This window comes from Curvibacter sp. GW821-FHT09D12, assembly GCF_059416245.1.
Genome location: NZ_JBWKOU010000001.1, coordinates 72,701 through 128,273, shown reverse-complemented (window position 1 = coordinate 128,273; position 55,573 = coordinate 72,701). Strand labels below are relative to the sequence as shown.

Sequence of the window (55,573 nt, the reverse complement as noted above, 5' to 3'; positions counted from 1 at the left end):
GCTACCTGCTGTTGGGCCTGCTGCTGCCCATCGGGGTGTATGTGCTGATCAACAGCCTCACCCTCTACATCGACACCCGGCAGGCGGTGCAGACCGCCTACGACCGCACCCTGCTGGCCTCGGCCAAATCGATCGGCGAGCTGCTCACGGTCGAAGGCTACGACGCCCAGGCCAAGCTGCAGGTGAGCGTGCCGCACGCCGCACTGGAGGCCTTCGAAACCGACCTGCGCAGCCGCATGTTTTATCGGGTGTCAGACATGAACGGCGACTGGGTGGGTGGCTTCGAGGCCCTGCCCCCCTGGCCCGGCAAAGGCCTGCCGCCCAGCCCCTACTCGGCGCTGGTTGATTTCTACGACGACTTTTACCGAGGAGACCCGGTGCGCGTGGCGGTGCTGCTGCAACCGGTGGTCAGCGAGCATGGGCGCGGCATGGCCATGGTGCAGGTGGCCGAGACCCTGGGCCTGCGCCAGACCCTGGTGGGCGACATCATGATCGCCTCGCTGCTGCGCCAGGGCCTGCTGGTGGCCGGGGTCATCGTGATCGTCATTGCCGTGGTGCAGCGCGCCACCCGGCCGGTGCGCCGCATCAGTGCCGAGCTGCAGCAGCGCCCCGAAGGCGAGCTGACGCGCATCCGGGCCCCCGACGCCCCGCGCGAGCTGCTGCCGCTGATCGACGCCACCAACCAGCTCATGGGGCGGCTGCAGAACCTGCTGGACCACCAGAAGCGCTTTGTGCGCGACACCTCGCACCAGTTGCGCACGCCGCTGGCGGTGCTCAAGGTCCAGGTGCAATCGGCCCTGCGCGGCGATGTCGATGCCCAGACCGCCCTGGTCGAAATCAACGCCACCGTGGAACGGGCCACCCAGTTGGCCAACCAGATGCTGGCCCTGGCCAAGGTGGAGCAGTTGCGCCAGCAGACCGACACCCAGGCCCTGGACCTGTCACACGTGGTGCGCGAGGTGGCGCTGGACCTGTCCCCCCTGGTGGCCGAGCGCAACCTCGACTTTGAGCTGCAAGACGAGCCGCTGTGCGTGCTGGCCCACGACTGGATGCTGCGCGAGCTGGTGCGCAACCTGCTGCACAACGCCATCCGCCACAGCCCGGACGGCGCCCGCCTGCAGATCACCCTGCGGGTCGACGAAGGCCAGGCGACGCTGACTGTCAGCGACCAGGGCCCAGGCATCAGCAGCGCCCAGCGCGAGCGCCTGTTTCAGCCCTTCTGGACCGGCGATGTGCCCGGGGGCTCGGGCCTGGGCCTGACCATCTGCCATGAAATCGTGCGTGCCCTGGGCGGTCGCATTGCCCTGCTCAATCGCCAGGACGGCGAGGTGGGAGGGCCCGGCGAGCGCGTGGCCGGGCTGGACGCCTGCGTGCGGCTGCCGCTGGCGCAGCCCGGTGCACCCAGGGGGGGGCCGGATCAAGGCAAAATCACGCCATGAGCGAACTTGCCTCCCTGCGGCTGGACAAATGGCTTTGGTCCGCCCGCTTCTACAAGACCCGCAGCCTCGCGGTGGAAGAGATCGGCAAAGGCCGAGTCTCGGTGAATGGCGCCAACGCCAAACCCTCGCGCGAGCTGCGCTGCGGCGACACGGTGGACCTGCGCCAGGGCCCCATCCACCGCACGGTGGTGGTGATGGGCCTGAGTGCCCAGCGCGGCCCCGCCCCGGTGGCCCAGCAGCTGTACCAGGAAACCCCCGAAAGCATCGCCACGCGTGAACGGGCCCAGGAGCAGCGGCGCCTGGCCCCCGAGCCGGCCGCCAGCCTGCAGGAGGGCCGCCCCACCAAACGCGATCGCCGCCAGATCGAAGCCAACCGCGACTGGAACGACCGCTGGTCGGCGTCAATCTGAGGCCCTGAGGCCCTGACGCGCCGGCCCCGGCTCAAGGCCGGCGGATCGCCACCTGCTGCTGCGCCCAGTAGCCCGACTTGAGGCGGTCCAGCCGCACCTGGCCACCAGTGGACGGGGCATGCACAAAGCGCCCCTCGCCCACATAGATGCCCGCATGCGACGGCGCCCCGCCCTTCGAGAACAGCACCAGGTCGCCGGTGCGCAAGGCCTCGATGGGCACCGCATGACCCCAGCCCTGCAGCTGCGCCACCGTGCGCGGTGCCGGCAGGCCCGCCTGCAGGCCGTAGACATGGCGGATCAGGCCGCTGCAGTCAAAACCCGAATCAGGCGTGTTGCCGCCATAGCGGTACGGTGTGCCGACCAGGCCCAGCGCATAGACGGTGACAGCCTGGCTCTGCTCTTCGGACAAGGCGGCCGGCACGGCCACGGTAGACAGTGGGTCGGCAGGCTGGCGCGGCGGAGCACTGGAGCAGCCTGCCAGCAGCAGCCAGGGCAGCGCAAGAAAGAAAGCCCAGCAGGCACGCGGAAGTCGAGGGGGGCTCAGGGTCATGGTGGAGGTTGGGCAACGGGTGGCGGACAGCAGGCGACTGCGTCCTGGCTCTGCCCGAATACTAGCCGCCTGCGCCCGGATTGCCAGCCCCCCGCAACCTGTCCAGCCGCTGCAGCAGGGCTTTGGGCAGTTCATCGCGGGTCTGCACCGCCCCCGCGTAGACCTGGCCCAGATGGCCATCCAGCGACACGGTGTCGCCTTCGTGCAGGGTGACCGGGCCCAGTTCGATGCGGCGCGCGCCCAGGTCGATCTGCAGCGCCTCACAGCCCACCAGGCACACCTTGCCCATCTGCCGCGCCACCACCGCGGCGTGCGAGGTGCGGGCACCGCGCTGGGTCAGCAAGCCCAGCGCCAGCTCCAGGGTGGCGATGTCACTGGTTTCGGCATCGCGGCGCACCAGCACCACGGGCCGGCCCTGCGCCACCAGGCTGCGGGCTGCGGCGTCGTCCAGGGCCAGCGCACCGCTGACCACCCCCGGGCTGGCGCTGGCGGCCACCGCCGCGGGCGTCAGGGCCTGGCCATCGGCGGCCAGCACCCGGCGCTGGCTCAACTGCTCGGGGCCCAGCCCGGTGGTGCGCCGCAGCGCCTCGTCGGCCGTGATCAAGCCCTCATCGAGCATGTCGAGCGCGATGCGGGCCGTGGCGTAGGCCGAGCGCTTGCCGCTGCGGGTCTGCAGCAGGTAGAGGCGGCCTTCCTGCACGGTGAACTCGAAATCCTGCATGTCACCCAGGTGCTGCTCCAGGGTGTGGGTGGCCTGCACCAACTGGGCCCAGCACTCGGGCAGCACCCTGGCCAGGGCCTCGTGGCCGGGGGCGCTGCGCCGGCCCGAGACCACGTCTTCGCCCTGCGCGTCGAACAGAAAATCCACCCACGGCTGGGGCTCACCACTCGAGGGGTCGCGGGTGAAGCCCACGCCCGCCCCCGAACGCCCTCCTGCATTGCCGAACACCATGGCCTGCACCGTGACCGCCGTGCCCAGGCTGTCGGGCAACTGGTGCAGGCGCCGGTACTCAAACGCCTTGGGGGCCTGCCACGAGGCCAGCACGGCGCCAATGGCCTCGGCCAATTGCTGCCGGGGGTCTTGCGGAAAAGGGCGGCCAGCCGCGCGGGCAAAGGCCTGCAGGTGATGCCGGGTCAGCTCACGCAGCTCGGCAAAATCCAGCTCGCGTTCATCGCGCTGACCGCCCAGGCCGGCGGCGGCGGGCTCGAACAGGGCCGCCTCCAGGCCGGCCACCACCTCGCCATAGCTGGCCACCAGCCGGCGGTAGGCGTCCCACACCAGGCGGGGCTGCCCGGTCTGGCGCAGCAGGCCGGGCACGGTGGCATCGCACAGACCGATGTTGAGCAGGGTCTCCATCATGCCGGGCATGGACACCGGCGCGCCGGAGCGCACCGACAGCAGCAGTGGGCGGCGCGCATCGCCAAATCGCAGCGGGCTGGCCAGCCCGCTTTGCAAGGCCTGCAGACCCGGCCCCCAGGTGGCAGCCTGACTGGCGCGGCGGCGCCGCTCTGGATCGGCGCACCAGGCCGTGCCCAACACAAAGGCCGGTGGCACGGGCAGGCCGAGCGCGGCCATGCGGGCCAGGTTCCAGGCCTTGAAACCGATGCGTTCAGCGCCAGCCAGCGCGGCTGAATCAGCTGCATCGTCTGCACGGCAGCCGATGAGGAACAGCTCGTCCCCCGCACTCATGCCTGCACCCCGGATTGGTTGAACGCCAGCTCACGCAGGTCGTAGCCGGCGGCCAGCAGCCGGTCCGAGGCCAGCTCCAGGGTCTGAGCCAGGTCGTTGGCCAGCATCAGCGAGGCGGCATCCTGCAGCTCGGCCAGCAGCACACGCCGCGCCTGCCGCAGCAGGTCGTCGCACCGGCGCTCGGCATGCAGCACGGCCCAGGAGGCGGTCAGAAACTCATCCTGGTCCTGGCGATCGCTGTCACTGCCCAGGTTGCGGGCGATGGCCAAGGCCTTGACGTGGTCCTGGGTGGCCTGCTGCACCACCTGGGCCAGGGCCGACAAGGCCTGGCGCACCCCGTGGTTCCAGCCCTTCTGGTGGTGGTCGGCCATCAGGCTGATGAGGAAGGCGGCCTCTTCGAGCGCATCGGCCACGTCATCGCTGAGCACCAGCAGACGCGACACCGCCTGCCAGCGGGGCTGGCGTTCGGCCTGCTCACGGGCCTGCATCACCAGTTGGTCGGCCTGGCGCTCCCAGGTCTTGGCCCGGGCGGCCAGTTCGGTCGCCTGGGCCTGCAGGCCGTCGCGGCCGTGGTCCAGGGCATCACTGACGGCCTGGGCCAGGGCCTGGCAATAGGCGGCGTGCTCGTCAAGCAGATCAAAGCCGGCGCTGCGGCGCTGCATCTGCCGGGCCAGCAGCAATCGGGCCTCGTCGGCCACCAGCGAGGGGCTTTGGCCATGCAGCAAGGCCTCGGTGGCCAGGCGCATCACGTCCAGCAGAAAGGCACTGGCCTGGTCGGGGCCCAGCACCTCGTCAAGCCGGTCGCCCAGGCGAAAGGCGCCCTCGCCCACGGTCTGCATGGCACCAAAAATAAGGCGCTCGCCCCCGGCGTGCAGCCAGGCCATGTGGCCCAGCTCCTGCTCGGCCGCGGCGCGCAGCAGCTGTTCTGCCGCCGGCTTGCTGACGAAATTCAGCAGTCGCTTGCGCGCCCGGTTCCAGTCGATCAAAAACACGATGCGGGCGCCCAGGCCCTCCAGGGTGGCCTGCAGATGGGCCAGGTCGGCACAGGCGAAGGTGGCGGTGCCCACGGTGTAGGCCTGCCCCTGGTTGAGCTGGGCCTCGGTGCGGCTTTCCACCACCGACCAGTTGGCGCCCAACGGCGCCAGCAAGGCCTGAAAGAAGCCAAAGCGGCGCAGATGCAGGTCAGAGTAGGTGAGCGTGATGGTCAGCTCCTGCACCTGGATCACCAGCACATGGGCATCGTTGGTGCCGATGTCGTTTTGCAGCAGCAGGCGGGCGCCATCGCGGGTGGCGGCCGTCTCCAGACCGGGGTGATCGAACTTGAGCGGGGCCGTGCGGCGCAGGCCGCGCATGAAGGCCTGCACCAGGGGGCGATCGGCCTCGTCCAGCTGCCAGACATGGGCGCCAGCCATCAGCTCGCTGGCCATCTGGGGCACCAGCTGATTGATGGCCTTGTGCAGGTCCATCACCAGCAGGTGCAGGCTGTCGTCCTCGGGCCCGCCCTGGCGCTGGCCATGGGTGAGGCGGCGCAATTGCAGGGCCTCCAGGCGCACGCCCTGCAAGGCGGCCAGGGTGTCCAGCCAATGCTGCACCCGGGCCGGCGACACGGCCGCAGCCGGTTCGGCCTGGGCCAGCACCGGGCGGGCCATCAGGCCCAGGTCTTCGTGCAGGGCGTCGCGCAGGCGCTCCAGTTCGGGCAGCATCAGTTGCCCATCCACCCGGCTGGCGCCGCCGGGCAGGTCCAGCAGCCAGGTCTCGCCACCCAGGCCGGCGGCCGCCAGCTCACGGCTCAGGTCCAGCGCGGGCTCACGCGGGTGATCGGCATGCTGGCTGGCGGCCTGCAGGGTGGATAGGTAGAACTTCAAACGGTCGTTGGCCGCCAGCGCTGCCTTGACCCACACCGGCAGCAACAGACGCTGCTGCCCCAACGATGCCACTGCCAATGTCTTGTCCATGGGGTTCCTTGATGCCGGCTCAGACCGATCCATGCCGATGCAGCCCAGTCTGGGCAGCGCGCATGACGGATCCATGAAAGCAGGCGGCGCCGAATTTGCGCCAGATCAAGCGCCCGCCCCGGCTCAGGTCGGGGGCAGTACCGTCAGCCAGGGCCAGCGGGCCTGGTAGCTGGCGGCCTTGGCGGCGAACAGCGCGGGCTGCGCCCAGCGCGGGTTGATGCGCAGGTGCCCGGCGGCCAGGTCTTGCAAGCCATCGGGGGCATGCAGCTCGCCCGAGCCCAGGTCCAGCCCGACACAGGTGCAGGCGATCAGGTAGCGGCCGATGCCCTCACGGCAATCGCGCAGGGGCGGATAGTCCAGACCGAAGCGCTGCGGGTACCACAGGTGCACCCGGGCCTGGTTGCGCACCTCCACCACCACGCCCAGATCGGCCACCGCGGCCTGCACGCGCTGGATCACGGCGTCTTCGGCGGCCCAGGACAGGTCGCTGTCGTCGAAATAGAACAGGTCGTAATCCTTCACGCCCCAGCCCGGTGCACGGCCGCTGCGCGCATTCCACACGGCCTGGAACAGGCAACCCGCCGTGAGGTGCCCCTGGGGCAGGTCGAGCGCGGGCAGGCGCCGCATCAGCTCGGCATTGACCGGGTTGGCCAGAGCCAGCTCGACCAGACGAGCGGGGTCCAGGGTGGGATGGTGGGCGGTAGACATGGTGAGGGCGGTCAGGACGGCGGGCCATCATGCACCAAGCCGGGGCCTCACAAGCCGCCGACGGAGGAACGGTTCAGGCACGGCAAATGCTAGGGTTTCTACTAAGTATTTCACGCATTCCGGCGACAATAGGCGGCTTGATGCCGTGACCCCCATAAGGGGCCTGGCGCCTCCCTGCGTGCACTGTCCACCCGATAGCTGCCGACCCGACACTGCCATGACACCCTCATCGTCCACCTCGACCCTGGCGCCCGACGCCCTGTCCACCCCCCTGCCTGTGCCCCTGCGCCACGGCACTTTCGAAGATGCCCAGGCCTTGTTTGCCGGCACGCTGTTCGTGGCCATGGCCCTGATGCTGTTCAACCAGGCGGGTTTGCTGATCGGGGGCACGGCCGGCATCAGCTTCTTGCTGCACTACGCCACGGGCCTGTCCTTCGGCAAGCTGTTCTTCGTGGTGAACCTGCCCTTTTATTGGTTTGCCTGGACCCGCATGGGCCGCGAGTTCACGCTCAAGACCTTCTGCTCGGTGGCGCTGCTGTCGCTGCTGACCGAGTTGTTTCCGCACGTCATGCGGGTGGACTACCTGCACCCGCTGTTCGCTGCGGTGCTGGGCGGGCTGCTGCTGGGCACGGGCTGCCTGTTTCTGGCCCGCCACAAATCCAGCCTGGGCGGGGCCACCATCGTGGCACTGCATGCCCAGCAGCGCTATGGCCTGCGCGCCGGCAAGGTGCAGTTGCTGATCGATTGCAGCGTGCTGCTGGCAGCCCTGTGGGTGGTACCGCTGGAGCGCGTGGCCTACTCGGTGCTGGCCGCGGTGGTGATGGGCGTGTTTCTGTGGATCAGCCACCGCCCCGGCCGCTACGCCGGGGGCTGAGGCCGTCAGCAGGCCAGGGCTCTCTCAGGCCCGGGTTGCTCAGGCCCGGGGTTTGTCGAGTTGCCAGCGCAGATGGGCCTTGACCGTGGGCCACTCGGCCTGGGTGATGCTGTAGACGCAGGTGTCGCGCAAGGTGCCGTTGGCGGCGCGCTGGTGGCTGCGCAACACGCCGTCCAGCTTGGCGCCCAGGCGCTCGATGGCGCGCCGGCTTTGCTGGTTGAAGAAGTGCGTGCGGAACTCGACCGCGATGCAGTCCAGTGCCTCGAAGGCATGGCCCAGCAACAGCAGCTTGCACTCGGTGTTGAACGGCCCGCGCTGGGCCGAGGCCCGGGTCCAGGTCGAGCCGATCTCGACGCGGCGATTCACCGCATCGATGTTCATGAAGCTGGTCATGCCCGCGACCCGGCCGCTGGCATCGCGGGTGGTGAAGGGCAGCATCGAGCCCCTGGCCTGCAGGTCGAGCCGGCGCTGGATCTCAGCGGCCATGCCTTCGGGGCTGGGCACCGCGGTGTACCAGAGCTTCCAGAGCTCGCCGTCCAGGGTGGCAGCCACCTGTTCGTCGTGGTGGTCGGGGTGCAAGGGTTCCAGCGAGCAGGTGCTGCCTTGGAGCGTGATCGGGGCGGGCCAGAGGGCCATGGCGGGGTTCCTTGTGAGGGGCAAATTGCCGTGTTGAAAAGCCCGACCGGCACCAGAAGAGCGCCAGCGGGTACGTTACAGTAGCCCCGATGTGGCACCTTAAAAAGTACCACACCAAACAGATTTGACAGAGCCACGACTGGCCCATTCAGGGCCTGCGTTTCAGCCCTGCGGAGATCCATGCCCTCATCGTCGCCCTGCCCCGCCCTGCTGATGCCCCAGGTGCTGCTGGAAGCCACCCTGCAACGCGGCGCCGATGCCGCGCCGCTGCAACGCCAGTTGCACCGCCGCCTGCAAGAGGCCATCCTGGCGGGCCGCCTGGCCCCGGGCAGCCGCCTGCCGGGCTCACGCGCCTTGGCCGAGGGCCTGGGCGTGTCGCGCAACACCGTCATCGCGGCCTACGAACAGCTCAGCGCGGAGGGCTACCTGCGGCCCGACCGGCAGGGCACCCGGGTGGCCACCCTGGCCCGGCCCGGCAGCACCAGGTCGAGGCAGCCGGCGACGCTGCCGAACTTGCCGGACGTGCCGGAGCGGCGAGATGCAAGCCCTGCCCTGACACCCCACCCGAACCAACACCTGGCCCAACGCCTGACCCAGATCCTGCCCACCGGGGCCGGCACCCAGTTCGGCCTGCCGTTGCGGCCCGGCGTACCGGCCTTGGCGCACTTTCCGCTGGCGGCCTGGCGCCGCGCGCTGGACCGGGCCATCACCCAGGCCGGCCCCGGTGCCCTGGCCTATGGCGAGCCCCTGGGCGAGCCCGCGCTGCGCGCTGCCGTGGCGCGCCACCTCAGCGTGGCGCGGGGCGTGCGCTGCAGCCCCGATCAGGTGGTGATCACCGAAGGCGCCCAGGAGGCCCTGTCGCTGTGCGCGCGCCTGCTGAGCAACCCCGGCGACCGGGCCTGGGTGGAGAACCCGGGTTACCGGGGCGCCAAGGCCGCCTTGCGCGCCGCCGACCTGACGCTGCACCCGCTGCCCGTGGACCGCGAGGGCCTGTGCGCCACGGCGCAAGACTGGGCCTTGCACCCGCCCCGCCTGATCTACGTGACGCCCTCGCACCAATACCCGACCGGCGCCGTGCTGAGCGCGTCCAGGCGTCTGCAGCTGATGGAGGACGCCCGCCGCCACGGCTGCTGGCTGATCGAGGACGACTACGACAGCGAGTTCCGCCACGCCGGCGAGTCGATCGGCGCCATGCAGGGCCTGGTGCCCCAGGCCCCGGTGCTGTATGTGGGCACCTTCAGCAAGACGCTGTTCCCCTCGCTGCGCCTGGGTTTTCTGGTGCTGCCCGAGGTCTTGCTGCCAAGCCTGCAGGGGCCGCTGGGCGAGCTGCTTCGCGGCGGCCAGCGCCACAGCCAGCTGGCGCTGGCGCAGTTCATGGAAAGCGGTGAATTCGCCCGCCACCTGGGGCGCATGCGCCGCCTGTACCGCAGCCGCCAGAGCGCACTGCGCCAGGCCTTGCAGCAGCACCTGGCCGTGCCGCACCAGATCGAGGGTGGCCAATGCGGCCTGCACCTGTGCGTGCGCTTCGGGTCGGCCTGGCCCGATCAGGGGGTGGCCGAGCAGGCGCGCCAACACGGCATGGCCCCTTCGGCGCTGTCGGGCTTCGCCCTGCCGCCCGGGCCCAGCGACAACGGGCTGGTGCTGGGCTATGGCAACACCTCGTCCGAGCTGTTTGCACCGCTGATCCAGCGCTTGTCCGGGCTGATGCGGGCGCTGTGAACGCAGCCCCGCAGAAAAGCCTGCGAGATCGTGTCAAGGCCGCCCATCACCCCGGGATAATCGTTGCGCCCCGGCCACCGCGCATGGACGCGCGGTGGGCCGCAGGCGTTTTCAATCCGGACATCGACACATGAAATTCAAAAAAATCGGGCTGGCCCTCATGGCAGCAGCCCTGGGGAGTTCTTTCAACCCGGCCCTGGCCCAGACCGCCCACTACCCCGAGCGGCCGGTGCACATCGTGGTGGGCTTTCCGCCGGGCGGCGTGCCCGACACCCTGGCCCGCCTGCTGGCCGAGCATTTCTCGCTGGGCCAGCCCCTGGTGGTGGACAACAAGACCGGGGCTGGGGGCAACCTGGGCGGCGAGACGGTGGCCAAGGCCAAGCCCGATGGCTACACGGTGATGATGGGCGGCATTGCCACCCACTCGATCAACGGCACCCTCTACCCGCACCTGCCGTTTGACATGGTGAAGGACTTCACGCCCATCGTGCTGGTGGCCTCCACCCCCAATGTGCTGGTGGCCCATCCTTCGGTGCCCGCGCGGAACGTGGCCGAGCTGGTGGCCCTGGCCAAGGCCCAGCCCGGCCAGCTGAGCTATGGCACGCCCGGCATCGGCACCTCGCCCCATGTGGCAGGCGAAATGTTCAACGCCATGGCCGGCGTGAAGCTGAACCACGTGCCCTACCGTGGCCGCGCCATGGCCGTGCCCGACCTGCTGGCGGGGCACATCGGGCTGATGTTCGACAACCTGCCCTCGGCCCTGCCCTCGATCCGCGAGGGCAAGCTGCGCGCCCTGGGCATCACCAGCCTGCGCCGCAGCGCCTCGGCCCCCGACATCCCGACGCTGGCCGAACAAGGGCTGAAGGGCTTCGAGGCCGATTCGTGGCTGGCCATCTTCGGCCCGGGCGGCCTGCCGGCCGACATCCAGGTGCGGCTGGCCACCGAGGCGATGCGCGTGTTCAGCCTGCCTGAAGTGCAGGCCCGCATGCGTGACCTGGGCATGGAACCCATCGTGGCGGGCCCGGCCCAGCTGGCGGCGCACCAGCGCTCCGAGATTGCCAAATGGGCCCAGGTGATCCGCGAGGCCGGCATCAAGCCCGAATGAGGCCCGGCCCGGCCAGCCGCTGACGCGGCCTGGCCTTGATCCAGGGCAAGAAACGGCCACCCGGGCCCGGTCGGAACCGGGCCGATGGGCGCCAGAATCGGTGCCAATTGAAACCCTGGCCTTGCCTGTCAAAGCCGCTCATCACCCAATCTGGCCCCCAAGACACCGCCATGACCGCTACAGACGCCCCGCCGGCCGACGAGTTGCTGCTGCGCCTGAGGCACTTTCAATCCGATTACTTTCCGCTGCACCAGCAACGCTTTCAGGACCTGGTGGCCCAAGGCCAACACCCCAAGACCCTGTTCATTGGCTGCTCGGACTCACGCCTGGTGCCTTACCTGCTGACCGGGGCCGGCCCGGGTGAGTTGTTCATCGTGCGCAATGTGGGGGCCCTGGTGCCGCCCTACGATGGCTCACGGGGCCTGCACGGCACCATGGCGGCGGTCGAATACGCCGTGCTGGCGCTGCGGGTGGAGCGCATCATCGTCTGCGGCCACAGCCACTGCGGCGCCATCCGCGCCGCCTACGAGGGCGTTCCGGAGGAGGCCAGGGCCTTGCGCAGCTGGCTGGAGTTGTTGCACGAGGCCGTGTTGCCGGTGCAGGCCTGCACCGAGGCCCTGCGCCGCACCGAGGAACGCTCGGTGGTGTTGCAACTGGAGCGCCTGATGGACTACCCCATGGTGCGCCGCGAGGTCGAGGCCGGGCGCCTGACGCTGAACGGCTGGCACTACGTGATCGAACAAGGGCAGGTGAACGTGTTCGACGTGAAGCAAGGCGCCTTCATCCCGGCGGCGGTGGCCTCACACAGCGGCACCGGGCCTTACCAGCCCTATGTGGAGCACGACGGGCAGGTGCTGGACTGAGTTCAGCATCAGGCCTGCGCAGCCTCCATGCCATGGCGCTCTTTGAGCGCGGTCTGCGCCAGTGCACTCATGAAGTCGAGCACGGCCTGGGCCGCCGCGGCCTGCGCCGCCCCCGCGCGCACCGCGCCGGTGAAGGTGGTGACGATCTCCAGCCCCGGGGGCATGCCGCCCAGCAAGGTGATGCCGGGCAGGTCTTTGAGTTCGCTGAGCTGCTGAAAGCCCAGCGCCACCTCGCCCTGGGCCACCAGGCTGCCCACCGGCACGCCAGGGCGGGCCTGCACCAGGCGGTCTTTCAGGGTGTCGCCCAGGCCCCAGCGCTCGAACAGCTTGAGCAAGGCCGTGCCGCTGGGGCCGGTGGAGTAACCGATGCTGCGGGCCGCCAGCACGCTGGCGCGCAGGGCGGCTTCGCTGCTCACATCGGGCAGAGCCACCCCCGCCTGCACGGCGATCGCCACAGAAGACCGCACCAGGTCACGCCGGCTGGCCGGCAGCAGAAAGCCCCCGGCCATCAGTTTGTCGATGGCATCGCTGGCCAACACCACCAGGTCGACCGCCTCGCCTTGCTGCACCTTCTTGGCCGCCTCGACACCGCCCAGCGATTCGAACTGCACCGGCACCTGGAACTGTTGCTGGTAGGCGGCCGCCAGATCGGCCAGAAGCAGGCGGGTGGCCATGGAGGAAATGCCGGTGATGGGTGTGCTCATGCGTCAGCGCTCTTGTGGTGTTGCGAAAAAATCATCGAAGAAACCGGGGGCAAGGCTGAGCAAGCAGCCTGACCCAGGCAGGGCATTGTCCTTGCTTGGCCGTGCTGCAGCCCAGTGGGGTGGCGCACTAGCTGGTATTCCAGCCGGGCATGGCTGGCAAGCAAGGCGGGCGAGAGCCCCCTCGCCCCCCCCGACCTGACGCACAGTGGCTCGCTATGATCCGCCATCCCTCGGATACCGCCCATCTACCAAAATCGCCCATCTGATCGAACACCGTGACGCCCCCCGTTGACCCCCACCCTCACCCGACCGCCGAGCGCCTGCGCCACGGGCTGAGCACCAGCCCGCTGGTGGCCTGCGCCATCGTGCTGGGCCTGTTGTACCTGGCGCGCGAGGTGCTGGTCCCGGTGGCCCTGGCGGCCATGCTGAGCCTGTTGATCGCCCCCTTGGTGAGGCGCTTCCGGCGCCTCGGCCTGCCCGCCACACCGGCGGTGCTGACCGCGGTGGGCAGCCTGTGTGCCGGCATGGCCGCCCTGACCGTGATGCTGGGCCTGCAACTGGTGGACATGACCGCCAGCCTGCCGCAGTACGAATCGTCGATACGCGCCAAGGTGGTCACCGTGAAAGAGCTGACGGTCGACCGCATGGACTCGCTGCAAGGCACGGCCGGGCGCCTGTTCAAGCACTTCAGCGAGCCCGAGCGCCCGGCCCCCGCCCGCAGCGCCGCCAGCCGGCTCAAGGCCAATGCCAACGGCGAACGCGTGCAGGTGGAGGTCTACCCGCCGCCGCCCACCTCGCTCAGCGTGCTGTCCCACCTGGCCGGCTCGCTGTGGGAGCCGCTGGCCACCGCCGGCATCGTGCTGATCGTGATGCTGTTCACGCTGCTCGAGCATGAATCGCTGCGCGACCGCCTGCTGCGCCTGATCGGCGGGCACGACCTGCGCGCCAGCACCGAGGTGCTCAACGATGTGGGCGAGCGCCTGTCGCGCTATTTCGTGTCGCAGTTTGCGGTCAACTTTGGCGTGGGCGCCGCGGTGTGGCTGGGCCTGTGGGCCATCGATCTGCCGCATGCCATGCTGTGGGGCGTGCTGACCGCACTGATGCGCTTCGTGCCCTACATCGGGGTGTTGATCGCGGCCGTGCCCGCGGTGCTGCTGGGCGCAGCCGTCGAGCCCGGCTGGACGCTGATGCTGCTGACGCTGGCCCTTTTTCTGGTGATCGAGGTGTTGGCGGCGCAGGTGGTCGAGCCCCTGCTGTATGGGCACAGCACCGGCCTGTCGCCGCTGTCGGTGGTGATTGCCGCCATCTTCTGGAGCGCCTTGTGGGGCCCCGTGGGCCTGCTGCTGGCCACCCCGCTGACCCTGTGCCTGCTGGTGGCCGGGCGCTACGTGCCGTCGCTGAAGTTTCTCGACATCCTGCTGGGCGACGGGCCGTCGCTCACCCGCCCGCAGCGCTTTTACCAGCGCACCCTGTCGGGCGACGCGCACGACCTGATCGCCCAGGCCCGCGCCTACCTGAAGAAAAAGAGCTTTGCCAGCTACTGCGACAACATCCTGCTGCCGGCCCTGCAACTGGCCGCACGCGACCACGAACTGGGCCTGATCACGCCCGAGCAGGCCCAGCGCATGCAACAGGTGGTGGTGGATGTGATCGGTGCGCTGGACGGCAAACCCCGGCGCCGACGCCCGCTTGGCGACGCCCACACCGTGCTCGACCTCAGCAGCCCCGGCGTGGCCCTGCGCCGCCAGCGCGAGGCCGAGATGGGCCGCTGGCAAGGCCCGCTGAGCGTGCCCACCGGCTCGCTGAACCTGTGCATCGGCCAGGGCAGCATCGGCGACGAGCTGATGACCGAACTGCTGACCCGCGCGCTGCGCGACGCCGGCCTCGATGCCCGCCATGTGTCGGTGACCGACACCGACGCCGCCCCGCCCGAGGCCCGAATCGACAGCGTGGCCCGGGTCTTCATCCAGGGCGGCGAATCCGAGGCCGCCACCCAGACCTTGGTGCTGCAGATGCAGCAAGACCTGCCGCAAGCCAGCCTGATCCAGGTGCAGTTGCCCGCCTGGGTGACCGGCCAGCCCACCCACAGCCCGGCGCCCCCGGGCGTGATGGTGGTGGACTCGTTCCGCGACGCGGTGAGTTGCGCACTGGAGGCAGACCAGGCCCAGCGGGGCTCAGCGGCCAAGGGCTGAGGGGCCCTGGGCGTGTTCGGGCGGCCGGTCCTGCCGGTCAGGCCCGGGACTCAATCCAGGCTGATGTTGTTGTTCTTGACCACGGCCATCCAGCGTTTGCTGTCGGCCTGCAACACGGTGGCAAAGGTCTCGGGGCTGCCACCGATGGGCACCAGGCCCATGCTGGCCAGGTATTTGCGGTACTCGTCCGAGGCCACGATTTTCTGGGAGATCGACGACACCTGATCGATGACAGACTGCGGCGTGCCCTTCAAGGCAAACACGCCGTGCCAGGAGTCGCCCTGGAAGCCCGGGAAGGTCTCGGCCACGGTGGGCACCTGGGGCAGGGATTCCAGGCGCTGCTGGCTGGACACGGCCAACGCGCGAACACGGCCGGTGCGGATGAACTGTAACACGTCGGCGATCGGGCTGAACGCCGTGCCCACCTGCCCGCCCACGATGTCGTTGAGGCCACCGTCCTTGTAGGGCACATGGTTCAGCGTGATGTTGGCGCTGTTGGCAAAGTAGGCCATCGACACATGGGGCGCCGTGGCCACGCCGTACGAGGCGTAGCTGATCTGGTTGGGGTGCTCTTTGGCGTCCTTGATCAGGTCGCCCAGGGTCTTGTAGGGCGAACTGGCCGCCACGCTGATCACCAGCGGGATCGACAGGGTCTGGATCACGGGCACCAGATCGCTGGTCTGGTAGGGCAGCTTTTTGTAGACGTAGGGGTTGATGGCCACGGTGCCACTGGCGGTGTACAGAAAGGTGTAGCCGTCGGGGGGTGACGCCACAAACTGCTGGGTGCCCACAATGGTGCTGGCACCGGGCTTGTTGTCGACGATCACGCCCTGCCCCAGGGCCTTGCCCAGCCGCTCGCCCCAGAACCGGGCCATCACATCGGGAGCGGTTCCGGCCGGGAACGGCACGATCACCTTGATCACCTTGCTGGGGTACTTGTCCTGGGCGATGCCCTGGCCGCTGGCCGCCACGGCCAGGCTGAGCAGCGCCAGGTGGCAAAGCCGGCGGGGAAAGCGGTAGGAAAGGTGGTGGGAAAGGTGCTGGGCCAGCCTGGGGCTGGATCGGGGGGCGGTGGCTTGGGGTTTCATGTTGTCTCCTGGTTGTTGTGGGGGTCAGTCCGCTGCGCCTGGCCGGATGCCTTCGTAGGCCATCTGCAAAAGCTGGCGCAGGGCGTTCTTTTCGAGGGGCCGCGGATTGGGGTATTGCTGGGTCAGAGCCAATTCGCAGACCCGGTCCAGGTCGCGCTCCTGCAGACCCAGCTCACGCAGGCCCAGGGGCGTGCCCAGCGAACGGGCCAGGTCATACAGGCCCGCGGCAGCCAGCCCCGCATGGGGCAGGCCCAAGGCCCGGGCGATGCGCTGGGCAGCCAGGGGCACCTGCGGCAGGTTGAAGGCCAGCGCATGGGGCAGCACCACGGTGTGGGTTTCGGCATGGGGCAGGTTGTAGGTGCCGCCCAGGGTGTGGCACAACTTGTGGTGCAAGGCCATGCTGACCTGCCCCAGCACGCTGCCACACAACCAGGCGCCGTACAGGGCCTGGGCGCGGGCTTCGCCCAGCGGGGTCGCCGCCATCTGTTGGGCGGATGGGGCGGATGGGGCGGGCTGCTGCCGTATCTGCGGCAGGGCTGCGGCCAGGGCGCGGATGCCCTCCTCGGCCATCAGGTCCAGGATGGGGTTGCTGTCGCTGGCATACAGGCCCTCGACCGCGTGAGCCATCGCGTTCATTCCGCTGGTGGCGCTGAGGGCCACGGGCAGGGTGCTGCTCAGTTCGGGGTCGTAGATCACGGTGCGTGGCAAGACACGGGGGTCGCGCCCCGTTTTTTTGAGCCCTGCCTCGGTGATGCCATAGATCGGGGTCATCTCGCTGCCGGCATAGGTGGTGGGGATGGCCACGATCGGCAGCCCCGACTCCAGGGCGATGGCTTTGCCCAGCCCGATGGTCGAGCCACCGCCCAGCGCAATGGCGCAATCGGCCTGCAAACGGGCCGCCTCGGCGCGGGCCGCGCGGGCAGTTTCGATGGGTACGTGCATCACGGCCTGGGCGTACAGGCCCACCGCACGGTGGCCCAGGCGATCGACCACGGCCTGGGCCGCTGCGGCCTGCTGCGGGGTGCTCAAGACCAGGGCCCGGCGGGCCCCCAGTTGGTCGATTTCGCGCTCCAGGTGCTGGAGTGAACCGGCACCGAACACGACGCGCGGTGATTGGGCCTGGTAGATGAAATGTTTCATGTGCCGGGCTCCTGTCGTTCGATCGGGCCGGGCCCGGGCAAAGGGGCCCAGGCGTAGTCCACCTGATGGCGCGCCGTGCGCATGCCGCCCAGCGCGGCCTTCAGTTGCAGGTGTTCGGGGTGAATGGCGTAGGCGTCCAGGGCCGCCTGCGATGCAAACTCGCTGTAGAGCACCACATCGCAGGCGTAGTCGACCCCGCTGCAGTCGACCCCGATGTCCAGGTGCAACAGGCCGGGGATCCGGCCCCTGAGCCGCTCGAAGCCCCGGCGCAGGCGGTCGATGTTGGCGCTTTTTTCTGCCGGCGTGGCCCCGGCGATGTTCCACATCACGATGTGGCGAACAGATGAGCCTGGGTTCATGGTGCGAATCCGATCCGCTGCGGCCAAAGGTTGCTGAAGGCGTGGATCTGCACACTGCCGTACAGGCCTGAGCGGTGAAACGGCTCTTGAGCCAGCCAGGCCTCGGCCGCCACGCGGCTCGGGAAGTCGATGACCAGCAGGCTGCCGATCATGGTCTGGCCGTCGTCTTGCAGCAGGGGGCCGGCAAAGGCGATGCGCTCTTGAAGCAGGGCCAGACAGGCTTTGTGCTCGGGGCGCATTTGCAGGCGCAGCGCGGCCGACCCGGGCCGGTCGATGAGGTGAAAGGCGTACAGCATGGTGTTACGCCACCGAAGCCGGGTTGAGCACGAAGTCGTACTCCAGCAGGTAAGTACCGTCGGGCTGAGGCACCCAGTCACACACCAGCGACTGGCGCACGCCGAACACCGCGTCCGAATCCAGGTAGTCGCTCTGGTCCCGGAACACATGGGTGATCAGGCTCTGGTAGCCCGGCGCGTCGATCTTGAAGTGCAGGTGGGCAGGCCGCCACGGATGGCGGCCGGTGGCCTCCAGCAGGGCCCCCACCGGCCCATCGTGCGGAATGGCATAGGGCACGGCCACGATCGAGCGAAAGTGGTAACGGCCCTGGGCGTCGGCGTTCAAGGTGCCGCGCGCCTGCGCCTGGGTCAGGCCCTCGTGCTGCACGTCATACAGACCGTCCTCGTCCGATTGCCAGACATCCAGATGCGCCCCGGCAATCGCTTGGCCCCGGGTGTCGAGCACGCGACCGCGCACCAGGCAGGGCGTGCCCTTGGCGCCGTTGGAGATGTCAGCCCCCAGCTCGTAGTGAGGGGCGTTCTTGACGTGGAAGGGCCCGAAGACCGTGGCCTCGGTGCAGCCATGGGGCTTGTCCTGGTTCATGGCCACGGTCAGCATCGACAGGCCCAGCACATCGGACAGCAAGATGAACTCTTGCCGGCGCTCGTCGGTGATGTGGCCGCAGCGGGTCAGGAACTCGATGCCGGCAAACCACTCGGCCTCGGTCAGCTTCACCTCGCGGGCAAAGGCATGCAGGTGCTGCACCAGGCTGATCACGATCTCTTTGAGCCTGGGGTCGCGGGTGTCGCCAAAGCTGGCAATGACCGCCTGGGTGATGTTGTCTTGGTTGAGGTTGCGCATGCCGTGTCTCCTGGGTTTGAGGCCTCTGCTCGGGCCCTGGACGACACTTTAGAATTTCATTGGAAAGAATAAAACAGCATTCAAAGGAAATCATATTTCCATAAAATGGAAATATGGATCGCCTCACCGAGCTGGAACTGTTTGTCAAAGTGGCCGAACTGGGCAGCCTGGGCGGCGCGGCCGAGGCCTTGGGCCTGTCGAACCCGGCCGCCAGCCGCTACCTGGCCTCACTGGAGGCCCGGCTCAGCGCCCGCCTGGTCGAGCGCAACACGCGGCGCCTGTACCTGACCAGCGAGGGGCAGGCTTTTTACGAGCGCGCCCGGGGCCTGCTGGCTGAGTTGCAAGAAGCCGAAGCGGCCGTCCACTCCAGCACCTTGAAGCCCTCTGGCGTGCTGCGCATCAGCGCCTCGCTGTCGTTCTCGATGCAGCAGATTGCGCCGCGGCTGGTGCGCTATCACCAGCTCTATCCCCAGGTGCGCATCCACATCGAAACCGCCAACCGATACCTGGACATGATCGACAACGGCATCGACGTGGCCATTCGCAACCGTGAGTTCGAACCCGACAGCAGCATCACGATCCGACGCCTGGGCTCCACCCGTCGGGTGCTCTGCGCCTCGGCCGCCTACCTGGCCGAGCGCGGCCAGCCCCAGACCCCCGAAGCGCTGGCAGGCCACGACTTTCTGATCTATGTGCATGCCAACAACGCCCACGAGTTGCGCCTGAGCCGGGGCGAGCACACCCAGACCGTGCCCATCCAGGGCCTGCTCGAATCCAATGACGGCCAGGTGCTGCGCGCCGCCGCGCTCAGCGGCCTGGGCATTCTGGTGCAGCCCAGCTACATCGTGTACGACGACATCGTGGCCGGGCGGCTGGTGCCGCTGCTCAACGACTGGGACCTGCCCCGCATCCAGATCAACATCGCCTACCCCAACCGGCGACACCTGTCTGCCAAGGTCCGCTCCTTCATCGACTTCATGGTGGCCGAATTCGAGCGCGATGAGGCCGAGCGCAAATGGACCAGTTTCATGGGGCTGCAGCGCACGGTGGGCCGATGAGCCACCACCCATGAAAAAACCCGCCACGCTGGCAGGCGTGGCGGGTGAAACGCAATGAAAAATCACCTGAAAAGCCGGGCCGGCGTGGCAGCGCCCGCCCGGTTCACCGCATCAGAAGCGGTGCTGGATACCGACCGACAGGCCGGTGTTGCTGGTGGTACCGCTGGCGGTCTGGGCTGCGGTCAGGCCCTTGGCCTTGGTGTAGTCGATGGCGGCGTACAGATCGGTGCGCTTGCTCAGGGTGTAGCGGGCACGGGCGGCAAAGGTGTCGTAACGGTTGGACGACAGACCATCGGCGCTGTACTTGGTGTTGTAGTAAGCCACCACCACCTGGGTCAGCGGCGTGGCATTGAAGCCCACACCCAGGTCGAACACTGCGGCCTTCAGGCCGGTGGTGCTGGACGATGCGCCCGCCAGGAACTTGTACAGCGAGGTGCTGGAACCCGAGTTGGTCAGGATCGAGGTGTTGCTGTTCACAAAACCGGCATCGGCCTGCATCTGCGTGTAACCGCCAGTGACCTTGTAGCCTTCGAAGATGTAATTGCCACCCGTGGTCAGCACGGTCTGCTTGCGGCCGGCGGTGTCGCGCAGGCGGTCATACGACAGGCCCAGTTGCAGCGGGCGAACATCGTACTTGGCCATGAACTGCACCGACGAATTGGCCGCGGTAGAGCCCGACACGTTGCCGAACGAGTAAGCCAGGCCCAGGTTGGTGCCAGACAGCTTGGGGCTCAGGTACTTGACCATGTTGTCGCGGCGCGAGGTGTCCAGACCCGAGCCCACCAAGGTGCCCAGCGGGTTCACCGAGGTGGCCGACACTGCGGCGTTCTGGCGGTTGGTGGTCAGCTCTTGGCCCAGCGGGTCGTTCACGTAGCCCGCTTGCAGGTCGTAGGCAAAAGTGGTGTTGCGGCCGATGTCGACACGGCCCCAGCTGTCCTCCATGCCCACGATGGCACGGCGGTCAAAGATGTTGCTGGTGCTGGAGCCAGCGCCCGTGCCGGCGTTGAGACCCGACTCCAGGTTGAAGTTGGCCTTCATGCCGCCACCCAGGTCTTCCGTGCCACGGAAGCCGAAGCGCGAGGTGTTCAGGATGCCCGAGGTGAACATGTTTTGAGTGCCGGTGGCGCCCGCACTGTTTTTGGGGGCAGCGCTGTCATGGCGCACGCCACTGTCCAGCAGACCATACAGGGCCACGCTCGATTGGGCTTGTGCCACCGAAGTGAGCGCCCCCAGGGCGGCCAGTGCGATCAGGGTCTTTTTCATCATGTGTCCTACTAGCGTCGCCCGCCTTGGGCAGGCGACTTGATTGATGGAGTGAATGGATCGGAGAAATTGCCAGCCACACCCTGTTGCCCGTGACAGGCAGGGCTGTGACAACCAGCAGCCCAGACTGTGCAGGGTTTTCACGGATTGAATATGACAAACAAGCCAATCACCGCAACAATAAATGGAATTCTAGTTTTTAATATTTCTGAAATAGAAATAGATCAGACAGCTGCGCCGGCGCCTCTCAAACCCAGAAGAAGCCCTGTGATGCTGGGGCCGGGCTGGGCCTTACCGGCCGCCAGAAAATCAGAACACGCGGGTGCCGCGAAGAGGCCCCAGCACCTAAGGCTCGATCTGTTGCAGCAGGTGAGTGGACTGGGTTACAGGGGCTAACCCTGACCCTTGGGCCACCTGAGCTGATGCCGCAGACGCCGGTGACGATGCAGGGATTCAAGCCGGAGATTGATGGGACGCAGTGGCTGGTGGTGACGTTGGAGCGCCAACTGGGGGATGGGGGGCGGTGACGGCCGACGAAGGCCGTTCTGATGAGGAGGAATCCCAGCAGGATCAGTGATCTCAGGATGACTTCATCGAACGGCCATGGCGACAGCCCGCAATCGTCTACGGCCCAGCGCTTCTTCTGGAAGGCATAGACTCAAAGTCCTTCTCAGGGATGGAGAGAAACGCGTCCAAAGTCATGCTACCGACGATGCGGCCTTGGCCGTCGATCGACAACACAATCTCGGCGCCCCTTGTGTTGGCAGCTTCTGAATGTGCATGCGGCTTACGGCACTTGAGCAGGACATCGACATACTGGCGGAAACCTGCAGGATCCAGAGTCATCGTCGGTTCACTGACAATGTAATGTCTGGTCAGGGCCTTCTCATCCCCGCCAAAGTAAACAAGGCAGTACTCGTGGAGGTCCCTTTGTGCGATTTCTGGGGTTTCCAATATCCTGATCGCCGGGCAGATCGGCTCGGCACCAGGAAGGAAGTACTCTACCGCCTTCAGGATACGTATGACCGTCCTGTCACAGGCAGGAGACCCGTCTGGGCAATTGGATGGGTCACACATATCCTCTGACATGAACACAAGGTAGTGACAAGGCCCAAATCGCTCTGTCAACTCCCTTCCAACTTCTTGGAAGACAGCTTGGTCCATGATTTTTTCACGCTCAGCAGAAATATCTTCAAAGCCTTTCTTGAACTCGATCAAGATCAGCCTTTCACCTCGCTGAAAAAGCGTATCCCCGACATTGCGTTCGGGAACCCAACTGAGCGGGGCAGCCCAGTCGAATAGGCCTTCAGTCGCAGCCTGGGCCAGGAATGCATATTCAACCGTCTTCTCCCAGCCCAGGTAGACCTGTTCACCTGCGTCTGCCACGTCCTGCGACATGATCCCGCCCCGCCTTTTCCAGAAATTTGATATGCCGGTGATCATATCGACACACACTGTGCGGCCGATGCCGCTGCCTTCTGACCCACACCTGGTACGATCCACACCCAGTCACACCAACCCACACCATCCGGAACCCACGCATGCCCACCTTTGTCGATCTCTTCTGCGGTGCAGGCTTCGGTGCACGGGGTGCAGTGCAAGGCGGCGGCGTGCCCCTGCTGGGGCTGGATGCCTGGGATCTGGCCACGCAGACCTATCAGGCCAACTTCCCCGGCGCGGATGTGCTGACGGCCAAGATCGAGGATGTGGTACCGAGTGAGCTGGGGGCCACCTACCGGCCGGATGTGCTGCTGACCTCGCCCGAGTGCACCTCGCACTCGATCGCGCGCGGGGCCAAGCCCGGGCGGGAGGAGAGCCGGGCCACGGCGATCCATATCGTCGATTGGGTGGAGGCGATGGCTCCGCGCTGGGTGATCGTGGAGAACGTGAACCGCATGAAGAAGTGGGACCGCCACAACGAGCTGGTGCAGACCATCGAAGCCCAGGGCTATGCGGTGAGCGACCTGTTCCTGAACTCGGCCGATTTCGGGTCGGCGCAGGCCCGGCGGCGCATGTTCCTGGTGTGCGACCGCGAAGGCACCCGGGTGGCACGCGAAGACCTGCTGAAGCTGGTGGACACCACACGGCGCAGCGCCCGCGACATCATCAGCTGGGACGCCGGGCACCCGGTGGTGCCGCTGTACCGGCCGGGCCGGGCCAAGGCCACGCTGGAGCGGGCGGAGCGTGCCATCGCGGAGCTTGGGCGTGGCGAGCCCTTCCTGATCGTGTACTACGGCTCAGACTATGCGGGCGGGTGGCAGACGCTGGACGCCCCTTTGCGTACCGTGACCACGGTGGACCGTTTCGGCCTGGTGAGCTGGCAGGGCGATGTGCCCCACATGCGCATGCTGCAGCCCGACGAGTTGGTGCTGGCCATGGGCGGCACCAACGACCATGTGCTGCCGCATGGCACCCGACGCAACAAGGTGAAGCTGTGCGGCAATGGGGTGTGCTCAGACGTGATGACGGCGATCTTCCGGTGGATCGCCGTGCAACAGGGCGAGCGGCCTGCCGAGCAGGCCCGCGATGCGGCGGGCGCAGTCGTCGACCGAGGCCTCGACCTCGTGCTCCCACAACCTGAGCACGCGCCAGCCCTGTGATTCGAGCAGGCGTGTGTACCCGACATCACGCTCACGGTTGCGGGCCAGCTTCTGCGCCCAGAACTCGCGGTTGTTGCGGGGCAGAGTCGAATGCTGGGGGCAGCCATGCCAGAAGCACCCGTCGACGAACACGGCCAGCCTGGCACCGATGAAGACCACATCCGGCCTCGTGCGGCCGATGCGGTACTGCACCCGGTAGCGCAGGCCCATGGTCCAGAGCCGGCGGCGCAGCAGCAGCTCAGGCCCGGTGTCCCGGCCCTTGATGCGGGACATCATGCGGCGGCGCTGGTCGGTGGTGGCCAGCCGTGGCATGGGGTGATCAGTAGAACGCGACCTTCCCAGGTCGGCGCATGTGGGTGCTGTAGTGGTGGGCGATCTCGGAGAGGACCTCGGGCCGCATCCTGGTGATCGCTTCACCATCCATCCTGTTCCGATAGGGTCTAGTCAGATAGACGCGACATGAAACAAGAAATCTGCCAACAACACCATTCACTGTGACGTCGGGTGTCGAATAAATAGAGTCATTCGCGTGACTCTTCTGTTTCGACGAGTAAAACAACTTCAGGTTTTCGCCAGGCACAAACAGAGCCAGCAGAAAACGATGTGACCGGGTCTTGTCCTGCGCGTAATCACAATCGGCACTCAATTCAAGTGCATAGACGTTCTGAGGTTTGAGCACTATCTTGGCTGCAGCCTTGTCCACGGCACTCTTCTGCTGGAAACCAAACATGAACTCCACGCAGATCGCCTCCTGCCAGTCACCCGGTTTCGCGGCAAGACCGATCTCACTGGTTAGTCCCCCTGCGGCACGGGAAAGGAATTCTTCGTTGAGACGAATGACTGCACCACGCTCGAGATGTGCCGTATCGTCACATTCCGAATGGATGAAAAAGTCATTCAGTAGACTGGCCACACTTGGCTTGTCCGCCGCCCCCGGTGGCAACGGAATAGGATCTGTCTCGGTCAGACTGAGAAACGCGTCCAATGCGCCCATCTCGGCCTCCCTGGAGATGTTGTCCTGGACAATCGGAACCAGGGATTGATAGACGCCCTTCGTGGGTGCCTTGATTGCGTGGGGGAGCCCCATCGCTTCCTGGGCCATACGCTTCAAAGTGTCCTTGACCTTGTCGGTTTCATGGAATGCGACTCCTCCCTCCTCCAGCTTACCGATCAACTCGTTGCTGGTCTTCGAAGCCGCCCGCGACGCGCATGACTCCCACTGCATGAAAGCCTTGAGCTGGGGGTATTTCTGAAATATCGCATCGATAGAAGCGATCACATCCGCCTTGGCCTTGTCCGCAACCCCGGGATCCTCGTCGGACATGAGCTTCACGTCCTCTTTCGACAATTGGCTGTAAGCGAAAGGGATGAGGTCCTGCTTCTCCAACTCGACCAACGATTTGCATAGAAGGGTCCAAGCCTTGTCCGCCTCCTGCGCATAGGAGGACCAGAAGACGATCAGGTAAGTGGATGGCTCGATCAGATCCCGAATGAACCTGACAAGCGCCGATACATATTTCTCGGGCTCACGACCGCCGGGCCCGAGGATATGGAGATCGGAGAAAAGGATCCTGACACCCTGATGAGGTGAATCAGGTTTCCGCTCCAGTTTCCCTTCCTGGACCAGATGCGGCATGCTCGGGAGTCCGCACACGGCCAGACCATGGGCAATCGCCCAAAGCTCCTCTTTTTCATCATCCAGCACGATCACCGGACAGGATTGCTCAAACACTTCTCTCACTCCCTTGGTTCTTGAAATGGATCACGACCGCGGCACCGTCGTAGATCTTCGGGATGTCGACGATCTCCCTGGCCTCGTCTGCCGTCATCAACTGCAGACGGCCACCGATGTTCTCCATCACCAGTTGGCAGTAATAGAGCCCCAGGCCCATGCCGCCGACACGCTTGGTCACGAAGGGCTGCAGGGCATCGGAAGTGCTGAGGGTGAAACCTGTGCCGTTGTCGACGATCACGATGACACCGCCCTCTTCCGCAGACCAAGCGCTGGTGATGAAAAGAGCAGAACGGTGTCCCGGATCCCCGTCCTTCTGATGCCGATAGCCGGTCCAGTAGATGGCGTTGTCGATGATGTTGTTGAGGGTGCTCAGGATCAGATGCTGGGGCGCGGTCACGAAGAACTCGGTGCTCTCGCCGGTGATGACCGGACAGGATACCGTCACGCCATGCAATCTGAAGCGGACCTCGTTGAGCTCGCAGACCTGATTGACCAGGTCACGCACAGACAGCTTCCGCGCCTTGCCCTGACGCATCAGCACCGAGATCGAGTCGAGCATCTTGGCCAGTTGGCCCAGGCCATCACGGAGGCGTGTGGGCGACGCGCCCTTCTCGGCCAGAGAGGTCAGGGTACGGATGGAGCGGTCGATCTCATGGAATACCAGGGCCAGGCCCATGCCGGCCATGCCGGCACTGACCATGACCGACCGGACCTGCTCCACCTCTTTCTCGATGATCGCGACCATGGGCCTGATGGTCTTGGCGAGCTCTTTGTTCTCCTTTCGTTCACAGACCTCCTTCAACCCCTGGATTGCCTGTTGGAGATTGAAGGTGGAACCGGCCTGGGTGCCGTCGTCGCGCAGGGCGACGTCGATGGCCTTGCGATCGGGCTCGTGGCTGCGCTCGAAATGCTGCACGATACTGAGCACCAACTGGCGGAAACGGACGAAGGTCTCGTCCTCGTTGAAGCCTTCGCGGTTGGTCTTCTCCTGCAGAGCACTGCTTGCCGTCAGATCGAGGTCGATGGCGGCCACGAGCTGATTGGTGCCCAGCCGCTCGGTAGGCTTGTTGATGCGGCGGGCGTTGAGGCCGAGCCAGTCGTCCTCTGGCTCGCCGTAGTTGTAGACACGGATGCCATCACGGAAGACGCGCACGCCTGCTTGGTCCTTGAGCCATTGCTTGATCTGACGGATGTCGCCACCCATCATGCGCAGCAGTTCATCGCGCCGATAGAAGACATGCAGACGGCCGCTGATGGTGCCGATGCCTTGCAATGCCTTGATTGGGTCGATGAAGATGGGGGCGTCCGCCGAACGGGCCGCCTTGTCCTTGAGTTCACGATAGGCCTCATCAGACCACTCAAGTTTCCCAGCGCCCTTTGATCGCTCCTGCCGATGGGTCAGCCCCTTAAGCCGGGGCGGGTCGAAGTCATGGCTCCAGGTGAAACCATCTTCAGAAAGTTCGAAGCTGTAGGTCCAGATGGAGCGCTTGAGCAGTTCCTTCAGATCGGGGACGTCTTCGATGTCTTTCTCACGACCCGGCAGGGCCAGCTTGACGGAGAAAGAGTCAGCCTTGGCGAAGGGACTCTCGAGTGACACGATGAGGCGTTTGAGGTCGCGCAGATCCTTGCGGGTCCATTCCTTGCGGGCCAGGTCGGAGATCTCGATGCGGGTGCCGTGCCCCCCGCCAGGGAAGTCGACCGCCTTGCCGCGCCGGGTAACATCGACCTGGAGGCCACCATCCACATAATCCGATGAGCCGATCAGCTTCCCCCAGCCCAGTTCAACGACGACCTCGGGCTCCCCTTTGGCGCGGGTGACCATGCGGAAGCTGCCGCCCAACTTCTGCACCGCCAGGCGGCCGACGCCCTTCTCACCCAGCGGAGCCCGGTTGAACCTGGGGCTGCGCCGGCGGTTGGCCACGCCACGCTTGGAGTCAGTGCCGATGTCGAGCCAGCGGGTGGTGATGGTGTGGGCCGTCATGCCGCAGCCGTCATCGACCACTGTGATCAGGTCGGCGGCCAGGTCGACGGTGACGGCCACGTTCTCGGCATCGGCATCGTAGGCGTTCTTGACCAGCTCGAAGATGGCCAGCCGGTCATGACCGACCAACTGATCGCCCAACAGCCGCAGGATGTGGCTTCTGACCCGGATGGGAAAGCTGCTTGTTGTGTTGTCCGCCACGGTTTGATTCTGCTAATTCTGGAACGATTCGTAACTATACCCGGCGACTGACCGGCCGGTGCGCAACTGCCAGTCTCCAGCACTTGCCCGCGTTTCAAGCAATGAGTCGTCAATTCCGAACGGCCGCTACGCTCACAACCAAACCCGTGGCAGGTGAAGCGAACGATGTGAATCGAAGGCCACAAAGCAATTCCTCGTGGCTGCCAGCATCCGGGTCGTCGATCTCTCTCATGGCTGGCCGCATGATGCCCATCAACATTTTGGTGGTCTGATCTTTCTTGACCTGTGGGCAGACCGCTTGCCCCATGGCCAGCATGAGTGTCAGCGCTGAGATGTTCTTAGAAAAATCCGATCCTCCTGTGATCCCTGTCACCAAGCTGCTCATCTTGCCCGTCTCCAGATCAACCTTGCCCACCATGTAGGCCTGCGGCCAGGTTCGCTGAAAAGTCTTGATTTGGTTCTTTGTCTCGACGCGAAAGGACGGAATCCGCAGAGCTCGATCAATGGGGGTGACAACCTGATTGAAGTGGGTTCGGAATTGCTCGGGGGTGATGCCCAGATCCAGGGCCTTGGGCGGGGGCTGCGGTGGCTCCGAGCCTTTGGGTTTGGCTTCCTGGGCCCGAGCGATGTTGGCCTCGGGTGAGGGAGAGGATGATTTGTCGGGCACCTGGCCCGATATCAGTATTGCGATGGCAATGCCCCCAGGCAGCACAGGCCCAAGCCAGGCACCCAGCAGGAACTTCCATCGAGGTTCAACCGCCCCGGTCTTGGGGTGTTTGAACATGGGCGGATAGATGAAACCCAGCACACCCACTAGAAACATCAGGCAGGCAAACAGGGCCAGGAAGTTAGCAACAAAGCTCATGGCACCCAGGTCAGAGATGTAGAGAAAAGAAGGGGCACGTCAACCCCCGTGATTTGCAAATGTGTCCACAGACTTGCACTACCGTTTAGACGAACCACCGTGGTAATGGCCACCCTTAGCGCTGCGGCCTCTGCCACCATGCCGTTTGCTAGGCCCTGCCTGAAAGGCGGGAGCGTCATGCGCAACCCCAAGCCCAACGGTGGCGGTGGGCAACTGGCTCAATGAGGGTCCAGCCGCTTGGGCCGTTGAGATAGGGACCCAAAAGGCCCAGGCGGCCAGAGCCAAGGTTGAAAGGAGCGGATGTTGCATGGGGTGTCCAGATCTCGGGTTGTGACAGTGTTCTACTGTCTCGCACCCCGCTGGTGCCAACACAACCATCCAGCCACCGATCTGAACCTGCGGCCAGTTGGGCCTAGTCAGAGTCGCAAAACCACGAAACCACCGCCTGAATCACCTCGCCCAGCAACGTCAGATTCAGCCATGGCAAGCAGCATTCAAGCTCTCTTCTGTTCCGATTTCGCGAGACTAGAAGGTACCCTTCGGGCGACTGCCCGGTCTTCATATGTTGCTGCGTGGCAATTATCCAAAAGAGCAGTGTCTTCCGGTGACAGGGCCTGGGCGGACTGGGGCGTCCGCTGGCCGGTGAGAACAAAAAGAACGTCGAAACCCAATTCAGCCGCTTGACTGAGTACAAGAGCGCTCGGAAATTGCTCGCCCACCGAAATGCGCAGTACCCACAATAGGGTGCCAACGTCGGTGATGCGCAGGTGAAGGCCAGACACGCCACCTATGGCGTGGGTACCTTCTGACTTGAGCCTGGATACCTCAGGGTGTGAGAGTTCACGGGGGATCCTGTCTCTACAGGCCATCCCATAGGCCATAAAAACGCACTTGTACGGTCTTTTGGCGCGTTAGGGAGGGTCAGTATGGAGGCGCACAAACGAAAAACGGACCCGAAGGTCCGTTCTTGAAAGTTGCTGGCGGAAACGGAGGGATTCGAACCCTCGATGAGGCTCTACACCCCATACTCCCTTAGCAGGGGAGCACCTTCGGCCACTCGGTCACGTTTCCAGCAATTCCGCTATTCTAGCCTAGTTTTTGACCTGTTTCAGGAAACTGGCTGGTCCAGATCGAATGCCTTGTGCAGGGCGCGCACGGCCAGTTCCATGTACTTTTCGTCGATCACGACCGAGGTCTTGATTTCGGAGGTGGAGATCATCTGGATGTTGATGCCTTCTTCCGACAGGCTGCGGAACATCTTGCTGGCCACGCCCACATGGCTGCGCATGCCGATGCCGACGATGCTGACCTTGCAGATCTTGGTGTCGCCCACCACTTCGGCGGCGCCCAGGCTGGGCAGCACCTTGGTGTTCAGCAGTTCGACGGTGCGGGCGTACTCGCCGCGGTGCACGGTGAAGCTGAAGTCGGTCTTGCCGTCTTTGCTGAGGTTCTGGATGATCACGTCGACTTCGATGTTGGCATCGGCCACGGCACCCAGGATGTGGTACGCGATACCGGGCTTGTCGGGCACGCCCAGCACGGAAACCTTGGCTTCGTCACGGTTGAACGCGATGCCGGATACGACGGCTTGTTCCATTTTTTCGTCTTCCTCAAAAGTGATCAACGTGCCGGATTTGGCTTCTTCGTTGATGTCAATGTCCCACGGGGTGAAGCTGGACAGCACGCGCAGCGGCACCTTGTATTTGCCCGCAAATTCGACCGAGCGGATCTGCAGCACCTTGGAGCCCAGCGAGGCCATTTCGAGCATTTCTTCAAAGCTCACGGTCTGCAGGCGGCGGGCTTCGGCCACCACGCGTGGGTCGGTGGTGTAGACGCCGTCCACGTCGGTGTAGATCAGGCACTCGGCGGCCTTCATGGCGGCGGCCACGGCCACGGCCGAGGTGTCGCTGCCGCCACGGCCCAGGGTGGTGATGTTGGCCTCTTCGTCCACGCCCTGGAAGCCGGTGATGACCACCACTTTGCCAGCGGCCAGGTCGGCACGCACACGGTCGTCATCGATGGATTCGATGCGGGCCTTGGTGAAGGCGCTGTTGGTCTTGATGGGCACCTGCCAGCCAGCGTAGCTGACCGACTCCATGCCCTCAGCCTGCAAGGCGATGGCCAGCAGAGCCGACGAAGCCTGCTCGCCGGTGGCGGCCAGCATGTCGAGCTCGCGGTTGTAGGCGGCCGAAGACTTGGACGGAGCCAGCTCCTTGGCCAGACCCAGCAGGCGGTTGGTTTCGCCGCTCATGGCGCTCGGAACCACCACCATCTGGTGACCTGCGCGAGCCCATTTGGCGACGCGCTTGGCCACGTTGCGGATGCGCTCGGGCGAGCCCATCGACGTGCCGCCGTATTTGTGAACGATCAATGCCATTGGTTTGTCGGGGTACGAAACTCGGAAATCAGCGGCGCAGGTTGCAAAGTCGTTTTGGTGCGCCGCCCGTTTTCGTGCAAAAAGTGGGGACCAAAACCCGCTAATTGTACCAACCGAGCACCGCCCCCTTGCGCTGCACGTAACCAAGTCCTACTTTGAGCCGGATCTGATGCCCGCGGGTGGTGCAGCTTTGCAGCTGGCGCAGCAGTTCCTTGAGCTGTGCGGCACTGGGCGTGGTGCCATGCACCGACAGCAGCCAGTGGCGCAGCACGTTGGCCTGGCGCTCGGGGGCCAGGGCGCGCAACGCGGCAATGACTGGTGGGTTGCCCACCTGTTGCAGGTCGTCGCGAGCCAGATCTTGCAACAGGGTCTGGGCCTGGGCGGCGTGCGCTGCGCTGCGGGCGAAGGTGTCGCGAAAGGCCGGAAACACGGCCTCCAGGGCGGGCAGCAGTTGGTGCCGGATTCGGTTGCGGGTGTAACGCAGATCGGCATTGCTGGGGTCGTCCACCCAGGCCTCGCCCTGGGCCTGCAGCCAGTCACGCAGGGCCTGGCCGGGCACGCCCAGAAGAGGCCGCGCAAAGTCGATGCCGCCGCGCTGCCAGCGGGCAGGCATGGCGGCCAGGCCCGGCAGACCCGCGCCGCGCGACAGCGCGAGCAGCAGGGTCTCGACCTGGTCATCGGCGTGCTGGGCCAGGGCCACGGTGCGTACGCCGGCCTCGCGCCACTCTTGCTGCAGCACCTCGTCAAAGACCTGGTATCGCCCGCGGCGGGCCGCGTCTTCGGGGCTTTGGCCGGGGGCATGGCGGGCATCGATGCGGCGCACCACCAGGGGCAGTTGCAAACGCTCGCAGGTGGCCCGGCAATGGGCCTCGAAGGCATCGCCGGCGGCCTGCAGGCCGTGGTGGATGTGCAGGGCGTGCACCTGGCCCGGCCAGCGCCGCGCACAGGCCAGCAGCAAGGCGCTGGAATCAGCGCCGCCGCTGTAGGCCACGCCCAGGGGCAAGAGGGGTTGGAAAGACGCCAGAGCGGCGTCGAACGAGGTGCTCATGAAAGGTGCGTGGTGTTGATCACGCTGCGGTCTTCAGGCGCACCTGCCGGCGGGCCGCCAGGCCCGGGGCTGTCAGCGGCTGTCGGCCTTGGTGTCGGTGTAACGGCCGTAGCTTTGCAGACGGTCGTAACGACGGTCGACCAGTTCCTTGGTCTTGAGGTCGGCCACCTGACGCCAGGCATCGTTGAGGGCGCGCTTGAGGAAGGCGGCCATCTGCTTGGGGTCGCGGTGGGCACCACCCACGGGCTCGTTGACGATCTTGTCGACCAGGCCCAGGGCCTTCAGGCGGTGCGCCGTGATGCCCAGGGCATCGGCGGCATCCTGGGCGCGGTCGCTGGTCTTCCAGAGGATGGAGGCACAGCCCTCGGGGCTGATCACCGAGTACACCGAGTATTGCAGCATCAGCACCTGATCGGCCACCGAGATGGCCAGGGCGCCGCCCGAGCCACCTTCACCAATGATGGTGGTGATGATGGGCACCTCAAGTTGGGCCATCTCGAAGATGTTGCGGCCGATGGCCTCGGATTGACCGCGTTCCTCGGCGTCGATGCCGGGGTAGGCGCCCGGGGTGTCGACAAAGGTGAACACCGGCAGCTTGAACTTCTCGGCGGTCTTCATCAGGCGCAAGGCCTTGCGGTAGCCCTCGGGCTTGCTCATGCCGAAGTTGCGCAGCGCGCGCTCCTTGGTGTCACGGCCCTTTTGCTGGCCGAGCACCATGCAGGCGTGGCCATTGAAACGGGCCAGACCACCGACGATGCTCAGGTCGTCCGAAAAGTGGCGATCGCCATGCAGTTCGATGAAATCGGTGAACAGCTCACGCACGTAGTCGAGCGTGTAGGGGCGTTCGGGGTGGCGCGCGATCTTGGTGATCTGCCAGGGCGACAGGTCGCTGTAGATGTCTTTGGTGAGCTGCTGGCTCTTCTTGCTGAGCTGGTCGATCTCTTCGGAGATGTCGACTGCAGACTCGTTTTGCACGTAGCGCAGTTCTTCGATTTTGGTTTCGAGTTCGGCAATCGGCTGCTCGAAATCAAGAAAGGTTTTTTTCGCCAACGTCATTCTCCTGTTGTTTCCGCCGGCCGACCCCTTCGGTCTGGCCAGCATGGCGCACCGCCCTCAGGCAGCACGCAAGACCCGTGCGAGGCATCGTCAACCGACGACCGGCAAGGGATCCAGCGACCGCCAAATATACCAAGTCGCCACGCTGCGGTAAGGCTCCCAGGCTGCGGCCACCTCACGGGCATCGCTGCGACTCACAGGATCGCCCGAAAAATAGTTGTCGCTGATGCCCTTGATCAAACCCACGTCATCCAGCGGCAGCACATTGGGCCGCATGAGGTGAAAGATCAAGAACATCTCGGCGGTCCAGCGGCCGATGCCGCGGATGGCCACCAGTTCGGCAATGATGGATTCGTCGTCCATCGACTCCCACGACTTGACGTGCACCGAGCCGGTGTCGAAATTGAGCGCCAGATCCACCAGGTACTCCACCTTGCGGGCGCTCAGGCCGGCCGCGCGCATGTCGTCCACCTTGAGCTTGAGCACATTGGCCGGCGTCATGCTTTCTGGCAAAGCCGAAAACTTGCGCCACACCGACTGGGCCGATTTGACCGAGATCTGCTGCCCCACCACCGAGCGGGCCAGGGTGGTGAAGGCATCGCCTCGGATCCGCAGGCAGGCGTTGCCGAACTGCGGGATCAGGCGCTTCATGACCCGGTCTTTCTTGACCAGGTGCTTGCAGGCGTCCTGCCAGTAGCCTGGCGTGAGCAGTTCTTCCGCCCGGTCGTCGGCCGGGCTGCTGGGGGCCGGGGTGTCGAGCGTCACGGCCTCGAATGCCGCGGGCTTCTTGCTGGCCACCATCATGCGTCAGGCCCCGCCACAAAACGGCACCGCGCAACCGGGGAAAAGGCTGAACAAGCACGGGTCACTGGGCCGCCTCCCAGGTGGTGCCGGCAGCGGAATCCTTGAGCACGATGCCCTGCGCCAGCAGCTCTTGGCGGATGCGATCGGCCTCGGCAAAGTTCTTGGCTTTCTTGGCCTCGGCGCGTTGCTCGATCAGCACCTGGATGGCGGCCTCATCAAGGCTGGAGCCCGCCTGCAAAAAGGCCTTGGGCTCACCCTGCAGCAGGCCCAGGCAGGCCCCCAGGGCCTTGAGCTGGGCCGCCAACTCGGGCGAGCGGGTTTTGTTCACCTCGGTTGCCAGATCAAACAGCACGGCCACCGCCTCGGGGGTGCCGAAGTCTTCGTCCATCACGGCCTTGAAGCGGGCGGCATGGGGCGTGGCCCAGTCGATCTCGGCCAGCCCTTCGCCGGGCGGCACCGCGTCCAGTGCGGTGTACAGGCGGCGCAGTGCATTGCGGGCATCCTGCAGATGGGCGTCGCTGTAGTTCAGCGGGCTGCGGTAATGAGCACGCACCACGAAGAAGCGGATGGTCTCGGCATCAAACACCTTGAGCACTTCACGGATGGTGAAGAAGTTGCCCAGGCTCTTGGACATCTTTTCGTTGTCCACATTGATGAAGCCGTTGTGCATCCAGGTGCGGGCGAAGGTCTGGCCAGTGGCCCCTTCGCTCTGGGCGATCTCGGTTTCGTGGTGCGGAAACTGCAGATCCGCCCCGCCCCCGTGGATGTCCAGGGTCTCGCCGAGCAGCGAGCAGGCCATGGCCGAGCATTCGATGTGCCAGCCCGGGCGGCCCGGGCCGAACTCGCTGTCCCACTTGGCGTCGGCCGGCTCGGTGGGCTTGGCGCTCTTCCAAAGCACCGGGTCGAGCGGATCGTCCTTGCCGTCGTTCACGGCCACGCGCTCACCCGAGCGAAGCTCGTCCAGCGACTTGCCGCTCAACTGACCGTAATGGGGAAACTTGCGCACCGCGTAGTTCACGTCGCCGCTGGCGGCGCGATAGGCCAAACCTTTTTGCTCCAGGGTGCTGATCATGCTCAGCATCTGGGGCACGAAGTCGGTGGCGCGAGGCTCGTGGGTGGGGCGCTGCACGCCCAGGGCATCGGCGTCCTGGTGCAGCGCGTCGACCATGCGATCGGTCAGCGAACGGATGGACTCGCCGTTTTCAACGGCGCGCCGGATGATCTTGTCGTCGATGTCTGTGATATTTCTCACATAAGTCACCGAAAAGCCCGAAACCCGCAACCAGCGCTGCACGACGTCAAAGGCCACCATCGAACGCGCATGGCCCAGATGACACAGGTCGTACACCGTCATGCCGCAGACGTACATGCGCACATGGCCAGGCTCGATGGGGGAAAACGCTTGCAGATCACGCGTCAGCGTGTTGTAGATGCGCAGGCTCATGGATAAATTGGGCAGACAGCGATTCCGCAGCCGGATGACGGCCGGAAATCTTCGAAAAATCAGGAGGATGGGAGTGTTGCAGCGCCACGGTGGAGGGTACAAAGCACCTCCACCCCTCGGCTACAATCCGCCCCAGTATAAGCGCCCCGGTTGGCGCTTGCCATCGCGCAAACCCCACGAGGCTCCATGACCCAAGCTCGCTGCACCGTTCCCGCCCGCCTTCGCATGTTGGCCCTGGCCGCCCTGATGGGGGCCTCGTTCGGAGTCCACGCCGACGACTACGGTGATGTCACCCAGCTGCTGCGTCAGGGCAAGACGACCGAAGCCCTGAGCAAGGCCGACCAATACCTGGCAGGCAAGCCCAAAGACCCCCAGATGCGCTTCATCAAGGGCGTGATCCAGTCCGAAGCCGGCAAGCCCAACGACGCCATCACCACCTTCGTGGCCCTGACCCAGGAATACCCGGAGCTGCCCGAGCCCTACAACAACCTGGCGGTGCTGTATGCGAGCCAGAACCAGTACGACAAGGCCCGCACTGCGCTCGAGATGGCCATCCGGACCAACCCCAGCTACGCCACCGCCCACGAGAACCTCGGCGACGTCTACGCCAAGCTGGCCAGCCAGGCCTACAGCAAGGCCTTGCAACTGGACAACACCAACCCGGCGATCCAGCCCAAGCTGGCCCTGATCCGCGATCTTTTCACCACCAATGGCAAGCCCGGCGCAGCGGCCAAGCCAGCGCCCACCCCGGCACCGGCGCCCGCTCCTGTGGCAGCAGCCCCGAAGGCGGCCCCTGCTCCGGCGCCCGCACCGGCCCCCAGCCCAGCCCCGGCACCCGCACCGGCACCAGCGCCCGCTCCTGTGGCGGCACCGGCCACCGCCGCAGCCCCCGCCGCTGCTCCGGCACCCGCACCAGCCGCCGCGGCTGTTGCCGGCCCTGAAAAGGAGGTGGAATCCGCCGTGCGCCATTGGGCCAGCGTGTGGTCGGCCCGTGACGTGTCGGCCTACCTGGCCGCCTACGGCAAGGAATTCGACCCACCCGGCAAGATGAACCGCAAGTCCTGGGAAGACGAGCGCCGCTCGCGCATCCTGGGCAAGGCGCGCATCGCGGTCAAACTGCATGACCTGGCCATCAACGTCAACGGCAGCAAGGCCACGGCACGCTTCCGCCAGGACTACAGCGCTGACACGCTGAATGTCTCCAGCCGCAAGACGCTGGACCTGGTCAAGGCGGGCGACCGCTGGTTGATCGTTCGCGAATCCACCGGCGGCTGATCGTCCCGGGCGGGACCGCCACCCCGAACGCTGCCCTGTGCGGGTGGCGCGCACCGGGTTTGGCGGCCTCGCCACGGTTGTGACCATGATGCGATTCGCCTTTGCTTCCCGTTTTCTGCAGCGCGCAGGCGCTGCTGGCCTGCTGCTGGCTTTCGGCTTGTTGGGCGGCACCGCTGCGCACGCGGCCAAACGCCAGCCCCACCACAGCCCTGCCCCCACCCCAGCCAGTGCCGTGCTGCGTGACGGCCAGGCCGAGGCTCGGCTGATCGAGATCTACCGCCTGATCGGCGCGGCCCGCACCCGCGACGCGCTGCGCCTGGCCGAAGGCCTGGTGCGCGACCACCCCGGCTTTCAGCTGGCGCAACTGGTGTATGGCGACTTGCTTTCGGCCCAGACCCGCCCGTTGCGCACCGCAGGCGATGTGCCCGACACCGTGGCCCGAGCCGCCGCCCCCCAGCTCAAAGACCTGCGCGATGAAGCCTTGTTGCGGCTGAAGGCCCTCAGCGAGCGCCCCCCGGCCCAGACCGTGCCGGACCAGTTCGTGGCCCTGACCAGCCGGCACCGCCATGCCATCGCAGTGGACACCTCGCGGGCCCGCCTGTATCTGTTCGAGAACAACGGCAGCGGCCTGCGACTGGTGGCCGATTACTACATCTCGGTGGGCAAGCTGGGCGTCGACAAGGGCAGCGAAGGCGATCAGCGCACCCCCCTGGGCGTGTACTTCATCACCAGCAACCTCGACCCGCGCACCCTGAAAGACTTCTACGGCGCCGGCGCCCTGCCCATCAACTACCCCAACCCCTACGATGCGCGCCGGGGCAAGACGGGCAGCGGCATCTGGCTGCATGGCACGCCGTCGACCCAGTTCGCCCGCCCCCCGCAGTCGACCGACGGCTGCGTTGTGATGGCCAACCCCGATCTGGAGCGCCTGCTGTCCACGGTCGAAGTGCGCAGCACCCCGGTGGTGATCGCCACCTCGCTGAACTGGGTGCCCCAGGCCCAGGCGCGCCAGGCCGGGCGCAGCTTTGAAGACGCCTTCAACGCCTGGCGTGCGGCCAAGAACGCCGGCGATGTGCCGCGCCTGCTGGGCTACTACACCAGCGACTTCAACAGCTACGGCAAGAGCCTGAACGACTGGACCCCGTCCTTGCAGCAGGAAATCAGCAAAGCAGGCGGTCGGGGCTTCGAGGTCAAGGACCTGTCCATGCTGCGCTGGACGGACAACACCGAAACCATGGTGGTAACCTTCGGCGAACTCGTCGCCGGCACCAACCGCGGCAGCACCAAGCGCCAGTACTGGCTGCGCCAGGGGCAGCAATGGAAAATCTTTTTTGAAGGAGTCATCGGATGATGAATGTGAGCTCAATCCTGAGCAGCCGTCGCGCGCTGCTGGCCATCACGGCCGCCGGCCTGATGGGCCTGGGCAACATGGCTGCGGCCCAGACGGCCCCTCAGGTCAAGCTGAGCACCAGCCAGGGCGACATCGTGCTGGAGCTGTACCCCGCCAAGGCCCCCAAGACGGTCGAAAACTTTCTGCAATACGTCAAAGACAAGCACTATGACGGCACGGTGTTCCACCGTGTGATGGACGGCTTCATGATCCAGGGCGGCGGCTTCACGGCCGACATGACCCAGAAGCCCACCCGCGCGCCGGTCGCCCTCGAAACCTCGGGCGGCCTGACCAATGACCGTGGCACCATTGCCATGGCGCGCACGGCCAACCCCAACTCGGCCACCGCACAGTTCTTCATCAACGTGGTCGACAACCGCATGCTGAATGCCCCCAACCCCGATGGCTACGGCTACACGGTGTTTGGCAAGGTGGTCAGCGGCATGGACGTCGTCGACAAGATCAAGCTTGTGCCCACCACCAACAAGGGCCCGCACCAGAACGTGCCGGCCACCCCGGTGACCATCAACTCGGCCACCCAGATCAAGTAACCCCTCCCACAGACCCGCCCTGAGGAAACACCCCATGAGCAACCCCCAAGTCGAACTGCACATCCTGGACTACGGCGTCATCACGCTGGAACTGGATGCCGAAAAAGCCCCCAAGTCGGTGGAAAACTTCCTCAACTACGTGAAGAAGGGCCACTACGACAAGACCATCTTCCACCGTGTGATCCCGGGCTTCATGGTCCAGGGTGGCGGCTTTGCCCCCGGCATGGAGCAAAAGCCCACCGACGGCCCCATCGACAACGAAGCCAACAACGGCCTGAAGAACAACAACTACACCGTGGCCATGGCGCGCACCAACGCCCCCCACTCGGCCACCGCCCAGTTCTTCATCAACGTGGCTGACAACAGCTTCCTGAACCACACCGCCCCCACCGCCTCGGGCTGGGGCTACGCCGTGTTCGGCAAGGTGGTGTCGGGCAACGACGTGGTCGACAAGATCAAGGCCGTCAAGACCGGCCGCAAGGGCTTCCATGACGACGTGCCGAAGGAAGACGTGGTGATCGAGAAGGCTGTGGCGCTGTAAGCGTCGCCTGCGCCCCCCCACCATGCCCCCGACCGTGCCCCGGATCGCCGAGCTTGAGGCTGCGGCGGCCTGGCGCACGGTCGATTTCATTTCTGACCTGCACCTGCACGAGGCCGAGCCCGCCACCTTCGACGCCTGGCGCCAGCATCTGCTGCACACCCCGGCCGATGCGGTGTTTCTGCTGGGTGACATCTTCGAGGTCTGGGTCGGTGATGACGCGGTGCAGCCCGGCAGTTTCGAGGCCGCCTGCCAGCAGGTCTTGCATGCGGCCAGCCAGCGCCTGGCGCTGTTTTTCATGGCCGGCAACCGCGACTTTCTGCTGGGCCCGCAATTTGCGCAGGCCTGCGGCATGACCCTGCTGGCCGACCCTTGTGTGCTGGTGTTTGAAGGCCGGCGCTGGCTGCTCAGCCATGGCGACGCCCTGTGCCTGGACGACCACGACTACATGCGCTTTCGCGCCGAAGTGCGCAGCCCCGCCTGGCAGCAGGCCTTTCTGGCCCGCCCCCTGCCCGAACGCCTGGCGCTGGCGCGCCAGCTGCGCGCCCAGAGCGAAGCGCGCAAACGCAGCGGCGACACCTATGCCGACCTGGACCCGGCCGCCACCCGGGCCTGGCTGCAGGCCGCCAACAGCCTCACAATGATCCATGGGCACACCCACCGCCCGGCCCGCCACCTGCTGGGCCAGGGCCTGAGCCGCGAAGTGCTCAGCGACTGGGACCTGCACGCGCCCGTGGCGCGTGCCGAGGTGCTGCGCCTGGAGGCCCACAGCCTGCATCGCGTCCCGCCCGCCCGACCGTGAACACCGCCCTGCCCCGCACAACCGGCCTTTGGCAGTGGCTGCGCCATTGGCTGGGCGCCCGGGTCCTGCCCCAAGCCCGCCCTGTACCCGAAGCCCTGTGGCAGGCCACGCTCGCCGCCCACCCTTTTCTGGCCGCCTTGGCGCCCGATGAACAGGCCGGCCTGCGCCGCTTGTGCGGGCACTTTCTGGCGCGCAAAGAGTTCCACGGCGCACACGGGCTGGCGGTGAGCGACGCCATGGCCCTGACGGTGGCCGCCCAGGCCTGCCTGCCCCTGCTGCATCTGGGGCCCGGTGCGGAGGCCCCCGGCGACCCGAGGGCCCTGGCCTGGTACGACGATTTTGTGGGCATCGTGCTGCACCCGGGCCTGGCCCTGGCGCGACGCGACTTCACCGACGACGACGGCATCGTCCACCAATGGCAGGAGGAATTGGCCGGCGAGGCCATGCCCGGTGGTCCGGTGATGCTGTCCTGGCCCGATGTGGCCGCCGCGGGTGACTCAGCCGCCCAGGGCTACAACGTGGTGATCCACGAGTTCATCCACAAGATGGACTTGCGCGACGGCGCAGCCGACGCCTGCCCGCCGCTGCCACCGGGCTTTCTGGGCCAGCGAGGCGGGCGCGCCGCTCGCCAGGCTTGGCTGGCCGTGCTGACGCCGGCCTGGGAGGGCTTTTGCGAGCAGGTGATCCGGGCCGAGCGCTTCGGCCAGCCCGAGCCCTGGCTGGACGCCTACGGCGCCCAGTCGCTCGACGAGTTCCTGGCCGTGGCCTGCGAGGCCTACTTTGTGAACCGGACCGAGTTCGGGCAGCACTTTCCGAGCCTGCTCACGCTGTTCGACGCTTTCTTCAGGCCAGCGCGCTGAGCCAGCGCGACAACTCGTCCAGCTCGGGCCGGCCGAGCGTGTGGCCACCCGGGAACCCTGCGCTGTGCACCTGCAAGGGCAAGGTGGCCGCATGGGCCACGATGCGCTCACTGTGAACCGCGGGCAACACCGCATCCTCGGTGCCATGGCTGACCCACAGACTGCGGCCCTGCAGGGCCTCGGCGGGGGCCTGCTCGGGCAGCACCTCGGGCAACAGGCGGCTGTGCAGCGACAGGGCCGCACGCAGGCTCTGGGGCCGGGTCAGCAACAGGCTCAGCCCCATGATGCCGCCCTGGCTGAAGCCGCCCACCACCACCCGCGAGGCGGGCACGCCCAGCTGGGTCGCCGCCCGGCTGACGGCCTGCTCGATCAAAGCCCGGCTGTGCTTCTCCTGGGCGGTGTTGATCACGCGCGAGCCATCGGCGGCCACCCCGAACTGAAACCAGGCCCAGGCATTCGGGCCCATGGGGTGCGGTGCACGCAGGCTCAGCAGGTGGTAGCGCGCAGGCACCCAGGGCGCAATGCCCATCAGGTCCTGCTCGTTGCTGCCCACGCCATGCATCAGCACCAGCAGCCAGGGCGGCTCGGTGCCCGGCGCGGCGGGGCGAAAATCAGCCTGCAGGCCCAGGTCATCAGGAAGGGAAGCCAAAGGGTTCAAAGGAGAGGTATCAGACATGGGGGGATTCTTCCAGGGTCAGGGTGTCCATGGCGAGCATGCTGTGCATGACCTCGCGGCTCACATAGTGGGGCCGGCTGGCCGCGGCGCCACCGGCGCCCAGGGCAAAGAACAACGGCAGAAAGTGGTCTTCGGTCGGATGGGCCCGCTGGGCATGGGGCGCCTGGCACCGGTAGTCGAGCAAGGCCGGCAGGTCGCCTCGCTCCAGGGCCGCCTCCACCCAGCGCGAGAACGCGCCGACGTAGGGGGCCGGTTCGCGCTCGCCACCAAAGAACTCTGCCAGGTTGTGCGTCATGCTGCCTGAGCCCAGCAGCAGCACACCTTCATCGCGCAAGGGGGCCAGGGCCTGCCCGAGGGCCAGCACCTCCGCAGGCCCCGCCGTGGCGGGCAACGACAGTTGCACCACCGGCACATCGGCCTGCGGAAACAGATGCATCAAGGGCACCCATGCCCCATGGTCAAAGGGGCGCTGCGCATCGGCCTGGGCGGGCAGACCGGCTGCCTGCAGCCGCTGCAGCACCGCTTCAGCCAGGGCCGGGTCGCCGGGCGCCGGGTACTGCAACGCGTACAGCGGGCGCGGGAAACCGCCAAAGTCATGCCAGGTGGCCGGCTGGCCGCCGGTCATCACCCGCAGCCCCTGGGACATCCAGTGCGGCGACAACACCACCACCCCGCGCACCGGCTGGCGGCGGCGCAACTCAGCGCCCAGGCGGGTCAGCGCCGGGCCGGTGTCACCGGGCTCCAGGGCAAACAAAGGGGCCCCGTGGGACACAAACAGGGCGGGCAGCCTCTGCCTATCGGATGTTTCCACTGGCTTTTCGGTGTTGTCAAATTGAGTGATCATGGTGTTAACGCTCCGGGAACTACTTTAGGCGTCGGCCATTCACAGACCAATCGGCAGCGCAACAATTGATTGTTGCGGCCCCATTGACAATCCCTCCCCACACGCCAGAGAGCCACCATGGATCAACTCCGTCAGATCGAAGCCTTCAACGCCGTCGTGCAGCACGGCAGTTTCGTCAAGGCCGCCGACCGGCTGGACCTGTCCAAGGCTGTGGTCTCGCGCCTGGTACTGGAACTGGAGGCCCGCCTGGGCACACGCCTGCTCAATCGCACCACCCGCAGGCTGTCGCTCACCGACTCGGGGGCGGCCTACCACGAGCGCTGCAAGCAGATCCTGGACGACCTGGCCGAGGCCAATGCCGAAGCCAGCGCCACCGCGGCACGCCCCACAGGCAAGCTGCGCATCAATGCACCGCTGAGCTTCGGCAACCTGCACCTGGCGCCGCTGTGGGGCGAGTTCCTCAAGCTGTACCCCGAGATCGAGCTGGACATCACCCTGAGCGACCGCGTGGTCGACCTGGTGGAGGAAGGCTTTGACCTGGGTGTGCGCATCGGCCGCCTGCAGGCCACCTCGCTGGTGGCCAGGCGCCTGGCCAGCGACCGCATGGTGCTGTGTGCCTCGCCAGGCTACCTGGCCCGCCACAGCCCCATCCAGAGCCTGCAGGACCTCAGCGAACACAGTGTGATTGCCTACTCGTACTCCTCACTGGGCGCCACCTGGACCTTTGACAATGCCGACGGCAAGTCCGAGTCAGTGACCGTGCACCCGCGCCTGTGGGCCAACAGCGGCGACACCTGCCGCGCAGCCGCGCTGGCGGATCAGGGCGTGATCATGCAGCCCGCGTTCCTGGTCGGAGAGGACGTGCGCCAGGGCCAGCTGATCGAACTGCTGCCGAACTACCACCGCCCGCTGCTCGACATTCACGCCGTGTACCCCAGCCGCAAGCACCTGTCAGGCAAGGTGCGGGCCATGGTTGATTTCCTGGCCCAGGCCTTCATGCAGCCCGGCTGGGCCTGAGCCTGAACCGGCTCACCGTCAGGCCAGCGCGTTCATCAAGGCCGCATGGAAGGCCTCGGGGCGCTCGAACTGCACCCAGTGGCCCGCGTCCGGGATCAGGGCCATGCCCCTGAAATCACGGGCAGAGGCTGCAAAAGCGGCCTCCAGTTGGTGGATCCAGCTTTTGTAAAGCGCATCGTGGGCGCCGTAGATGGCGTGCACCGGGCAATTCAAGGCCGGCAGTGAACGCGCCAGGATGTCGGTGTGCGCCAGTCGCCGGCGTGGCAGGCGGTCGCGCATCACGTTGGCCACATGCAGTTGCAGCGCGAGGCCCTCGAGGCCATCAATCAAGGCCGTGTCATGCAACATCAAGGCGGCCAGGTTGTAGCGGTGGATATCGGCCTGCGCCGCCACGTCGGGCAGGTGCCGCCAGGCCTTGAGCTCGAACTGGCGCTGCGGCACCACCCCCATCGCAGGCGCCCCCACCAGCACCAGACGCGAGGCGGCGTCCGGGTGGGCGGCCAGCAGCAAGCCAGCCGTCATGCCCCCAAACGAGAAGCCGATCAGTTCGCAGACGCGATCGCCGAGCAAGGTGCGCAAACCCTGGTACAGCGGCTCGACCATGCTGTCGGCATCGCCGCCGAGCGGCGACACCGCGGAATCCCCAAAACCCGGCAGGTCCGGCACCCACAACTCGCGCCCTTCTTGCAACAGGGGCTCGATGTTGCGCACAAAGTGGGTCCAGCTGCCGCTGCCGCCGTGGAACAGCACCAGGGGCGCCACGCCCGCACGGGGTTCACCCCAGACATGCCAGACCAGCTCCCCTTGGCCGCAGGGGGTGACGCAACGGCGCGCCTGGGCCCCCAGGCGACGCACCAGCTCGTGCAGGGGTTGATCGGGGCTGGCAGCGTTGGGGAACAGTTGATCCATCATCAGGGGCTCGCAAAAACAGGTTCAGGGGCCGGCCAATAGAGTGCAGGCCCCTCTCATCTCCTATTTTGCCGGGCTTTGCCCCGGGCCGGGGGACCCGGCCCACCCCGCCGCTCAGCCCCCTCGACCGACTCACTGCGCCCGGTTCAGCGCCAGCCGTGGTGGTGGTGGAAATGACCCCAGCCGCCGCCATACACCACTGGGGGCATGTAGACCGGGGCCGGGCGGTAATAGCTGCCGCCGCCGTAGTAGACCGGCGCCGGGGCGTAGGTTACAGGCGGCGGCGCATAGGCCACGGGCGGGGGAGCATAGACCACCGGGGGGGCGGCATAGGCCACCGGCGCCGCATAGACCGGTTGTGCCCCCACATACAGGGCCCCGCCGTTGGACACCCCGACGCTCACACCTGGAACACCCACGCCCACCGCCCAATTGACGCCGTGGGCCTGGGCAGGCGTGGCCATGGACAGGAAAGCCAGGGCGGCCAGGCTGCAGCCTCCGGCCAGGGCACGCGCGCAGCGACTGAAGTTGCGCGTCACCGAGCGGACATCCGGGCGGACATTGAGGTTTTGCATGGCAGTCTCTCCTTCAGATCAAATAGCGATTCGGGGCGACCAAAGGCGGCCCTGAACCCCACAACGCGGCATGTGCCGGCTTCGTTGTCAGGTCATCGCCCTCTATTTGTTTCCAGGCGTTAACCAAGCCCCGTGGGCGCGCCCGCCTAAAATGGACGGATGAGTTCGAACACCCCCACCTCCGATTCCCCAGAGTCCGCCAAGCCCAGCCATTTCCTGCGCCAGATCATCGAACACGATCTGGCCCAAAAAACCTATGCCCAGCGTCATTGGGGCGGTACGCCGGGTGACGGGGCGCACCATGCCGCCGGCCCGCTGGATCCGGCACCGGTGCGGCTGCGCTTTCCGCCCGAACCCAATGGCTACCTGCACGTGGGCCATGCCAAGAGCATCTGCCTGAACTTCGGTCTGGCCCGCGACTACGGTGGCGTGTGCCACATGCGCTTTGACGACACCAACCCTGAAAAGGAAGACCAGGAGTACGTTGACTCCATCCTGGATGCCGTGAAATGGCTGGGCTTCGGCTGGGACAGCGCGATCGACGGCAAGACGACCTCGCACCTGTACCAGGCCAGCGACTACTTCGGCTTCATGTACCGGGCCGCCGAGGCCCTGATCGAGGCCGGTCACGCCTATGTGGACGAGCAAAGCGCCGAGGACATGCGCGCCAACCGGGGCGACTTCAGCAAGCCAGGGGTGGACAGCCCCTTCCGCAGCCGCACGCCCGCTGAAAACCTGGCGCGCTTCCGCGAGATGCGCGATGGCCAACTGCCTGACGGTGCTGCCGTGCTGCGCGCCAAGATCAACATGGCCTCGCCCAACATCAACCTGCGCGACCCGGCCATCTACCGCATCAAGCATGCCGAGCACCACAACACCGGCAACACCTGGTGCATCTACCCGATGTACACCTTTGCGCACCCGATCGAGGACGCTCTGGAAAACATCACCCACAGCATCTGCACGCTCGAGTTCGAAGACCAGCGCCCGTTCTACGACTGGTTGATGGAGCGCCTGATTGAAAGCGGCCTGCTGGTCTCGCCGCCGCCGCGCCAGTACGAGTTCTCGCGCCTGAACCTGACCTATGTGATCACCAGCAAGCGCAAGCTGGCCCAACTGGTCAACGAACACCATGTCAGCGGCTGGGACGACCCGCGCATGCCCACCATCGTGGGCCTGCGCCGCCGCGGCTACACACCCGAGGCCATCCAGCTGTTCTGCGAACGCATCGGCGTGACCAAGGACTACAGCTGGATCGACTACAGCACGCTCGAAGGCGCCCTGCGCGACGACCTGGACCACAAGGCGGCCCGCGCCATGGCTGTGCTCGACCCGGTGAAGCTGGTCATCACCAACTGGGATGCCCTGATGGGCGCCGGCACGCTGGACGCCTGCAGCGCGCCGGTCCACCCGCATCACCCCGAGTTGGGCCGCCGCGAATTCCAGTTCGGCCGCGAACTCTGGATCGAGCGCGGCGACTACGAAGACACCCCGCCCAAGGGCTACCACCGCCTGTACCCCGGCAACAAGGTGCGCCTGAAGTACGGCCATGTGATCGAATGCAAGGGTGCCCTGCGTGACGCCGAAGGCCGCATCACCGAGGTGCAGGCCGAGCTGGTGCCCGACACCAAGAGCGGCACCCCTGGCGCCGACGCGATCAAGGTCAAGGGCGTGATCACCTGGGTGGGGGCTGCCGATGGCGTGGCCGCCGAGATCCGGCTGTACGACCGCCTGTTCAGCGAAGCCCAGCCCGACGCCGGCGGCAAAGACTTCCTGGCCAGCCTCAACCCCAACAGCCTGAGCGTGGTGCAAGGCTTAGTGGAGCCTGCCCTGGCCGCCTGCGCCGCAGGCACCCAGTTCCAGTTTGAGCGCCATGGCTACTTTGTGGCCGACCGGGTGGACCACCAGGCCGGCAAGCCCGTGTTCAACCGCGCCGTCGGCCTGAAAGACAGCTGGGGCAAGTAAACATACACCGGCTTGTCCGTTTTTCCCGACACTCTTGAGTCAGGTCAATGGACAGGCCCGGGTTTGCCCCGGATGATCGGGTTTGTAAATTTTTGTTACCAACTCGATCATGATCTCCACTTTCAAAACCCTCGCTCTGTCTGCCCTGCTGTTGGCTGGTGCCACCGCCTCGATGGGCGCCCACGCCGGGGCTGCCGACTTCACGCTGGTCAACCGCACCGGCTACTCGATCTCTGAGGTCTACGTCTCGGCTGCCAACAAAGACGCCTGGGGCAAGGACCGCATGGGCGACGGCACGCTGGACAACAGCAAGGCCAAGCTGTTCCGTTTCTCGGATGCCGCCAACTGCGTGCAGGACATCAAAGTGGTGTTCGAAGACGATGGCTCTGAAGTGGTGTGGGAAGACATCGACCTGTGCGAAGTGCACAAGATCACCCTGCGCTACAACCGCAAGACCCGCGTGGTCTCGGCCGAGACCGAATAAGTCGGCTCCCACCGCCGCTGGCAGGCGGGGCTAGAACAGCCCCGCCGCGATGTTGATCATCATCGCCAGCACGGTGGTGTTGAACAGAAACGACAAAATGCAGTGCACGGTACCAATGCGGCGCATGGCCCGTGAGCTGAAGCTCACATCGGCCGTCTGCCCCGAAGTGCCGATGACCGCCGCGAAATAGAAGAAATCGCTGTACGCCGGAGCTTCGTCGCCCGGAAACAGCAGCCCGGGCGGATCGCCCCGCCACTGGGCCGCATGGAACTGGTGCGCGTAATGCAGCGCAAACATCGTCTGGGTGAACAGCCAACTGCTCAGAATCGTCAGCACCGACAGGCCGATGTGCCAGGCCCGGGTGGCCCCCTCCAAGCCCTTGGCCACCGACAACTCGGCCACGATGGACAGCAGGCACACCACCGCCGACAGCACCACCAGGGCCAGGATGGTCATCTCGCCCTCGTCCTGGCGCAACGCCCGATGGCGGATCTGCTCCGGCTGTGCCCCACTCATCATGTGCAGGGCCAGCAGCAGGTACAGAATGGCCCCCGCGTTCCAGCCCATCACACAGGCCGTCAAGGTGCGCATGGGCATGAACAACGCCAGCGCAGCGGCCACCACCAGGCCCAGCCCGATCGAGCTGAACAGCCTGGGCCGCACCCGCACCATGAGTGACAGGCGGGTCAACAGACGACGACGCGATGGGGAGGGTGAGGACAGGTTCATGGCGGGACCGGAAGCACTGAGAACAGGCGAAGCAGGCCCGATCATGCCCCAATCCGCGCCGCAACCCTGCCCGGATCCCGCGCCTGATCCTGCGCAAACAAAGGCCGAAAGGCAGCCCCACGGCGCGGATGCCCTTTCGCCATGCCTTACCATGCAGCCTCAGGCGTCACTCCGATGCCTGCCACGGAGGCACCATGGCCAAAGGCGAGCAACGCAGCAACAAGATGGCGAAGAAGCCCAAGAAGGACACTTCGACCACCAGCAAACCCTCGGTTTCTGACCGGCCCATGCCTCCGGTCACCACCGTGATTCCGCGCGGCAAGGTCAAGGACAAATAAGCCCTGCCCGACAGACGATGTACCCCGGAGAGCGCCTCAACAGCAGCACCCACCTGATCGGCACCGTGCTGGCCATCGCCGGCCTGGTGGCGCTGGTGGTCATGGCCAGCCTGCAGGCCGACCCCTGGAAGATCGTGAGCTTCAGCCTGTACGGCGCCACCCTGGTGCTGCTGTACGGCGTGTCCACCCTGTACCACAGCGTGCGCGGGCGGGCCAAAGCCTGGCTGCAGAAATGTGACCACTCGGCCATCTACCTGCTGATTGCCGGCAGCTACACGCCATTTTCATTGGTCACCCTGCGCGGGCCCTGGGGCTGGAGCCTGTTCGGCGTCAGCTGGGGCCTGGCCCTGTTCGGCATCGTGCAGGAACTGACCCTGGGCCGGCGCACCCGCGTGCTGTCCATGCTGCTGTACGTGGTGATGGGCTGGCTGGTGCTGGTCGCGGCCCAGCCCCTGGTGGCGGCCCTGCCGCTGGGTGGGCTGATCTGGCTCGCCCTGGGCGGTGTCTGCTACAGCGTGGGCATCTACTGGTTCATCCATGACGAGAAGATCCGCCACGGTCACGGCATCTGGCACCTGTTCGTGCTGGCCGGCAGCGCCTGCCAGTTCATCAGTGTGGCGGCCTATGTGGCCTGATTCTTGAAAGACCCGGGCATCCCCCCTGCGGCCTGGCAGTGGGTTCAACCCTGAATGCCTGCCCTGGATGCCTGCCTTGATCCCGAAAGCGCCCTCTCCCCTGAGCCTGCCCGTGCTGCTGCTGATGTCAGTGGCCGCAGGGCTGTGCGCGGGCGGCAATTACTTCAACCAACCCCTGCTGCATTCGATCGCTCTGGGCCTGCAGGTGAGCGAGGCGCAGGCGGCCCTGACCGTCACCCTGGCCCAGGTGTCGTATGCCCTGGGCCTGTTGCTGCTGGTGCCTCTGGGCGACATGCTGGAGCGGCGGCGCCTGGCCGTCACGCTGATGCTGCTGGCGGCCGCCGGCCAGTTCATCAGTGGCTGGGCCCCCAGCCTGCCCTGGCTGGCGGCGGGCACGGTGATGGCCGGCCTGTTTTCGGTGGCGGCCCAGGTGCTGGTGCCCATGGCGGCCACACTGGCCGCCCCCGGGCGCAGCGGCTGGGCGGTGGGCGTGGTCATGAGCGGCCTGCTCACGGGCATCCTCGGCGCCCGCAGTGCGGCAGGCCTGCTGTCTGCGCTGGGCGGCTGGAGCACGGTCTACAAGGTGGCAGGGGGGTTGATGCTGGTCGTGGCGCTGGCCCTGTGGCGCCAGTTGCCCACGTCGCGCAACGAGGGGCAGGTGAGCTACACCCAGGTGCTGCGCTCGCTGGGCACCTTGCTGGCCCGCCACCCGCGCCTGCGCAGCCGCTCGCTGATCGGCGGCCTGGCCTTTGCGTCGGTCAGCGTGCTGTTCTCGACCATGGCGCTGCTGCTGTCGGGCCCCGCCCACGGCCTGAGTGACAGCGCCATCGGGCTGTGCGGCCTGGTGGCTGTGGCCGGCGCTCTGATGGCCAGCGTGGTGGGCAAGCTGTCGGACCGGGGCTGGGCGGAGGCCACCACGGCGGTGGCAGCCGCGCTGTTGCTGCTGGGTTGGGGCTGTCTGTGGCTGGGTGAAGCCAGCCTGCCCTGGTTCCTGGCCGGTCTGCTGCTGGTCGACCTGGCCTTGCAGGGCATGCACATCAGCAACCAGAACGTGGTGTATGGCCTGGAGCCCCCGTCACGCTCCCGCCTGAACGCGGTCTACATGACCAGCTATTTCATCGGAGCCGCCTCGGGCTCGGCCCTGGGCTCGCTGGCCTGGCAGCACGGCGGCTGGCACAGCACCTGCACCCTGGGCGCCGGGTTGGCCCTCAGCACCTGGGCCGCGCTGGGACTGGACCAGCGGCTGGCGCAGCGTCGCTGAGCCCAGGACGACTCACCAGCGCTGCTGGCGGGTCTTGCGCCCGGGCGCCTTGCGGGCCACGTCAAAGGCCTCTTTGCGGGCCGTGCGTTCGGCGTCAAGTTGCTTGCCCTCGGCCAGCCAACGCGCAAATTCCTCAGGATTTTCCAGGCTGATCCGGCCCAGGATGCCGGTGCGGAAGTCGGTGATCACGATCTCGGCAGCTTTCTGCTCGTTGATGCGACCGCCCGCCAGCAAGGCACCCCGCTTGCGCCCGATGGCCACCAGCAGGTCTTCGTCCGACATCCCGGCCACGCTGCCGGGGGGCAGGCCCAATTGGTAGCGGGCCTCGAGTGCGGGCGCATAGTGCTGTTTCAGGTAGCTCAGCAGCTCCAGCGCCACCTCGGCATCATCAAAGGCATTGCGCCCCACCGCGCCACTGGCGGCCAGGTTGTAGCCACTCTGGGCCACGATGATGCGCGGCCACAGCACGCCTGGCGTGTCATACAGGTAGAAGCCGTCTTCAAGCACATAGCGCTGCTCGGTCTTGGTGACGCCGGCCTCGTCGGCCGCCTTGGCCGACTTCTTGCCCACCAGGGTGTTGATCAGGGTCGATTTGCCCACGTTGGGGATGCCGCAGATCAGCACCCGCATCGGCTTGGCGAGACTGATGCCCCGGGTGGGCGCCAGCACGCGACAGGCCTCAACCAGCGCACGCGCCGGAGCCGCGTTCTGCTTGTCCAGGGCGATGGCCCGGGTGCCCGGCTGGGCGTTGTAATGGGCCAGCCAAGCCTCGGTGTGCACCGGGTCGGCCAGGTCGCTCTTGTTGAGCACCTTGAGAGCGGGCTTGACCGCCGTCAGCCCCACCAGCATGGGGTTGGCACTGGAGCCCGGCAGGCGGGCATCCAGCATCTCGATCACCACATCGATTTCCTTGATGCGCTCCCCGATCGCCTTGCGCGTGAGGTGCATGTGACCGGGAAACCACTGGATGGCCATGAGAGGGCTTTCTTGCTGTGCGAACGGGACGAACGGGGGCGCAATTCTAACCAGGCACCGCCCCAAGAACCTACCCAAGCACCGCCGCAGCCGGCAGCTGCAGGCCCAGCCGGTCTGGCGACACGTATTGCTCGCGGTAGGCCTCGAAGCTCAGCACATCGGCCGCCTCGATGGCGCGCTGGTCGGCCACCGACTTCTGGCTCAAGGCCAGGAAGCGGGCCTGCTGCTCGAACGACCAGGGCTGGGCCAGCAAGGTGTCGCGGGTGGCCAGCGATCGTTCACGCACAAAGCGCACAAAGCTGTTGTCGCAGGCGGCCATGCTTTGCAGCACACGGGCCGACGGGGTTTGCGTGGGATCGGCCAGCAAGGCGTGCGCAGCCTCCACGGCCTGGCTGTAATCCGTGCTGCGGTGCGCCGCATCCAGGGCCGCGGCCATGGGCTCGCACTGGGCCAGGATCTCGCGCCCCCAGTCGACCAACGACTGCTCACCACCGGCCCGGCGCAGGGTCAGGCCGGGCTCGCGGCCGCGGGCAGCGGTGTGGTGCTGGTTGTGCTTGAGTTCGGCGATCTCGGCCGGGGTGTCCGGCGGGCTGTCGGCCAGCAAGCACTGCAGCAGGAACACATCCAGGAAGCGCATGGTCTGCGCCGTGATGCCCACCGGCACAAAGGGGTCGAGATCCATCAGGCGCACTTCCACATACTCGACACCGCGCTCGCGCAGCGCATGCAGCGGGCGCTCACCCGGGAAGATGGTGCGCTTGGGGCGGATGGTGCCGTAGAACTCGTTCTCGATCTGCAGCAAGGTGGTCGAGAGCTGGTTGTAGTCACCCCCCGGGTTGCGGATGCCCACCGTCTCGTAGGCCGGGTAGGGGCGGGTCAGGGCCTCGTGCAGCGAGGCGGCATAGCCCTCCAGGCTGTTGTAACTGACGGCCAGCGTGGCCTGGGCATCGCTTTGGTAGCCCAGTCGGCCCATGCGCAACGAGGTGCCATGCGGCATGTACAACGCGCTGTCGCTGAGGGTCTGCAGTTCGTGCTCGCGCCCGCTCACAAAGGTGGGACACAGCGCCGGTGAAGCCCCGAACAGGTACAGCAGCAAAAAGGCCTGACGGCGGAAATTGCGGATCAGGCCGAAATACTGCTCGCTGCTCACCCCGGGCAGCGACCAGTTGTAATGGATGCCCGAGATGGTCTGCATGCGCCGCCCGTAGCGGTGGCCCAGGCCCATTCGGTACACGCTCTTGGCGCGGCCCACGTTGGAAGAGCCGTAACGCGCCAGCGGGATGGTTTCATCGGTGGGCAGGCCGCAGGGCATGCTGGAAACCCACAGCATCTCGTCGCCCTGCTCGCGCAGCACGCGGTACACAAACTGGTGCACCTGGGTGAGTTCATCCAGGCAGTCCTCCACCCGGGCGTGGGCGCTGGTGATCAGTTCGACCTGCGACTCGCTGTAATCGGTGGTGATGGACGGGTGGGTGAGCGCCGAGCCCAGAGCCTGGGGGTGCGGCGTCAGGGCCAGACCGCCTTCGGGCAGGGCCCGCAGGCTTTCTTTTTCAATGCCACGGCGGATGCCGCCCAGTCGTGCGGGGGTCAGGGCGTTGAGGCGGGCCTGCAATGAGCTCATGTCGGGGGACCTTGTCTTTGTGTTGCGGCGGAACTTATCACGGTCTGCTGACAGTTGCAGCCACCTGCCTCAAGCCAGCCCGCGCCGCGGGGCAAAAATGGCCCGGCCTGCAGGAAAGTCGATTCTGGGATGGTGACTGAACCTGGGAAGCGGCACACAACTTGGGTACCATCGCCACGCGCACGGGGCCGAACACCCCGCGCGTCGGCCCATCCGGGCCCCAATGCCCCACCCACCTGGAGATCTGGCCATGGCCATGGACGTCATCGATTACGAAATTCGCGGCTCTGAAATGCAGTTTGTCGAGGTCGAGCTCGACCCTGGCGAAGCCGCCATCGGCGAAGCCGGCAGCATGATGTTCATGGACGCCGGCATCTCCATGGACACCGTGTTCGGCGACGGCAGTGCCCAGCAAGGCGGTTTTTTTGGCAAGCTGCTGGGGGCCGGCAAGCGCCTGGTCACCGGTGAATCGCTGTTTACCACCATCTACACCAACCAGGCCACGCAAAAGCTGCGCGTGGCCTTTGCCGCGCCCTACCCCGGCAAGATCCTGCCGATGGACCTGCGCCAGCTGGGTGGCACCCTGATCTGCCAGAAAGATGCCTTTCTGTGCGCGGCGCGCGGCGTGTCGCTGGGCATCGCGGTGCAGCAGAAGCTGAGCACGGGCTTTTTTGGCGGCGAGGGTTTCATCATGCAAAGGCTGGACGGCGACGGCCTGGCCTTTGTGCACGCGGGCGGTACCGTGGTGCGGCGCGAACTGCAGGCCGGCCAGACCCTGCTGGTGGACACCGGCTGTGTGGTGGCCTACACGCCCAGCGTGGCGTTTGAGATCCAGTACGTGGGCAAGATCAAGACGGCGCTGTTCGGCGGCGAAGGGCTGTTCCTGGCCAAGATGACCGGGCCGGGCACCGTGTGGCTGCAAAGCCTGCCCTTCTCGCGCCTGGCCTCGCGGATCTTTGCCGCGGCGCCGCAGCGCGGGGGCTCCAAGGAGGAAGGCTCGCTGCTGGGTGGCCTGGCCGGCGGCAGCCTGCTGGGTGGCATCCTCGGTGGCGGCGATGAGGATTGATTAGGCCCCCACGGTCGTGCACTTCGTGTCACTCCCTGCCCCCCAAGGGGGCCGCAGCCCGCCTTCGGGCGGCCGGGCGCCGGGCTGATGGGGCCCCCACGGTCGTGCACTTCGTGTCACTCCCACGTGCGGCCGCGAGACGCGGACGCTCTTCGCCCTGTCCAGCCCTGCGCCAGCAGGCCTGGAGCCGCAGGGCTCAGCGTTGGGCGGCCATGGCCTTGCCGACTTCGTTGGTGCCCTGGGCAGCGCCGCTTTGGGGCACTTGCTCGCCGTGGCGGTCGGTCACCTCGGCCAGGCGGGCGGCGAGGCGTTCGGGGGTGTCTTCGGTCAGGCCCAGGTGCACGCCCTCGGTCAGGGTGATGTGGGCGGCCTCGTAGGTGCCGGCACCGGCGCACAGGATGGTGCGGGTGGGGGCGGTCTCGGCAGCCAGCACCAGCATGGCGGGCACCACGGCCTCGGGTCGGAGGGCGGCCAGCACCTCGGCGGGCATCAGGCCTTCGGTCATGCGCGTGGCCGCGGTGGGGGCCAGGCAATTGACGTGGATGTTGTTCTTGGCACCTTCGAGGCTCAGGGTCTGCATCAGGCCCACCAGTGCCAGCTTGGCAGCGCCATAGTTGCTCTGGCCGAAGTTGCCATACAGGCCACTGGACGAGGTGGTCATCACGATGCGGCCATATTTCTGGGCGTTCATGTGCGGCCAGACCGCCTTGGTGCAGTTGACGGCGCCCATCAGGTGCACATCGACCACCAGGCGGAAGTCGGCCAGCTCCATCTTGGAGAAGCTCTTGTCACGCAGGATGCCGGCGTTGTTGACCAGGATGTCGATCCGGCCCCAGGCGTCGATGGCCTGCTGCACCATGGCCTCAACGGCGGCGAAGTCAGTCACCGAGGCCCCGTTGGCGATGGCCTCGCCACCTGCGGCACGGATCTCATCCACCACAGCTTGCGCGGCCGTCACCGAACCACCGGCACCGTCCAGAGCGCCCCCCAGGTCGTTGACCACCACCTTGGCGCCCCGCCGGGCCAGGGCCAGGGCGTGCTGTTTGCCCAGGCCGCCACCGGCGCCGGTCACGATGGCCACGCGGCCGGTGAAATCGAGCTTGCTCATGAGATGTCTTCCTTGTCTTGGAGTGGATCGGCAAAAATCTATCTGTAACCGGCCAGTTTAAGAGCCCACCCAGGCCCCGTCGTGCACGTGGGTGACAAAGCGATCCCGCCTTGCTGGCTGGCCCGTGAATTGACGCGCACAATGTCGCCCGCCATGTCCAAGAAATCCAAGACCCCTGCCCGCGCCACCCCGGCGCCCACCAACGCCACGTCGCGTCGCCAGCCTGCGGCCAACAAGCTGCTGCTCCACAAGGGCGTGTTGTGCGCGCTGATTGGCCTGGCCGTGCTGATCTCTCCGCATTTCATCCAGTCACCGGCCCTGCAGCAGGCGGTGGGTGGCTCATCGTTGGTGGGCTGGTTCAGCCTGGTGCTGGGCCTGGCCTTCGTGGGCCAATACCTCTGGCAGCGCCGGAACCGCGAACGCTGAAGTGCCCTGACGGGCCCTTCGGGGGCCCTAGAATGCACCATATTGATGCATTCATCAAAAAATCGGCCACGCATCGACAGCCGCACATCCCGCGCCGCTCACGAGCAATCCTATCAATTTAACCATTTATCCAGAGAAAGACGGTAAACTTGATGGATATGAAAATCACGCCGACCCTGGCGCGTTTTTCGCTGGCATTGCCGTCATGGCCTCGTTCACCTCATGCGATTCCTGAACCAATCGATCATCGCCTTTCTGATGGTCACGGCCGCGTCCATCGCCGCCGTGCTCCTGTTCACGACCTGGCGGGCCAATCGGCACATGGCCGGGGTGCGGTGGTTTGCAGGTGCAGGGGCCACGGGTGCAGTCGGCTTCTTTCTGGCCACCCTGCCCCCGCCCCGCACGGACGGCCCTGATTGGCCCCTGCTGATCAACGGGGGCTTTGTGTTTGCCGCCCTGCTGATGGTGCTGGAAGGATCGCTGCGCTTCATGCAACGGCCGTCCAAACTGCGCTGGCAGGCTGGGCT

General features: G+C 66.2%; 53 protein-coding genes, 1 tRNA gene and 1 pseudogene (2 of these 55 cut by a window edge). 24 read left to right on the top strand and 31 right to left on the bottom strand.

The features are described 5' to 3' along the window. Together AC07PT_RS00625 and AC07PT_RS00620 are read left to right on the top strand one after the other, a co-directional pair. Positions 1-1,439: the 3' portion of a sensor histidine kinase gene (locus tag AC07PT_RS00625; RefSeq protein ID WP_492348823.1), read on the top strand. Its footprint begins 49 nt before the window's first position; 1,439 of the gene's 1,488 nt are visible here — the last part of the coding sequence; its start codon lies beyond the left edge, outside the window; its stop codon occupies positions 1,437-1,439. Further along, positions 1,436-1,849 carry an RNA-binding S4 domain-containing protein gene (locus tag AC07PT_RS00620; RefSeq protein ID WP_492348822.1) on the top strand — a complete coding sequence of 138 codons (414 nt, stop codon included), beginning with the start codon at positions 1,436-1,438 and terminating at the stop codon, positions 1,847-1,849. The genes AC07PT_RS00625 and AC07PT_RS00620 overlap by 4 nt, the downstream gene beginning before the upstream one ends. Positions 1,850-1,880: 31 nt before the next feature. Here the strand turns inward: AC07PT_RS00620 and AC07PT_RS00615 are convergent, their stop codons facing one another. From AC07PT_RS00615 to AC07PT_RS00600, 4 genes are all read right to left on the bottom strand, one after another. After that, positions 1,881-2,399 carry a C40 family peptidase gene (locus AC07PT_RS00615; protein WP_492348821.1) on the bottom strand — a complete coding sequence of 173 codons (519 nt, stop codon included), beginning with the start codon at positions 2,397-2,399 and terminating at the stop codon, positions 1,881-1,883. Between the two features lie 61 nt (positions 2,400-2,460). Continuing rightward, the gene (locus AC07PT_RS00610) at positions 2,461-4,089 is read right to left on the bottom strand and encodes a PEP/pyruvate-binding domain-containing protein (RefSeq protein ID WP_494655478.1); all 1,629 of its coding nucleotides are present in this window, start codon (positions 4,087-4,089) and stop codon (positions 2,461-2,463) included. After that, positions 4,086-6,044, bottom strand: a complete 1,959-nt coding sequence (locus AC07PT_RS00605) for a DUF47 domain-containing protein (RefSeq protein ID WP_494655477.1) — start codon at positions 6,042-6,044, stop codon at positions 4,086-4,088. The genes AC07PT_RS00610 and AC07PT_RS00605 overlap by 4 nt, the downstream gene beginning before the upstream one ends. Positions 6,045-6,167: 123 nt before the next feature. Continuing rightward, the gene (locus tag AC07PT_RS00600; protein WP_494655476.1) at positions 6,168-6,752 is read right to left on the bottom strand and encodes a nucleotidyltransferase family protein; all 585 of its coding nucleotides are present in this window, start codon (positions 6,750-6,752) and stop codon (positions 6,168-6,170) included. Positions 6,753-6,969: 217 nt separating this feature from the next. On the opposite strand from AC07PT_RS00600, the gene AC07PT_RS00595 reads away from it, so the two are divergent. After that, entirely contained in the window at positions 6,970-7,626 is a 657-nt protein-coding gene (locus AC07PT_RS00595; protein WP_492348817.1) for a YitT family protein, read from the top strand. Between the two features lie 39 nt (positions 7,627-7,665). On the opposite strand, the gene AC07PT_RS00590 is transcribed toward AC07PT_RS00595, so the two are convergent. Further along, the gene (locus AC07PT_RS00590) at positions 7,666-8,262 is read right to left on the bottom strand and encodes a GNAT family N-acetyltransferase (protein ID WP_492348816.1); all 597 of its coding nucleotides are present in this window, start codon (positions 8,260-8,262) and stop codon (positions 7,666-7,668) included. 180 nt (positions 8,263-8,442) lie between these two features. Between AC07PT_RS00590 and pdxR the strand changes: the two genes are divergently transcribed. The 3 genes from pdxR (at position 8,443) to AC07PT_RS00575 (ending at position 11,949) form a co-directional block, all read left to right on the top strand. Then, the gene (pdxR, locus tag AC07PT_RS00585) at positions 8,443-9,981 is read left to right on the top strand and encodes a MocR-like pyridoxine biosynthesis transcription factor PdxR (RefSeq protein ID WP_494655475.1); all 1,539 of its coding nucleotides are present in this window, start codon (positions 8,443-8,445) and stop codon (positions 9,979-9,981) included. Between the two features lie 130 nt (positions 9,982-10,111). Continuing rightward, the gene (locus AC07PT_RS00580) at positions 10,112-11,086 is read left to right on the top strand and encodes a Bug family tripartite tricarboxylate transporter substrate binding protein (RefSeq protein WP_494655474.1); all 975 of its coding nucleotides are present in this window, start codon (positions 10,112-10,114) and stop codon (positions 11,084-11,086) included. 170 nt (positions 11,087-11,256) lie between these two features. Beyond that, the gene (locus AC07PT_RS00575; RefSeq protein ID WP_494655473.1) at positions 11,257-11,949 is read left to right on the top strand and encodes a carbonic anhydrase; all 693 of its coding nucleotides are present in this window, start codon (positions 11,257-11,259) and stop codon (positions 11,947-11,949) included. Between the two features lie 8 nt (positions 11,950-11,957). On the opposite strand, the gene AC07PT_RS00570 is transcribed toward AC07PT_RS00575, so the two are convergent. Then, positions 11,958-12,653 carry a substrate-binding domain-containing protein gene (locus tag AC07PT_RS00570; protein WP_494655472.1) on the bottom strand — a complete coding sequence of 232 codons (696 nt, stop codon included), beginning with the start codon at positions 12,651-12,653 and terminating at the stop codon, positions 11,958-11,960. A gap of 275 nt (positions 12,654-12,928) precedes the next feature. Between AC07PT_RS00570 and AC07PT_RS00565 the strand changes: the two genes are divergently transcribed. Further along, positions 12,929-14,845, top strand: coding sequence for an AI-2E family transporter (locus tag AC07PT_RS00565; protein ID WP_492348812.1), 1,917 nt, complete (start codon positions 12,929-12,931; stop codon positions 14,843-14,845). A 50-nt stretch (positions 14,846-14,895) separates the two neighbouring features. Here AC07PT_RS00565 and AC07PT_RS00560 read toward each other — a convergent pair whose 3' ends face one another. The 5 genes from AC07PT_RS00560 to AC07PT_RS00540 are packed head-to-tail and all read right to left on the bottom strand — an operon-like array spanning position 14,896 to position 18,569. Beyond that, entirely contained in the window at positions 14,896-15,933 is a 1,038-nt protein-coding gene (locus tag AC07PT_RS00560; RefSeq protein ID WP_492348811.1) for a Bug family tripartite tricarboxylate transporter substrate binding protein, read from the bottom strand. Between the two features lie 24 nt (positions 15,934-15,957). Beyond that, a complete protein-coding gene (locus tag AC07PT_RS00555) occupies positions 15,958-17,073 on the bottom strand; it encodes a maleylacetate reductase (RefSeq protein ID WP_494655471.1) in 1,116 nt (371 codons plus the stop codon). Continuing rightward, on the bottom strand, positions 17,070-17,432 hold the full coding sequence (locus AC07PT_RS00550; protein WP_492348809.1) for a Dabb family protein: 363 nt from the start codon (positions 17,430-17,432) through the stop codon (positions 17,070-17,072). The genes AC07PT_RS00555 and AC07PT_RS00550 overlap by 4 nt, the downstream gene beginning before the upstream one ends. Further along, positions 17,429-17,728, bottom strand: a complete 300-nt coding sequence (locus AC07PT_RS00545) for a YciI family protein (RefSeq protein ID WP_494655470.1) — start codon at positions 17,726-17,728, stop codon at positions 17,429-17,431. The genes AC07PT_RS00550 and AC07PT_RS00545 overlap by 4 nt, the downstream gene beginning before the upstream one ends. A gap of 4 nt (positions 17,729-17,732) precedes the next feature. Continuing rightward, a complete protein-coding gene (locus tag AC07PT_RS00540) occupies positions 17,733-18,569 on the bottom strand; it encodes an intradiol ring-cleavage dioxygenase (RefSeq protein ID WP_492348807.1) in 837 nt (278 codons plus the stop codon). A 113-nt stretch (positions 18,570-18,682) separates the two neighbouring features. Between AC07PT_RS00540 and AC07PT_RS00535 the strand changes: the two genes are divergently transcribed. Continuing rightward, positions 18,683-19,627 carry a LysR family transcriptional regulator gene (locus tag AC07PT_RS00535; RefSeq protein ID WP_492348806.1) on the top strand — a complete coding sequence of 315 codons (945 nt, stop codon included), beginning with the start codon at positions 18,683-18,685 and terminating at the stop codon, positions 19,625-19,627. 111 nt (positions 19,628-19,738) lie between these two features. Here AC07PT_RS00535 and AC07PT_RS00530 read toward each other — a convergent pair whose 3' ends face one another. Further along, positions 19,739-20,890 carry a porin gene (locus tag AC07PT_RS00530; protein ID WP_492348805.1) on the bottom strand — a complete coding sequence of 384 codons (1,152 nt, stop codon included), beginning with the start codon at positions 20,888-20,890 and terminating at the stop codon, positions 19,739-19,741. Positions 20,891-21,514: 624 nt separating this feature from the next. Beyond that, a complete protein-coding gene (locus AC07PT_RS00525) occupies positions 21,515-22,288 on the bottom strand; it encodes a hypothetical protein (RefSeq protein ID WP_494655469.1) in 774 nt (257 codons plus the stop codon). 143 nt (positions 22,289-22,431) lie between these two features. Between AC07PT_RS00525 and AC07PT_RS00520 the strand changes: the two genes are divergently transcribed. Then, on the top strand, positions 22,432-23,490 hold the full coding sequence (locus AC07PT_RS00520) for a DNA cytosine methyltransferase (protein ID WP_494655468.1): 1,059 nt from the start codon (positions 22,432-22,434) through the stop codon (positions 23,488-23,490). On the opposite strand, the pseudogene AC07PT_RS00515 reads toward AC07PT_RS00520, so the two are convergent. The 10 genes and pseudogenes from AC07PT_RS00515 to cysS all read right to left on the bottom strand — a co-directional run. Then, positions 23,473-23,802: pseudogene (locus tag AC07PT_RS00515) on the bottom strand (very short patch repair endonuclease); the annotation flags it as partial. The gene AC07PT_RS00520 and the pseudogene AC07PT_RS00515 sit on opposite strands and share 18 nt — an antisense overlap. 7 nt (positions 23,803-23,809) lie before the next feature. Beyond that, positions 23,810-25,222 (bottom strand): hypothetical protein, encoded by a 1,413-nt coding sequence (locus AC07PT_RS00510; RefSeq protein WP_494655467.1) that lies wholly within the window; start codon positions 25,220-25,222, stop codon positions 23,810-23,812. Continuing rightward, positions 25,215-27,407 (bottom strand): sensor histidine kinase, encoded by a 2,193-nt coding sequence (locus AC07PT_RS00505; RefSeq protein ID WP_494655466.1) that lies wholly within the window; start codon positions 27,405-27,407, stop codon positions 25,215-25,217. Before AC07PT_RS00505 ends, AC07PT_RS00510 begins: the two co-directional genes overlap by 8 nt. Before the next feature lie 109 nt (positions 27,408-27,516). After that, positions 27,517-28,272 (bottom strand): hypothetical protein, encoded by a 756-nt coding sequence (locus AC07PT_RS00500; protein WP_494655465.1) that lies wholly within the window; start codon positions 28,270-28,272, stop codon positions 27,517-27,519. 978 nt (positions 28,273-29,250) lie between these two features. Continuing rightward, positions 29,251-29,343, bottom strand: a tRNA-Ser gene (locus AC07PT_RS00495). A 37-nt stretch (positions 29,344-29,380) separates the two neighbouring features. Then, the gene (locus AC07PT_RS00490) at positions 29,381-30,649 is read right to left on the bottom strand and encodes an aspartate kinase (RefSeq protein ID WP_031254750.1); all 1,269 of its coding nucleotides are present in this window, start codon (positions 30,647-30,649) and stop codon (positions 29,381-29,383) included. A 100-nt stretch (positions 30,650-30,749) separates the two neighbouring features. Continuing rightward, positions 30,750-31,697 carry a tRNA lysidine(34) synthetase TilS gene (gene tilS, locus AC07PT_RS00485; protein ID WP_494655464.1) on the bottom strand — a complete coding sequence of 316 codons (948 nt, stop codon included), beginning with the start codon at positions 31,695-31,697 and terminating at the stop codon, positions 30,750-30,752. A 72-nt stretch (positions 31,698-31,769) separates the two neighbouring features. Continuing rightward, positions 31,770-32,747, bottom strand: coding sequence for an acetyl-CoA carboxylase carboxyltransferase subunit alpha (locus tag AC07PT_RS00480; RefSeq protein WP_019574432.1), 978 nt, complete (start codon positions 32,745-32,747; stop codon positions 31,770-31,772). Between the two features lie 96 nt (positions 32,748-32,843). Beyond that, positions 32,844-33,557 carry a DNA-3-methyladenine glycosylase family protein gene (locus tag AC07PT_RS00475; RefSeq protein WP_494655463.1) on the bottom strand — a complete coding sequence of 238 codons (714 nt, stop codon included), beginning with the start codon at positions 33,555-33,557 and terminating at the stop codon, positions 32,844-32,846. Between the two features lie 61 nt (positions 33,558-33,618). Beyond that, positions 33,619-35,001, bottom strand: a complete 1,383-nt coding sequence (gene cysS / locus AC07PT_RS00470) for a cysteine--tRNA ligase (protein ID WP_492348802.1) — start codon at positions 34,999-35,001, stop codon at positions 33,619-33,621. A 186-nt stretch (positions 35,002-35,187) separates the two neighbouring features. Here cysS and AC07PT_RS00465 point away from each other — a divergent pair, with 186 nt between their 5' ends. The 6 genes from AC07PT_RS00465 to AC07PT_RS00440 all read left to right on the top strand — a co-directional run bounded on the left by AC07PT_RS00465 (position 35,188) and on the right by AC07PT_RS00440 (position 40,417). Then, complete coding sequence (locus AC07PT_RS00465) at positions 35,188-36,276, top strand: tetratricopeptide repeat protein (protein WP_494655462.1); 1,089 nt, start codon at positions 35,188-35,190, stop codon at positions 36,274-36,276. Positions 36,277-36,361: 85 nt separating this feature from the next. Further along, a complete protein-coding gene (locus AC07PT_RS00460; RefSeq protein WP_494655461.1) occupies positions 36,362-37,627 on the top strand; it encodes a L,D-transpeptidase family protein in 1,266 nt (421 codons plus the stop codon). A 62-nt stretch (positions 37,628-37,689) separates the two neighbouring features. After that, positions 37,690-38,217, top strand: coding sequence for a peptidylprolyl isomerase (locus tag AC07PT_RS00455; protein WP_492348841.1), 528 nt, complete (start codon positions 37,690-37,692; stop codon positions 38,215-38,217). Positions 38,218-38,251: 34 nt separating this feature from the next. Beyond that, on the top strand, positions 38,252-38,758 hold the full coding sequence (locus tag AC07PT_RS00450) for a peptidylprolyl isomerase (RefSeq protein WP_492348799.1): 507 nt from the start codon (positions 38,252-38,254) through the stop codon (positions 38,756-38,758). A gap of 22 nt (positions 38,759-38,780) precedes the next feature. Continuing rightward, on the top strand, positions 38,781-39,557 hold the full coding sequence (locus AC07PT_RS00445) for a UDP-2,3-diacylglucosamine diphosphatase (protein WP_492348798.1): 777 nt from the start codon (positions 38,781-38,783) through the stop codon (positions 39,555-39,557). After that, positions 39,554-40,417, top strand: coding sequence for a M90 family metallopeptidase (locus AC07PT_RS00440; RefSeq protein WP_492348797.1), 864 nt, complete (start codon positions 39,554-39,556; stop codon positions 40,415-40,417). The genes AC07PT_RS00445 and AC07PT_RS00440 overlap by 4 nt, the downstream gene beginning before the upstream one ends. Here the strand turns inward: AC07PT_RS00440 and AC07PT_RS00435 are convergent. Both AC07PT_RS00435 and AC07PT_RS00430 read right to left on the bottom strand, forming a co-directional pair. Further along, positions 40,401-41,093, bottom strand: coding sequence for an alpha/beta hydrolase (locus AC07PT_RS00435; protein ID WP_492348796.1), 693 nt, complete (start codon positions 41,091-41,093; stop codon positions 40,401-40,403). The genes AC07PT_RS00440 and AC07PT_RS00435 overlap by 17 nt on opposite strands. Further along, positions 41,086-41,937, bottom strand: a complete 852-nt coding sequence (locus AC07PT_RS00430; protein WP_492348795.1) for a DODA-type extradiol aromatic ring-opening family dioxygenase — start codon at positions 41,935-41,937, stop codon at positions 41,086-41,088. The genes AC07PT_RS00435 and AC07PT_RS00430 overlap by 8 nt, the downstream gene beginning before the upstream one ends. 117 nt (positions 41,938-42,054) lie before the next feature. Between AC07PT_RS00430 and AC07PT_RS00425 the strand changes: the two genes are divergently transcribed. Continuing rightward, positions 42,055-42,954 carry a LysR family transcriptional regulator gene (locus tag AC07PT_RS00425; protein WP_494655460.1) on the top strand — a complete coding sequence of 300 codons (900 nt, stop codon included), beginning with the start codon at positions 42,055-42,057 and terminating at the stop codon, positions 42,952-42,954. Positions 42,955-42,972: 18 nt separating this feature from the next. Here the strand turns inward: AC07PT_RS00425 and AC07PT_RS00420 are convergent, their stop codons facing one another. After that, a complete protein-coding gene (locus tag AC07PT_RS00420) occupies positions 42,973-43,866 on the bottom strand; it encodes an alpha/beta fold hydrolase (RefSeq protein ID WP_494655459.1) in 894 nt (297 codons plus the stop codon). A gap of 143 nt (positions 43,867-44,009) precedes the next feature. Then, entirely contained in the window at positions 44,010-44,438 is a 429-nt protein-coding gene (locus tag AC07PT_RS00415; protein WP_494655458.1) for a hypothetical protein, read from the bottom strand. 159 nt (positions 44,439-44,597) lie between these two features. On the opposite strand from AC07PT_RS00415, the gene AC07PT_RS00410 reads away from it, so the two are divergent. Both AC07PT_RS00410 and AC07PT_RS00405 read left to right on the top strand, forming a co-directional pair. Then, entirely contained in the window at positions 44,598-46,403 is a 1,806-nt protein-coding gene (locus tag AC07PT_RS00410) for a glutamine--tRNA ligase/YqeY domain fusion protein (RefSeq protein WP_494655457.1), read from the top strand. 109 nt (positions 46,404-46,512) lie between these two features. Then, positions 46,513-46,887 carry a hypothetical protein gene (locus tag AC07PT_RS00405; protein WP_492348790.1) on the top strand — a complete coding sequence of 125 codons (375 nt, stop codon included), beginning with the start codon at positions 46,513-46,515 and terminating at the stop codon, positions 46,885-46,887. 30 nt (positions 46,888-46,917) lie between these two features. On the opposite strand, the gene AC07PT_RS00400 is transcribed toward AC07PT_RS00405, so the two are convergent. Next, positions 46,918-47,616 carry a DUF1345 domain-containing protein gene (locus AC07PT_RS00400; RefSeq protein WP_492348789.1) on the bottom strand — a complete coding sequence of 233 codons (699 nt, stop codon included), beginning with the start codon at positions 47,614-47,616 and terminating at the stop codon, positions 46,918-46,920. 194 nt (positions 47,617-47,810) lie between these two features. Here AC07PT_RS00400 and AC07PT_RS00395 point away from each other — a divergent pair, with 194 nt between their 5' ends. The 3 genes from AC07PT_RS00395 to AC07PT_RS00385 all read left to right on the top strand — a co-directional run bounded on the left by AC07PT_RS00395 (position 47,811) and on the right by AC07PT_RS00385 (position 49,850). Continuing rightward, on the top strand, positions 47,811-47,954 hold the full coding sequence (locus AC07PT_RS00395; protein ID WP_492348788.1) for a hypothetical protein: 144 nt from the start codon (positions 47,811-47,813) through the stop codon (positions 47,952-47,954). 17 nt (positions 47,955-47,971) lie between these two features. Then, positions 47,972-48,589: a PAQR family membrane homeostasis protein TrhA gene (trhA, locus tag AC07PT_RS00390; protein ID WP_494655456.1), complete on the top strand. Its 618-nt coding sequence runs from the start codon at positions 47,972-47,974 to the stop codon at positions 48,587-48,589. A 67-nt stretch (positions 48,590-48,656) separates the two neighbouring features. Next, positions 48,657-49,850: an MFS transporter gene (locus AC07PT_RS00385; RefSeq protein ID WP_494655455.1), complete on the top strand. Its 1,194-nt coding sequence runs from the start codon at positions 48,657-48,659 to the stop codon at positions 49,848-49,850. A gap of 12 nt (positions 49,851-49,862) precedes the next feature. Here the strand turns inward: AC07PT_RS00385 and ylqF are convergent, their stop codons facing one another. After that, entirely contained in the window at positions 49,863-50,825 is a 963-nt protein-coding gene (ylqF, locus tag AC07PT_RS00380) for a ribosome biogenesis GTPase YlqF (RefSeq protein ID WP_492348785.1), read from the bottom strand. A gap of 70 nt (positions 50,826-50,895) precedes the next feature. Next, positions 50,896-52,446: a glutamate--cysteine ligase gene (gshA, locus tag AC07PT_RS00375; protein ID WP_494655454.1), complete on the bottom strand. Its 1,551-nt coding sequence runs from the start codon at positions 52,444-52,446 to the stop codon at positions 50,896-50,898. Between the two features lie 250 nt (positions 52,447-52,696). On the opposite strand from gshA, the gene AC07PT_RS00370 reads away from it, so the two are divergent. Beyond that, positions 52,697-53,512 (top strand): TIGR00266 family protein, encoded by an 816-nt coding sequence (locus AC07PT_RS00370; RefSeq protein ID WP_492348783.1) that lies wholly within the window; start codon positions 52,697-52,699, stop codon positions 53,510-53,512. A 196-nt stretch (positions 53,513-53,708) separates the two neighbouring features. Here AC07PT_RS00370 and AC07PT_RS00365 read toward each other — a convergent pair whose 3' ends face one another. Continuing rightward, positions 53,709-54,620, bottom strand: coding sequence for an SDR family NAD(P)-dependent oxidoreductase (locus AC07PT_RS00365; RefSeq protein ID WP_494655453.1), 912 nt, complete (start codon positions 54,618-54,620; stop codon positions 53,709-53,711). 153 nt (positions 54,621-54,773) lie between these two features. On the opposite strand from AC07PT_RS00365, the gene AC07PT_RS00360 reads away from it, so the two are divergent. Next, a complete protein-coding gene (locus tag AC07PT_RS00360; RefSeq protein WP_492348781.1) occupies positions 54,774-55,046 on the top strand; it encodes a hypothetical protein in 273 nt (90 codons plus the stop codon). A gap of 222 nt (positions 55,047-55,268) precedes the next feature. Further along, positions 55,269-55,573, top strand: partial view of a GGDEF domain-containing protein gene (locus tag AC07PT_RS00355; protein WP_492348780.1) — the beginning only. Its footprint extends 868 nt past the window's final position; only the first 305 of its 1,173 coding nucleotides appear in the window; its start codon is at positions 55,269-55,271; the stop codon falls past the right edge of the window.

Coding starts and splice junctions, on each gene's coding strand:
- AC07PT_RS00620 (WP_492348822.1), top strand. CDS start 1,436: ATGAGCGAACTTGCCTCCCTGCGGCTGGACAAATGGCTTTGGTCCGCC.
- AC07PT_RS00615 (WP_492348821.1), bottom strand. CDS start 2,399: ATGACCCTGAGCCCCCCTCGACTTCCGCGTGCCTGCTGGGCTTTCTTT.
- AC07PT_RS00610 (WP_494655478.1), bottom strand. CDS start 4,089: ATGAGTGCGGGGGACGAGCTGTTCCTCATCGGCTGCCGTGCAGACGAT.
- AC07PT_RS00605 (WP_494655477.1), bottom strand. CDS start 6,044: ATGGACAAGACATTGGCAGTGGCATCGTTGGGGCAGCAGCGTCTGTTG.
- AC07PT_RS00600 (WP_494655476.1), bottom strand. CDS start 6,752: ATGTCTACCGCCCACCATCCCACCCTGGACCCCGCTCGTCTGGTCGAG.
- AC07PT_RS00595 (WP_492348817.1), top strand. CDS start 6,970: ATGACACCCTCATCGTCCACCTCGACCCTGGCGCCCGACGCCCTGTCC.
- AC07PT_RS00590 (WP_492348816.1), bottom strand. CDS start 8,262: ATGGCCCTCTGGCCCGCCCCGATCACGCTCCAAGGCAGCACCTGCTCG.
- pdxR (WP_494655475.1), top strand. CDS start 8,443: ATGCCCTCATCGTCGCCCTGCCCCGCCCTGCTGATGCCCCAGGTGCTG.
- AC07PT_RS00580 (WP_494655474.1), top strand. CDS start 10,112: ATGAAATTCAAAAAAATCGGGCTGGCCCTCATGGCAGCAGCCCTGGGG.
- AC07PT_RS00575 (WP_494655473.1), top strand. CDS start 11,257: ATGACCGCTACAGACGCCCCGCCGGCCGACGAGTTGCTGCTGCGCCTG.
- AC07PT_RS00570 (WP_494655472.1), bottom strand. CDS start 12,653: ATGAGCACACCCATCACCGGCATTTCCTCCATGGCCACCCGCCTGCTT.
- AC07PT_RS00560 (WP_492348811.1), bottom strand. CDS start 15,933: ATGAAACCCCAAGCCACCGCCCCCCGATCCAGCCCCAGGCTGGCCCAG.
- AC07PT_RS00555 (WP_494655471.1), bottom strand. CDS start 17,073: ATGAAACATTTCATCTACCAGGCCCAATCACCGCGCGTCGTGTTCGGT.
- AC07PT_RS00550 (WP_492348809.1), bottom strand. CDS start 17,432: ATGAACCCAGGCTCATCTGTTCGCCACATCGTGATGTGGAACATCGCC.
- AC07PT_RS00545 (WP_494655470.1), bottom strand. CDS start 17,728: ATGCTGTACGCCTTTCACCTCATCGACCGGCCCGGGTCGGCCGCGCTG.
- AC07PT_RS00540 (WP_492348807.1), bottom strand. CDS start 18,569: ATGCGCAACCTCAACCAAGACAACATCACCCAGGCGGTCATTGCCAGC.
- AC07PT_RS00535 (WP_492348806.1), top strand. CDS start 18,683: ATGGATCGCCTCACCGAGCTGGAACTGTTTGTCAAAGTGGCCGAACTG.
- AC07PT_RS00530 (WP_492348805.1), bottom strand. CDS start 20,890: ATGAAAAAGACCCTGATCGCACTGGCCGCCCTGGGGGCGCTCACTTCG.
- AC07PT_RS00525 (WP_494655469.1), bottom strand. CDS start 22,288: ATGTCGCAGGACGTGGCAGACGCAGGTGAACAGGTCTACCTGGGCTGG.
- AC07PT_RS00520 (WP_494655468.1), top strand. CDS start 22,432: ATGCCCACCTTTGTCGATCTCTTCTGCGGTGCAGGCTTCGGTGCACGG.
- AC07PT_RS00500 (WP_494655465.1), bottom strand. CDS start 28,272: ATGAGCTTTGTTGCTAACTTCCTGGCCCTGTTTGCCTGCCTGATGTTT.
- AC07PT_RS00490 (WP_031254750.1), bottom strand. CDS start 30,649: ATGGCATTGATCGTTCACAAATACGGCGGCACGTCGATGGGCTCGCCC.
- tilS (WP_494655464.1), bottom strand. CDS start 31,697: ATGAGCACCTCGTTCGACGCCGCTCTGGCGTCTTTCCAACCCCTCTTG.
- AC07PT_RS00475 (WP_494655463.1), bottom strand. CDS start 33,557: ATGATGGTGGCCAGCAAGAAGCCCGCGGCATTCGAGGCCGTGACGCTC.
- cysS (WP_492348802.1), bottom strand. CDS start 35,001: ATGAGCCTGCGCATCTACAACACGCTGACGCGTGATCTGCAAGCGTTT.
- AC07PT_RS00465 (WP_494655462.1), top strand. CDS start 35,188: ATGACCCAAGCTCGCTGCACCGTTCCCGCCCGCCTTCGCATGTTGGCC.
- AC07PT_RS00460 (WP_494655461.1), top strand. CDS start 36,362: ATGATGCGATTCGCCTTTGCTTCCCGTTTTCTGCAGCGCGCAGGCGCT.
- AC07PT_RS00455 (WP_492348841.1), top strand. CDS start 37,690: ATGGGCCTGGGCAACATGGCTGCGGCCCAGACGGCCCCTCAGGTCAAG.
- AC07PT_RS00450 (WP_492348799.1), top strand. CDS start 38,252: ATGAGCAACCCCCAAGTCGAACTGCACATCCTGGACTACGGCGTCATC.
- AC07PT_RS00445 (WP_492348798.1), top strand. CDS start 38,781: ATGCCCCCGACCGTGCCCCGGATCGCCGAGCTTGAGGCTGCGGCGGCC.
- AC07PT_RS00435 (WP_492348796.1), bottom strand. CDS start 41,093: ATGTCTGATACCTCTCCTTTGAACCCTTTGGCTTCCCTTCCTGATGAC.
- AC07PT_RS00430 (WP_492348795.1), bottom strand. CDS start 41,937: ATGATCACTCAATTTGACAACACCGAAAAGCCAGTGGAAACATCCGAT.
- AC07PT_RS00425 (WP_494655460.1), top strand. CDS start 42,055: ATGGATCAACTCCGTCAGATCGAAGCCTTCAACGCCGTCGTGCAGCAC.
- AC07PT_RS00420 (WP_494655459.1), bottom strand. CDS start 43,866: ATGATGGATCAACTGTTCCCCAACGCTGCCAGCCCCGATCAACCCCTG.
- AC07PT_RS00415 (WP_494655458.1), bottom strand. CDS start 44,438: ATGCAAAACCTCAATGTCCGCCCGGATGTCCGCTCGGTGACGCGCAAC.
- AC07PT_RS00410 (WP_494655457.1), top strand. CDS start 44,598: ATGAGTTCGAACACCCCCACCTCCGATTCCCCAGAGTCCGCCAAGCCC.
- AC07PT_RS00405 (WP_492348790.1), top strand. CDS start 46,513: ATGATCTCCACTTTCAAAACCCTCGCTCTGTCTGCCCTGCTGTTGGCT.
- AC07PT_RS00400 (WP_492348789.1), bottom strand. CDS start 47,616: ATGAACCTGTCCTCACCCTCCCCATCGCGTCGTCGTCTGTTGACCCGC.
- AC07PT_RS00395 (WP_492348788.1), top strand. CDS start 47,811: ATGGCCAAAGGCGAGCAACGCAGCAACAAGATGGCGAAGAAGCCCAAG.
- trhA (WP_494655456.1), top strand. CDS start 47,972: ATGTACCCCGGAGAGCGCCTCAACAGCAGCACCCACCTGATCGGCACC.
- AC07PT_RS00385 (WP_494655455.1), top strand. CDS start 48,657: ATGCCTGCCTTGATCCCGAAAGCGCCCTCTCCCCTGAGCCTGCCCGTG.
- ylqF (WP_492348785.1), bottom strand. CDS start 50,825: ATGGCCATCCAGTGGTTTCCCGGTCACATGCACCTCACGCGCAAGGCG.
- gshA (WP_494655454.1), bottom strand. CDS start 52,446: ATGAGCTCATTGCAGGCCCGCCTCAACGCCCTGACCCCCGCACGACTG.
- AC07PT_RS00370 (WP_492348783.1), top strand. CDS start 52,697: ATGGCCATGGACGTCATCGATTACGAAATTCGCGGCTCTGAAATGCAG.
- AC07PT_RS00365 (WP_494655453.1), bottom strand. CDS start 54,620: ATGAGCAAGCTCGATTTCACCGGCCGCGTGGCCATCGTGACCGGCGCC.
- AC07PT_RS00360 (WP_492348781.1), top strand. CDS start 54,774: ATGTCCAAGAAATCCAAGACCCCTGCCCGCGCCACCCCGGCGCCCACC.